At 73.3% G+C, this 57,671-nt stretch carries 39 protein-coding genes and 1 pseudogene (2 of these 40 only partly in view); 25 read left to right on the forward strand and 15 right to left on the reverse strand.

Going from position 1 to position 57,671, the window contains the following annotated elements; translation table 11 throughout:
* The 6 genes from AC0682_RS20280 to AC0682_RS20305 form a co-directional block, all read left to right on the forward strand.
* Positions 1-399, forward strand: the 3' portion of a protein-coding gene (locus AC0682_RS20280; protein WP_478534357.1) for a carbohydrate kinase family protein. It extends 534 nt beyond the left edge of the window; the window shows 399 of its 933 coding nt (coding positions 535-933); its start codon lies off the left edge, out of view; its stop codon occupies positions 397-399.
* Between the two features lie 100 nt (positions 400-499).
* Entirely contained in the window at positions 500-1,618 is a 1,119-nt protein-coding gene (locus AC0682_RS20285; protein ID WP_478534359.1) for a beta-ketoacyl-ACP synthase 3, read from the forward strand.
* Positions 1,602-2,858, forward strand: a complete 1,257-nt coding sequence (locus tag AC0682_RS20290; protein ID WP_478534361.1) for a beta-ketoacyl-[acyl-carrier-protein] synthase family protein — start codon at positions 1,602-1,604, stop codon at positions 2,856-2,858. Before AC0682_RS20285 ends, AC0682_RS20290 begins: the two co-directional genes overlap by 17 nt.
* A gap of 75 nt (positions 2,859-2,933) precedes the next feature.
* On the forward strand, positions 2,934-5,012 hold the full coding sequence (locus AC0682_RS20295) for an acyl-CoA dehydrogenase family protein (RefSeq protein ID WP_478534411.1): 2,079 nt from the start codon (positions 2,934-2,936) through the stop codon (positions 5,010-5,012).
* 108 nt (positions 5,013-5,120) lie between these two features.
* Positions 5,121-5,402 (forward strand): acyl carrier protein, encoded by a 282-nt coding sequence (locus tag AC0682_RS20300; RefSeq protein ID WP_254813123.1) that lies wholly within the window; start codon positions 5,121-5,123, stop codon positions 5,400-5,402.
* A complete protein-coding gene (locus tag AC0682_RS20305) occupies positions 5,399-6,640 on the forward strand; it encodes a beta-ketoacyl-[acyl-carrier-protein] synthase family protein (RefSeq protein WP_478534362.1) in 1,242 nt (413 codons plus the stop codon). The genes AC0682_RS20300 and AC0682_RS20305 overlap by 4 nt, the downstream gene beginning before the upstream one ends.
* A 240-nt stretch (positions 6,641-6,880) precedes the next feature.
* Here the strand turns inward: AC0682_RS20305 and AC0682_RS20310 are convergent, their stop codons facing one another.
* Positions 6,881-7,924 (reverse strand): PRC and DUF2382 domain-containing protein, encoded by a 1,044-nt coding sequence (locus tag AC0682_RS20310; RefSeq protein WP_478534363.1) that lies wholly within the window; start codon positions 7,922-7,924, stop codon positions 6,881-6,883.
* Between the two features lie 216 nt (positions 7,925-8,140).
* On the opposite strand from AC0682_RS20310, the gene AC0682_RS20315 reads away from it, so the two are divergent.
* Positions 8,141-8,965, forward strand: a complete 825-nt coding sequence (locus tag AC0682_RS20315) for an adenosylcobinamide amidohydrolase (RefSeq protein ID WP_478534365.1) — start codon at positions 8,141-8,143, stop codon at positions 8,963-8,965.
* 114 nt (positions 8,966-9,079) lie between these two features.
* Here AC0682_RS20315 and AC0682_RS20320 read toward each other — a convergent pair whose 3' ends face one another.
* Entirely contained in the window at positions 9,080-9,955 is an 876-nt protein-coding gene (locus AC0682_RS20320) for an RNA polymerase sigma factor SigF (RefSeq protein ID WP_478534412.1), read from the reverse strand.
* Between the two features lie 648 nt (positions 9,956-10,603).
* Between AC0682_RS20320 and AC0682_RS20325 the strand changes: the two are divergent.
* The 3 genes and pseudogenes from AC0682_RS20325 to abc-f all read left to right on the forward strand — a co-directional run.
* A pseudogene (locus tag AC0682_RS20325) lies at positions 10,604-11,057 on the forward strand (GNAT family N-acetyltransferase); the annotation flags it as partial.
* A 291-nt stretch (positions 11,058-11,348) separates the two neighbouring features.
* Positions 11,349-12,551 (forward strand): PP2C family protein-serine/threonine phosphatase, encoded by a 1,203-nt coding sequence (locus AC0682_RS20330; RefSeq protein WP_478534367.1) that lies wholly within the window; start codon positions 11,349-11,351, stop codon positions 12,549-12,551.
* Positions 12,552-13,051: 500 nt separating this feature from the next.
* Positions 13,052-14,749: a ribosomal protection-like ABC-F family protein gene (gene abc-f / locus AC0682_RS20335; protein WP_478534368.1), complete on the forward strand. Its 1,698-nt coding sequence runs from the start codon at positions 13,052-13,054 to the stop codon at positions 14,747-14,749.
* Here abc-f and AC0682_RS20340 read toward each other — a convergent pair.
* The 9 genes from AC0682_RS20340 to AC0682_RS20380 form a co-directional block, all read right to left on the reverse strand.
* The gene (locus AC0682_RS20340; protein WP_478534370.1) at positions 14,680-15,186 is read right to left on the reverse strand and encodes an NUDIX hydrolase; all 507 of its coding nucleotides are present in this window, start codon (positions 15,184-15,186) and stop codon (positions 14,680-14,682) included. The two genes, abc-f and AC0682_RS20340, sit on opposite strands and share 70 nt — an antisense overlap.
* Positions 15,187-15,289: 103 nt before the next feature.
* The gene (locus AC0682_RS20345; RefSeq protein WP_478534372.1) at positions 15,290-15,700 is read right to left on the reverse strand and encodes a PTS-dependent dihydroxyacetone kinase phosphotransferase subunit DhaM; all 411 of its coding nucleotides are present in this window, start codon (positions 15,698-15,700) and stop codon (positions 15,290-15,292) included.
* On the reverse strand, positions 15,697-16,311 hold the full coding sequence (gene dhaL / locus AC0682_RS20350; protein ID WP_478534373.1) for a dihydroxyacetone kinase subunit DhaL: 615 nt from the start codon (positions 16,309-16,311) through the stop codon (positions 15,697-15,699). Before dhaL ends, AC0682_RS20345 begins: the two co-directional genes overlap by 4 nt.
* A gap of 78 nt (positions 16,312-16,389) precedes the next feature.
* Entirely contained in the window at positions 16,390-17,382 is a 993-nt protein-coding gene (gene dhaK, locus AC0682_RS20355; RefSeq protein ID WP_478534374.1) for a dihydroxyacetone kinase subunit DhaK, read from the reverse strand.
* Positions 17,383-17,815: 433 nt separating this feature from the next.
* On the reverse strand, positions 17,816-18,643 hold the full coding sequence (gene melC2 / locus AC0682_RS20360; protein ID WP_478534375.1) for a tyrosinase MelC2: 828 nt from the start codon (positions 18,641-18,643) through the stop codon (positions 17,816-17,818).
* A 52-nt stretch (positions 18,644-18,695) separates the two neighbouring features.
* A complete protein-coding gene (gene melC1 / locus AC0682_RS20365; RefSeq protein WP_478534376.1) occupies positions 18,696-19,088 on the reverse strand; it encodes an apotyrosinase chaperone MelC1 in 393 nt (130 codons plus the stop codon).
* A gap of 345 nt (positions 19,089-19,433) precedes the next feature.
* A complete protein-coding gene (locus tag AC0682_RS20370; protein WP_478534377.1) occupies positions 19,434-20,507 on the reverse strand; it encodes an ABC transporter ATP-binding protein in 1,074 nt (357 codons plus the stop codon).
* Complete coding sequence (locus tag AC0682_RS20375) at positions 20,504-22,111, reverse strand: ABC transporter permease (protein WP_478534378.1); 1,608 nt, start codon at positions 22,109-22,111, stop codon at positions 20,504-20,506. Before AC0682_RS20375 ends, AC0682_RS20370 begins: the two co-directional genes overlap by 4 nt.
* A 5-nt stretch (positions 22,112-22,116) precedes the next feature.
* Positions 22,117-23,181: an iron ABC transporter substrate-binding protein gene (locus tag AC0682_RS20380; RefSeq protein WP_478534379.1), complete on the reverse strand. Its 1,065-nt coding sequence runs from the start codon at positions 23,179-23,181 to the stop codon at positions 22,117-22,119.
* Between the two features lie 1,568 nt (positions 23,182-24,749).
* On the opposite strand from AC0682_RS20380, the gene AC0682_RS20385 reads away from it, so the two are divergent.
* On the forward strand, positions 24,750-25,760 hold the full coding sequence (locus AC0682_RS20385) for a hypothetical protein (protein WP_478534380.1): 1,011 nt from the start codon (positions 24,750-24,752) through the stop codon (positions 25,758-25,760).
* Here the strand turns inward: AC0682_RS20385 and AC0682_RS20390 are convergent.
* Complete coding sequence (locus tag AC0682_RS20390; protein ID WP_478534381.1) at positions 25,731-27,473, reverse strand: hypothetical protein; 1,743 nt, start codon at positions 27,471-27,473, stop codon at positions 25,731-25,733. The two genes, AC0682_RS20385 and AC0682_RS20390, sit on opposite strands and share 30 nt — an antisense overlap.
* Positions 27,474-27,812: 339 nt before the next feature.
* Between AC0682_RS20390 and AC0682_RS20395 the strand changes: the two genes are divergently transcribed.
* From AC0682_RS20395 to AC0682_RS20430, 8 genes are all read left to right on the forward strand, one after another.
* Entirely contained in the window at positions 27,813-29,168 is a 1,356-nt protein-coding gene (locus tag AC0682_RS20395) for a lysine N(6)-hydroxylase/L-ornithine N(5)-oxygenase family protein (protein ID WP_478534383.1), read from the forward strand.
* A gap of 102 nt (positions 29,169-29,270) precedes the next feature.
* Positions 29,271-30,329 carry a FecCD family ABC transporter permease gene (locus AC0682_RS20400; protein ID WP_478534384.1) on the forward strand — a complete coding sequence of 353 codons (1,059 nt, stop codon included), beginning with the start codon at positions 29,271-29,273 and terminating at the stop codon, positions 30,327-30,329.
* Positions 30,330-30,340: 11 nt separating this feature from the next.
* The gene (locus AC0682_RS20405) at positions 30,341-31,483 is read left to right on the forward strand and encodes a FecCD family ABC transporter permease (protein WP_478534413.1); all 1,143 of its coding nucleotides are present in this window, start codon (positions 30,341-30,343) and stop codon (positions 31,481-31,483) included.
* Between the two features lie 14 nt (positions 31,484-31,497).
* Entirely contained in the window at positions 31,498-32,373 is an 876-nt protein-coding gene (locus tag AC0682_RS20410; protein WP_478534386.1) for an ABC transporter ATP-binding protein, read from the forward strand.
* Positions 32,374-32,513: 140 nt separating this feature from the next.
* A complete protein-coding gene (locus AC0682_RS20415; RefSeq protein WP_478534387.1) occupies positions 32,514-33,563 on the forward strand; it encodes an iron-siderophore ABC transporter substrate-binding protein in 1,050 nt (349 codons plus the stop codon).
* A gap of 46 nt (positions 33,564-33,609) precedes the next feature.
* Entirely contained in the window at positions 33,610-35,397 is a 1,788-nt protein-coding gene (locus tag AC0682_RS20420; protein ID WP_478534388.1) for an ABC transporter ATP-binding protein, read from the forward strand.
* Between the two features lie 57 nt (positions 35,398-35,454).
* On the forward strand, positions 35,455-46,350 hold the full coding sequence (locus AC0682_RS20425; protein ID WP_478534390.1) for a non-ribosomal peptide synthetase: 10,896 nt from the start codon (positions 35,455-35,457) through the stop codon (positions 46,348-46,350).
* A 9-nt stretch (positions 46,351-46,359) separates the two neighbouring features.
* Positions 46,360-48,060 carry an ABC transporter ATP-binding protein gene (locus AC0682_RS20430; protein WP_478534391.1) on the forward strand — a complete coding sequence of 567 codons (1,701 nt, stop codon included), beginning with the start codon at positions 46,360-46,362 and terminating at the stop codon, positions 48,058-48,060.
* Between the two features lie 156 nt (positions 48,061-48,216).
* Here the strand turns inward: AC0682_RS20430 and AC0682_RS20435 are convergent, their stop codons facing one another.
* A complete protein-coding gene (locus tag AC0682_RS20435; RefSeq protein WP_478534393.1) occupies positions 48,217-49,317 on the reverse strand; it encodes an alpha/beta hydrolase-fold protein in 1,101 nt (366 codons plus the stop codon).
* Positions 49,318-49,490: 173 nt separating this feature from the next.
* Here AC0682_RS20435 and AC0682_RS20440 point away from each other — a divergent pair, with 173 nt between their 5' ends.
* Positions 49,491-50,168, forward strand: a complete 678-nt coding sequence (locus AC0682_RS20440) for a helix-turn-helix domain-containing protein (protein WP_478534395.1) — start codon at positions 49,491-49,493, stop codon at positions 50,166-50,168.
* Positions 50,169-50,203: 35 nt separating this feature from the next.
* Here AC0682_RS20440 and AC0682_RS20445 read toward each other — a convergent pair whose 3' ends face one another.
* Entirely contained in the window at positions 50,204-51,088 is an 885-nt protein-coding gene (locus AC0682_RS20445) for a universal stress protein (protein WP_478534397.1), read from the reverse strand.
* Positions 51,089-51,313: 225 nt separating this feature from the next.
* On the opposite strand from AC0682_RS20445, the gene AC0682_RS20450 reads away from it, so the two are divergent.
* The gene (locus tag AC0682_RS20450; protein ID WP_478534398.1) at positions 51,314-52,240 is read left to right on the forward strand and encodes a universal stress protein; all 927 of its coding nucleotides are present in this window, start codon (positions 51,314-51,316) and stop codon (positions 52,238-52,240) included.
* Positions 52,241-52,403: 163 nt separating this feature from the next.
* Here the strand turns inward: AC0682_RS20450 and AC0682_RS20455 are convergent, their stop codons facing one another.
* The gene (locus AC0682_RS20455) at positions 52,404-53,408 is read right to left on the reverse strand and encodes an Acg family FMN-binding oxidoreductase (RefSeq protein ID WP_478534399.1); all 1,005 of its coding nucleotides are present in this window, start codon (positions 53,406-53,408) and stop codon (positions 52,404-52,406) included.
* 286 nt (positions 53,409-53,694) lie between these two features.
* Between AC0682_RS20455 and AC0682_RS20460 the strand changes: the two genes are divergently transcribed.
* The 4 genes from AC0682_RS20460 to AC0682_RS20475 form a co-directional block, all read left to right on the forward strand.
* Positions 53,695-54,564, forward strand: a complete 870-nt coding sequence (locus tag AC0682_RS20460; RefSeq protein ID WP_478534401.1) for a universal stress protein — start codon at positions 53,695-53,697, stop codon at positions 54,562-54,564.
* Positions 54,565-54,833: 269 nt separating this feature from the next.
* A complete protein-coding gene (locus AC0682_RS20465; RefSeq protein ID WP_019763021.1) occupies positions 54,834-56,171 on the forward strand; it encodes a radical SAM protein in 1,338 nt (445 codons plus the stop codon).
* A 304-nt stretch (positions 56,172-56,475) separates the two neighbouring features.
* The gene (locus AC0682_RS20470; RefSeq protein ID WP_478534402.1) at positions 56,476-57,237 is read left to right on the forward strand and encodes a DeoR/GlpR family DNA-binding transcription regulator; all 762 of its coding nucleotides are present in this window, start codon (positions 56,476-56,478) and stop codon (positions 57,235-57,237) included.
* Between the two features lie 210 nt (positions 57,238-57,447).
* Positions 57,448-57,671 carry the 5' end (the start) of an ABC transporter substrate-binding protein gene (locus tag AC0682_RS20475; RefSeq protein ID WP_478534403.1) on the forward strand. Its footprint extends 1,147 nt past the window's final position, so 224 of the gene's 1,371 nt are visible here — the first part of the coding sequence; its start codon is at positions 57,448-57,450; its stop codon lies beyond the right edge, outside the window.

A 57,671-nucleotide genomic window follows, 5' to 3' on the forward strand; every position in this document is an offset into this window, starting at 1 on the left:
GCGAGCGACGAGGACCTGGCCTGGCTGTATCCGGGGGAGGAGCCGGAGAAGGTGGCCGCCCGCTGGCTGGAGCACGGGCCCGCCGCCGTGCTGGTGACCCGGGGCGGCGACGGAGCCCTCGCCGTGCTGCCCGGCGGGTCGTTCACGGTGGCGGCCGCACGGGTGGAGGTCGCGGATACCGTGGGCGCGGGCGACGCGTTCATGTCGGGCACCCTCCACGCCCTGGCCGCGCACGGCCTCCTCGGCGCCGGAGCGCGGGAGCGGCTGCGGGCGGTGGACCGGGGCACCCTGACCGACGTGACTCGCCACGCGGTGGCCTCCGCCGCCGTCACCGTCTCCCGGGCCGGTGCCAACCCGCCCGACACGACGGAGCTGAGGGAGGCGCTCGACCGTAACTGACAGCCCGTCATGACCCGTTCGGCCCAGTCGAACGCATCCTCGCCAGGCGCCCCGCCGTTCGTCAACCGGCCGCAGTACGACAACGGGATCGGGGCAGCGGGTGACGGGAAGACGAGCAGCAGGCAGCGGGGCGGGGCCGCGGGGACGCGAGCGCGCCTTAGCGACCGGAAGCGGACGCACGGCCGTACTGGAAGGCGTGGCGGGCTGGGTGCCGGGGGAGCCGGTCCCCAACGAACTGCTCCCGACCGGCTGGGGCGTCGACGACGCCTGGGTGCGCCGCCGCACCGGCATCGGCAGCCGGCACCGCGCCGGGCCCGGGACCGCCACCGGTGACCTCGCCTACGAGGCGGCCTCCCGGCTGCTGGCGGGCGCCCCGGCGGCCGGGCCCGTCGACGCGGTGGTCCTCGCCACCGCCACCCCCGACCACCTCTGCCCCGGCACCGCGCCCGCACTCGCGGCCCGGCTCGGGCTCGGCACCGTACCGGCGCTGGACATCGCCGCCGTGTGCAGCGGCTTCGTCTACGGGCTCGCCCTCTGCCACGGACTCATCGCCTCCGGGCTCTACGGGCGCGTCCTGCTGGTCGGCGCGGACGTCTACTCGACCTGGCTCGACCCGGAGGATCGTTCCGCCGGAGTCGTCTTCGGCGACGGGGCGGGCGCGGCCCTGGTGGCGGCGGGGCAGGCCGGTGACCCCGGTGAGCTGCTCGCCTTCGACCTGGGCAGCGACGGCACCGGCTACGAGCTGATCACCGTCCCCGGCGGCGGCGCCCGCGCCCGGGCGAGCGGGAAGCCGTCCCCGCTCGGGGACGCGTACTTCCGGATGCGGGGCTCCACCGTCTACCAGCACGCCGTGGAGCGGATGACCGGCTCCTGCCGGGCGCTGCTGGAGCGGGTGGGCTGGGACCCGGCCGAGGTCGACCACTTCGTGCCGCACCAGGCCAACGCCCGGATTCTGCACGCCGTCGCGGACCGGGTCGGGATCGGCCCGCAGCGCTGCGTCACCCATCTGGAGCGGGTCGGCAACACCGGTGCCGCCTCCATCCCCCTCGCCCTGGCCGACGCGGCCGGGAGGGGGGTGCTCCGGAGCGGCGACCAGGTGCTGCTCACCGCGTTCGGGGGCGGATTGACCTGGGGCTCGGCCGCACTCCGCTGGCCGGGGACCCCGCAGACCGATTCGACGATTTCTACGGAAGGAACTCAGCATGTCGCAGTCCGCTGATCAGGGCACCGGAGCAGGTTCCGGCACCGCCGTCGCGGTGACGGGGATCGGCCTGGTGACACCCGCAGGGGCTGACGAGCACAGCTTCTGGGAGGGGCTGTGCTCCGGGCACTCCACCGCCCGTCGGCAGCCGGAACTGGCCGGTCTCCCGGTCGACTTCGCCTGCGCGGCCGACGCGGTCGACCTCGACGCGGCGGTCGGCGGCCGCTCGGTGTGGCGGATGGCCCGGTTCGTGAAACTGGCCGTCGTCGCGGCCCGGCAGGCCGTCGCGGACGCCGGACTCGACCCGGTGGTGTGGGACGGCGGCCGGGTCGGCGTGGTGCTGGGCGTCGGCGTCGGGGGCGTCTCCGTCCTCGTCGACAACGCCGCCAGGCTGGCCGCCTCGGGCCCCGACGCGGTCTCCCCGCTGCTCGTCCCGATGATGATCCCCAACGCGGCGGCGGGCGAGGTCGCCATCGCGCTGAAGGCGGGCGGCCCGTCCCTCGCCCCCGCCACCGCCTGCGCCTCCGGGGCCACCGCCGTCGCCGTAGCGCGGGACCTGCTGCTCGGGGGGAGCTGCGACGTGGTGGTGGCGGGCGGCTCCGAGTCGGTGCTGACCCCGCTGGTGGTGACCGCGTTCGCGCGGATGGGTGCGCTCTCCACCCGTACCGACGATCCGGCCGGCGCGTCACGGCCGTTCGCCGCCGATCGGGACGGGTTCGTGCTCGGCGAGGGCGCCGCCATGCTCGTCCTGGAGCGGGCGGAGGCGGCCCGCGCCCGGGGCGGCCGGGCCCGCGCCCTGCTCACCGGCGCCGGATCCAGCACCGACGCCCACCACCCCACCGCCCCGGCCCCCGACGGGCGCGGCGCCGAACGCGCGGTGCGGGCGGCCCTGGACCAGTCGGGGTGGACGGCCGGAGAGGTCGACCACATCAACGCCCACGGCACCTCCACCGCTCTGAACGACGCCATGGAGACCGCCCTCATCTCCCGGCTCTTCCCGCACCGCCCGCCCGTCACCGCCCCCAAGGGCGTCATCGGGCACACCCTCGCGGCGGCGGGCGCGATCGAGGCGGTCGCCACCGTCCTGACGCTGGAACGTGCCCTCGTCCCGCCGATCGCCAACCTGGACTCCCTCCCCGACGCCTTCCCGCTCGACTGCGTGGTGAAGGAGCCCCGCCACCGGCGGGTCGAACGCGCGGTGAGCCACTCCTTCGGCTTCGGCGGCCACAACGTGGCGCTCGCCTTCCAACGTGCCTGAAGCCGCAGGGCCGTTCGGGAACGGCGAGGGGTGTCCTCGCCGTTCCTTGATCGTTACTCTGTCGTGACCGTATCCATGCATGAAACGCCCCGGCCCGCGATCGATCTGCTCACCCGAACGCTCTACGGCGACAACTTCGGCCAGGAGCACGGCTTCTGGCGTCGGCTGCTCACAACAGAACCGTTTCGGCGGCCCGGTGGCGGCACCCCCGACGAACGGCTCGCCCTCTCCTACCACCGGCTGCGCATCCTCAACGACGCACTGGACAGCGGCGCGAGACTGGCCGCCGACCCCCGGTCCCTGGCCGCCCTGCACGAATGGCTCGGCCCGGTCGACCCCGCGCTGACGACCGTCGCGGGCATCCACTACAACCTCTTCCTCGGCTCTCTCCTCGACCACGAACCGGGCACGCTCCGCGACCTCTCGGACTTTCTGGAGCTGCGGAACACCGGCACGTTCCTCTGTACGGAGGTGGCGCACGGCAACGACGCGGCGGCCGTCGAGACGACCGCGACGTACGACCGCGAACGCGACGGCTTCGTCCTGCACACCCCGCACGCCGGTGCCCAGAAGTTCATGCCCAACACCAGCCCCGCCGGGGGCCCCAAGACCGGGGTGGTCGCCGCCCGGCTCCTCGCCGACGGCACGGACCACGGGGTCTTCCTCTTCCTCGCCCCGCTCACCGACGCCGTCGCCGCCCTGCCCGGCGTACGGGTGCGGCGGCTGCCCGCCCGGATGGGCTCCCCGGTCGACCACTGCCTCACCTCCTTCGACCGGTACTTCGTCCCGCGCGACGCGCTGCTCGCCGGGGAGCAGGGGCGGATCGGCGCCGACGGCCGGTTCACCAGCCAACTGGCCAACCGCAGGAGGCGGTTCCTTCTCTCCATCGGGCGCGTCACCCCCGGCAAGCTCTCCATGAGCGCCTGCGCGGTCGGCTCCGCGCGGGTCACCCTCGCCATCGCGATCCGGTACGCGGGCCACCGGCTGGTCTCCGGGGCGCGCGGCGACCGGCGGGTGCCCGTCTACGCCCACCGCAGCCACCACGGCCCGCTCGCCGGGGCGATGGCCACCGTCTTCGCGATGAGCCTTCTGCACCGCAGGGCGCTGGACCGCTGGGAGTCCGCCCCCGCCGCCGACCGGGCCGAGGCGGAGCGCCTGGTCGCCGTCGCCAAGGGGTGGATCACCTGGCAGGCGCGCGGCGTCATCGTGGAGTGCCGGGAGCGGTGCGGCGCACAGGGGCTGCTGGAGAACAACGGCATGACCGAGCTGTTCACCGGCATCGAGGGGGCGATCACCGCCGAGGGCGACAACCTCGCCGTCCACGCCAAGGCCGCCGCCGAGATGCTCTTCAGCGTCACCGTCCGGGACGAGGAGGAAGGGGAGGCGGCGGGGCCCGGCGAGCTGGACGACACCCGCTTCCTGGGACGGCTGCTCGCGGCGGTGGAGGACATCTGGTTCGACCGCGCTCGGGAGCGGATCAGCGCCGCCCCGGCCGGTGACCCGCTCGGCCGGTGGAACGCCGCCTCGGGCCCGGCGCTGCGCGGGGTGGAGGCGTACGGCTACCGGCAGGCGGGCGAGGCGTTCGAACAGGCCGTGGCGGCGCTGCCCGAAGGGCCGGCCCGGGAGCGGCTGACCGAACTGCACCGGCTCTTCGCCCTCCGGTGGATCGCCCGCAACAGCGGCGACCTCCTCGCCGCCGGACGGCTGACCGCCGACCAGGTCTCCTCGCTGCCCGATGCGGAGGAGGGGCTCATCGCCACCGTGGCCCGGCACGCCCCCGAGCTGGTGAAGTCCTTCGCGCTGCCGGAGCGGCTGATGTCGGACTGGCCGATCGCCGGACCCGGTTACGCGGACGCCTACGACGACCCGGAGGGGCCCTGGCACCGGGACCGCAGGCCGGGCGGGGCGGGCGGGAGCGTCAACCGTACGGGCGGTGGGGGCGGCAACGGTACGCAGGACGGTGCCGGGCGGCGTACGGCGGACTTCCGGCGGCCCGCGTGCGGCAGCAAGCGGCGGAGGCCGCTGCGCGAGAAGGTGGCGGCGCTCGGGACGCGCGGTGTGCTGCTGGCGTACTGGGGAACCACGTCCGTGCTCAGCCGGTGGTTCGAGAAGCCGCAGGTGGGCGCAGACGAATCGGTTCACCCCAGGGCGTAACCGGAAGATCGTCATCCAGTTACTTCGGCGGGGGTTGATTTCAGCCACCCGTCACACGTCAGGCCATCGACGGGCCGATGAATCGACGAACCGACGAGAGGAAACGCCGTGAAGACCCAGACCATCCACCCGAAGATCACCGAGGTACTCACCGAGACGTTCAAGGTGCCCGCGGCCGAGATCCTGCCGGAGTCCACGATGGACAGCCTGGAGATGGACTCCCTGGCCGTCGCGGAGTTCGCCGTCATCATCAAGGAGACCCTGGGGGTCACCGCCGACTCCGAGAAGCTCTACAAGGACGCCACGCTCGCCGACATCACCGCGTTCATCGACGCGGCCGTCGGTGGCCAGGCGGCGGGCAGTGCGGTGCCGGTGAGCAACACCCGATGAACCGACCCGCCATCGCCGTCACCGGCCTGGGCATGATCACCCCGGCCGGCCACACCACCGACACCACCTGGGACGGGGTCTGCCGAGGCGAGTCCTTCGCCCGCACCGTCCCCGAACTGCACGGCTGTGCCGTCGACTTCGCCTGTACGGTCACCGGCGTCGACCTGGACGACGCGGTAGGCGGCCGCAGCGCCTTCCGCATGGGCCGGTACGTCAAGTTCGCCGTCCTCGCCGCACGGGAGGCGGTGGCCGACGCCGGACTCGACCCCGCCCACTGGGACGGCGCACGCGTCGCCGTCGTCGTCGGCACCAGCAGCGGCGGCTCCGCCGGACTCACCGAACAGGCCGTCGCCCTGGAGCGGCGCGGCCCCGAGGCCACCTCGCCCTCGGGCATCCTGCTCACCATCCCGAGCATGCCCGCGGCCGAGATCGCCATCCAGATGAAGGCGACCGGCCCCAGTCTGGCGCCCTGCACGGCCTGCTCCTCCGGGGTGACCGCCCTCTCCGTCGCCCGTGACATGCTGGCGCTCGGCCAGTGCGACATCGCGATCGCCGGGGCCACCGAGTCGATCGTCTTCCCCGTCGCCATGACCGGCTTCGCCCGCTCCGGCGCGGCCGCGCTGCGGAACGCGGACGGGCCACAGGGCGGCGACCCCGCCCGCCTCTGCCGGCCCTTCGCAGCCGACCGGGCCGGGATCGTCATGGGCGAAGGAGCCGCGATCATGGTCCTGGAGCGGGCGGCGGACGCCCGGGCCAGGGGAGCGGCCCCCCGGGCGCTGCTCGCCGGCACCGGCGCCACGACCGACGCTCACCACCCCACCAGCCCGCACCCCTCCGGGGCGGTCGCCCAGGCCGCCGTCGACGCGGCGCTGAGAGACGCGGGCTGGCGGGCCGAGGACGTGGACCACGTCAACGCGCACGGGACCTCCACGCCCCTCAACGACGCGACCGAGGCCGCCCTCATCGGCCGGGCCTACCCGCACCGCCCGCCCGTCACCGCCCCCAAGGGCGTCCTGGGCCACTGCATGGGTGCGGCCGGAGCCATCGAGGCGGGGCTGACCGTCCTGACGCTCCAGCACGGCATCGTCCCGCCGATCGCCAACCTGGACGCCCCCGACCCGGGATTCGCCCTCGACTGCGTCACCAAGACCCCGCGTGAGGTGCCCGTACGGCGGGCAGTCAGCCACTCCTTCGGGTTCGGCGGACAGAACGCGGTGATCGCCCTGGAAGCCCCGTAGGGCGTCCGGCGGCCCCTGCGGAGCGGTCGGGCCGGTGCGGCGGGACGATCCCGCGCCGCACCGGGCCGAAGGGGCGTCCTCCGGTACGGTTCCGCCATGCCGGTAGCCGTACGGGTCCGCTCTCGCGGCCGAGGTCGGGGGCACCGGCCCCTCGACAGCCCTCCGGGCGGACCCGTCGTACGGGTCCGCCCGGAGGCCGAGGACATGGGAGCGGCCCTCCGGCCGCCTACAGGGGTGCCGTCAGCGGCGGCGCCCCTGACCGAACTCGCCGCCGGTGTCCTTCCCGGTACCCATGTCCTTGCCGTCCGCGTAGTCGACCTTCTCCTTGCGGATCTCGGCCGAGACTTCCTTCTGCTCGGTGACCCGCTCGGTCTCCAGCCGGACCCGTTCCACCGGGACGGCCTCCTTGCGCACGGTGGCGCGCTCGGCGTGCAGGGTGACCTCCACGTCCTGCTCGCCGAAGTCCGTCGTGCCGGTCACCTTCTCGCCGGGCTGAAGCGGCTCGCGGACCACCCGCACCTCCTCGTGGGAGACCGGAACGGACCGGGTGACCTCCTCGGTCACCACGTACTTGTGCAGCCGGGCCCGGCCGCTCTCGTACTCCTCCGTACCGACGTGCAGCTGCTCCTCGGAGCGGATCAGCTCGTCCTTGCCGCTCATGTCGGCGCCCCGGGACGCGCCCGCGCCCGCGAGCGGCCTGGAGGTGGCGGAGGTGTCGCGGTGCCTGCCGGTACCGGCACCCGTACCGGCCATGCCGGCTCCGGCCGTCGTACCCGCGGCGCCCGTGCCCGTCGCGGCGTGGCCGGTCGCCTTGGCGCTGGGCGGCGGCGCGCCCGTGCCGCGGGCCGCGCCCGCCGCACCCGCTCCGGCCGCGCCCATGGTGCCCGTTCCGGCGACGGTACGGGCGTCGGCGCCGGTCCCCGTGCCGGTGCCCTTGGCGTCACCACCGAGGTTGCCCGCCTTCCGGGTCATGCCGTAGTGCCGGTACAGCTCCTCCTCCTCGGCTACGGAGAGGTGCGCGTCCGCGTCCACGCGGGGTGCTTCCTTGACCGTGTCCTTGGAGTGCGAGACATGCAGGTCGGAGCCCACTCGACGGGCTCCGGCGAGTGGTACGAAGCTCTCCTTCATGCCGAACAGGCCGGTCTTGACCGTGACCCAGTCGGGCTTGCCGGTGTCGTCGTCGACGTACACCCGGCCCACGCTGCCGACCTTCTCGCCCTCGTTGTCGTACACGGTCAGACCGTCGAGCTCTCCGGAATCCGTGAAACCGTCAGCGGCTCCCATAACCGAACCCTCCTCGCTGGGCGCGCCCTGTGGGTGGCTCCACCAGATGTGGCACGTCCGGCTTCCATCGCGCCTCACTCGGTTGGACGGTGCAACCGCCCGGCCACCCGGCCGAAGGGGCCCCGGACGCCCCGGAGACCTTGCTGGCCCCGTACGGAGGTGCCGGGCGGCCCCTGACCCGGTTAGGCCGATCGGGTGAGCCGGTGTCGCCCGCATATGATCGGCGGAGCACGGCGGACCCGGGAGGACGGGCCAGAGCCGGTCCTCCCGAGCCACCAGGGGTGCGCCATCGATTCCGTACGCGTCCACCTGCCCGTCCAGTGCACGGAACCGCGCGCGGAGCTTCGCGACCGGCACGAGGACGGCCACCACCTCCACCACCTGGTGTGGCGGTTGGGCCCCGGGGTGCGGGTGTGCAGCAGCGCGGTGCTCGGCGGTGGGATCGGCCCCCGCGCCTGGATCCTCAACGCCCAGGTCCCCGGCGGCTATCCACGCCTCGACCCGGACCGCCACCTCGCCGAGATCGCCGCAGCCGAAGGCCTCACCGGCCCCGGCGCCGGACTGATGACCGCCGCCGAGGTCGCCGCCCACACCACCGGCCACGACGGCGGCGTCACCGCGACCGTCACCACGGGCCTCGGCGTACGGGGCTGGGCGGCGGCCCCCGAAGCCACGACCCCGGAACGCGCGGCCCCCGCGACCGAAACCGTGGCCTCAGCGGAATCCGCGGCCCCCGCCGCCCGCGCCCCGCACCGGCCGGGCACGGTCAACATCGTCGTCGTGCTCCCCGTCGCCCTTTCCGACGCGGCCCTGGTCAACGCCGTCGCCACCGCCACCGAGGCCAAGGTCCAGGCCCTTCTGGACGCCGGACTCGACTGTTCCGGCACCCCCACGGACGCGGTCTGCGTCGCCGCCCCCGCGCCGGGGCCCGACGGCGGCGAACCCTTCGCCGGCCCCCGCTCCCCCTGGGGCGCGCGTATCGCCCGCGCCGTGCACACCGCCGTGCTGGCCGGAGCACGCCCGGTGAGGGACCGCGGCTGACCGTCAGCGGGTGCCGCACCACCGAGCCGACGAGGCCCCCCGCGTGTCGTGCGCGGACCCCTTCGGCTGCGTGCGCCCCGGCCTTTCCACGGTGTGCCGCATCGCGGCGCGCTGTCACTCCTGGGTGAGCATTCCGCTGCGCAGCTTGCCCAGCATCCGGCTCAGCAGCCGGGAGACGTGCATCTGCGATATCCCCAGCTCCGTCCCGATCTGGGCCTGTGTCAGCTCCTGGCCGAACCGCATGTCGATGATCCGCCGCTCCCGCTGGTCCAGGTCGTCCAGCAGTGGTGCGAGGGCGTGCAGATTCTCCACGGCCTCCATCGCGGGATCGGGTTCGCCCAGGACATCGGCGAAGGTCCGCCCGGCGGTGTTCTGGGGGCCGGACTCCGCGGAGTCGGTCGGCATGTCGAGGGAGCCGGCGGTGTAGCCGTTGGAGGCGACGATGCCCTCGGTGATCTCCGCCTCGTCCATCCCCAGGTACTCGGCCAGTTCCTTGACCGTGGGGTCGCGGTCCAGCTCGGCGGAGAGCTGCTCCTTCGCCCTGGCGAGGTCGACCCGCAGCTCCTGGAGGCGCCGGGGGACGTGCACGGCCCAGCTGGTGTCCCGGAAGAACCGCTTGATCTCACCGACGATGTAGGGGACGGCGAAGGAGGTGAACTCGACCTCGCGGGAGAGGTCGAAGCGGTCGATCGCCTTGATCAGCCCGATGGTGCCGACCTGGATGATGTCCTCCATGTCGCCGCTGCCCCGGTTGCGGAAGCGGTTGGCGGCGAACCGGACCAGGGACAGGTTCATCTCGATCAGGGTGTTGCGCGCGTACTGGTACTCGTGCGTGCCTTCCTCCAGGACCTGGAGGCGGTCGAAGAAGAGCCGCGAGAGCCGCCGCGCGTCCATGGGGGCGACCTTGCCGGCGTCTTCGATATGAGGAAGGTCCTCCGTGGTGCTCGTCCGGTGGTCCGCAACTGTGGTCCGGGCGGTCTGCGCCGTCATCTCGTCACGCTCCCCTCGCTCGTAGGCCATGAGGTGTACTCGCCTGCCCTGCACTCCCGCCCTCATGCGTGGCGAAGAGATGAGATTCGGCCAGCAGACACGAGTTGGCCGAGAGAGGCCTACTGAGAGCCCTGAAACCCCGTCATGGGGCGGACCGGTCCACGGGGGGCGCACAGAACCGCCCCACCGGTACGGGGGAGCCCGGTGGGGCGGTCATCACCAGAGTGCCACAGCCGACGGGCGGTTGGGGCCGGACCGGCCCCGTATCGGCCGACGGATGAGTCGAATTCGCCGGTCCGCGGGGTGGGCGCACGCCGGTGCGCACCGTGCTTCGGAACCTCTCCCTCCGCGCGGTGGGGAACCGTCGGAGACCCCCGGCGGGGTGCTCCGTCGCCGCCGCGTCGACAGTTCCCCGAGACGGCATACACCCTGGGCGCGTCGGCTTTCTCCGGGTGGCGGGCACGCGGCGCCGGGCACCGGGGCGCCCGCGGGGAGGAGCCGCGCGAGGGACCGGAACGAGGGAGTTCATGCGCTGTCCGTACGCGTACGAAGAGGGGTGCCGGGGCATGGCACGGGGTGCCGGTGAACGGCCCGATCCGATCGCCGAGGTGATCGTGTGAGCACCTTCGGCCGGCGGCACCAGGGCCCCGCCGCGGCCCCTTCCTGCCGCGCGCCGTGGAGCTGGGCACCTACCTCGGCGTCCGCCGGGGCGGCGCCCTGGTGGCGATGGCGGGGGAGCGGCTGCACCCGCCGGGCTGGACCGAGACCAGCGGGGTCCGCACCGAGGAGTCCGTACGCGGGCAGGGGCTGGCGAGGCGCCTGGCCCGGGCGGTCGTGTACGGGATCCGGGAGCGCGGCGAGCCCCCGGTTCCCGCACGCCTCGGCCGCCGACACGGTGGAGTTCCGGCTCTGCGAGTCGCTCGGCTTCAAGCTCCGTGCCCGCCCGGAGTTCCTCTCCCTCCAGGTCCCGGCGGCGCTCCTGCCCGCCGAAGAGGCCCGACGGGCCGCCCCGCGGGGATCCGGGCCGTGGCGCGGGGATCCGGGCCGCCCCGCGGGGATCCGGGCCGTGTGGCGCGGGGATCCGGGCCGTGCGGCGCGGTGATGCGGGCCGTGCTGCGGTGACGCGGGCCGCGCTCCGGTGATCCGGTCCGGTGGCGGGGCCCCGGGCGCCCACGGCCCGGCGACGGGGCTTCCGGCACCCGCCACCGGGCCGGTTTCCAGGACTTCGGGCCCCCGCCGCGTACGCCGGAGGTCACGGGCCGAACGGCCCGTTCGGGACCTTCGGCACCCCCTGGGGGCCCTATGCCCCCTGCGGCCGGGCCCGGATCACGGTCAACTGGAAGGGACCGGCCGAACGGCGGACGGCACCGAGGAGTGGACGGAAGGAGCGGCCGTGGCCCTGGGCAGACGGCGCACGGCACGGGACCGGACGGCGGCCCCGCCCGGTACGGACACGGCCGCCGCGGGCCGGATCGGAAGCTGGGCGCTGGCCGGCGGGCTGGCACTGCTGACCGCGCTGATCGTGCTCCTGGACCTGCTCATCGGAGACGACCTGCGGGTCATCCCCCTGCTGGTGGTGGTCCCGGCCCTGGCCTCCGTCTTCTGCACCCTCCGGCAGACGGTCTGGGTGGCGGTCTGGATCACCGTGGTCGTCGTCGCGTCCGGGCTCGGCGACGACGGCACCTTCTGGGACTTCGTCTTCGGTATCGGCTTCACCGTCCTCGCCTGCGCCCTCGGGGTCGCCGCCTGCGCGGCCCGCATACGCCATGCCACCGAGGTGGCACGGCTCCGCTACGCCGCCGTCGCCCTCCAGCGCCAGATCCTGCGCCCGCTGCCGGTCGTCACCGCCCAGGTCTTCGCGTACGGGCTCTACGAGCCGATCGAGGAGGACCGCTTCGTCGGCGGCGACATCTACGAGGTCGTCGAGTCGCCGTACGGGACCCGGGTGATCATCGGGGACGTCCAGGGCAAGGGGCTCGCGGCCATAGGGGCCGGGTTCGCCGCCATCTCCGCCTTCCGCGAGGCGGCGGTCCGCGAGCCGACGCTGACCGGGGTGGTGGAGGCTCTGGAGGACGCAGTCGTCCGGCACAACGCGTTCTCCGCCCAGACCGGCGAGGCCGAACGCTTCGTGACCGCGCTGGTCCTCGGGTTCGACGAGGGGGATGACGTACAGGTGGTCGACTGCGGCCATCTGCCGCCGCGCCTGCTGCACGAGGGCCGGGCCTCCGCGATCCCGCTGCACCGGATCTCCGTGCCCCTCGGGCTCGCCGGACTCAGCCGGGAGACCCGTACGGCCGAATCGTTCGCCTTTCCGCCCGGCGCCACCCTCCTGGTCGTCACCGACGGGGTGACCGAGGCCCGTGACGCGGCCCGCGCCTTCTACCCGTTCGACCGGCGGCTGGCCGACTGGGCCGGTCACGGCCCGCGCGAGCTGCTCGACGCGCTCCGCACCGACCTGGAGAGGTTCACCGGAGGGGTCAGGCGCGACGACGTCGCCGCACTCGCCCTGCGCCGTGCCCCGGGCGACGGCGGCCCGCACCCGGCCTCCGGAGCCGGGGAGGCCGCCCGGCCGGTCGCGGGCGCCGTGGCCGACTGAAGAGAGACCCGTCGCCACCGGCCTCCGGGCCACGAGGAGGTCGGCACGGTCGCCGCGCTCGGCGACGGCGTGTCCGGCCTCTTTGGAGGCGCCTTTGTCGCGGTGTACGGGCCCTGGGGCCGCACGAGGGCCGGATCGACGGCCTCGCGCATCCTGCCGCACCCCTGAGACACATCCGCACGCCCGGAGGCGGGACCGGCGAAGAATCCCCGGCCCCGCGTCCGGCACCCCGCTACACTCGATGCCATGGGTTCGTACTACTTCTTCCGCTGATTCCCCGGCCCGGACAGCCGCCGCACGACGCCTGACGTCACCGGCAGGCCCCCGGCCGACCGCTGCCGACCGCTCGCCCGTGCTCTCATCGGGCGGCCTCCGCTCGCAGCCGCCCCCCGGTGCGCCGCTGTCCCTCCGCCGTCCGGACACCCACGTCAGGCCCCGCCCCGCGCGTCCCCGCACGTGCCACCGCGGGCCGGCACCCAGGAATCAGGGGAAAGGCACCCATGCACCCCCAGCGCGACCGCGCCCAACTGACCGTGAAGGACGTCTCCAAGCAGTACGGGGACCGCTCCGTACTCGACCGGGTGACGTTCACCGTCCGCCCCGGCGAGAAGGTTGCCGTCATCGGCGAGAACGGCTCCGGCAAATCCACCCTTCTGCGCCTGCTGGCCGGGGCCGAGCAGCCGGACGGCGGCGAGATCACCGTCTGCTTCCCCGGCTCCACCGGCTATCTCGCCCAGACCCTCGCCCTCGACCCGGCCGACACCGTGCAGGACGTCGTCGACGCCGCCCTGGCCGAACTCCGCACCCTGGAACGGGCCATCCGCGCGGCCGAGGAGGCGCTGTCGGCGAGCGACCCGACGGACGCGGAACTCGCCGCGTACGGAGACCTCCTCACCGCCTACGAGGAGCGCGACGGCTACCGCGCCGACGCCCGCACCGAAGCCGCCCTCCACGGCCTCGGCCTCGGCCACCTCACCCGGGACCGCTCGCTCGCCACCCTCTCCGGCGGTGAACAGTCCCGGCTGGCCCTCGCCTGCGTCCTGGCGGCGGCCCCCGAACTGCTCCTCCTGGACGAGCCCACCAACCACCTGGACGCAGGGGCGGTGACCTGGCTGGAGGAACACCTGCGCGCCCACCGGGGGACCGTCGTCGCCATCACCCACGACCGGGCCTTCCTGGAGCGGGTCACCTCCGTGATCCTGGAGGTCGACCGCGATCTGCGCACGGTCACCCGGTACGGGGACGGCTGGGACGGCTACCGCACGGCCAAGGCGGCGGCCCGCCGCCGCTGGGCCCAGGAACACCAGGAGTACCTGGACGAACTGGCCCGCACGCGGGAGCTGGTGGACGCCGCCGGACAGCGGCTCGCGGCCACCGGCAAGGACCCGGGACAGGGGTTCGGCAAGCACCGCCGCTCCCATGAGGCCAAGCTCTCCGGCCAGGTCAGGGCCGCCCGCACCCGGCTGGAGGCGCTGCGCCGCACCCCCGTGCCGCCGCCGCCCAAGCCGCTCGCCTTCACCGGCCGCCCGGCCCAGGCGGGGGAGACCGGGCCCGGCCCCCTGGTGGAGCTGGCGGACGTCTCCGTGGGCGACCGGCTCCATCTCCCGGCCCTGCGCGTGGAGTCCGGGGCCCGGCTGCTGGTGACCGGGGAGAACGGGGCCGGAAAGACCACCCTGCTGCGGGTCCTCGCCGGGGACCTGGCGCCCGACACCGGGACGGTCGCCCGCCGCGCCCGGGTCGGCCACCTCCCGCAGGAGCTGCCCGCCCGGCCGACCCGGCGCACCCTGCTCGCCGCCTACGCGGCGGGCCGCCCCGGTTTCCCGGACGAGTACGCGGACGAACTGCTGGAGCTGGGCCTGTTCCGCCCCGAGGACCTCGGGGTGCCCGTGGCGTCCCTCTCGATCGGCCAGCAGCGCAGGCTGGCCCTGGCCCGGCTGGTGACCCGGCCGGCCGATCTGCTGGTGCTGGACGAGCCGACCAACCACATCGCGCTCGACCTGGTGGAGGAGGTGGAGACAGCCCTCGCGCAGTACCCGGGAGCCGTCGTGGTGGTCTCGCACGACCGCAGCTTCCGCGCCCGCTTCACCGGGGACGTACTGGAGTTGAGGGCGGGCCGCCCCGCCGCGGTCTACGCCTCCGGGGAGTCGGAGTCCGCCTCCCCTATCCGGTCGCGCAGCCGCTCGACGAAGACCCGCTGACCGGCGACCAGCCGCTCGGCGGCCTGATCCGGCGTGCACCAGGCGAACCGGTCCATCTCCGGGAACTCCCGCTGCACGCCGGAGCCGCGCGGCCACTCCATCGTGAACGTCCCCGGCACCACGGCCGCGACCTCCAGCTCCGCTTCCACCGCCCACACGGTCACCGTCTTGCCGCTGCGCTGCCGTGCCTCACCGAGCGGCAGCCACACCCCCTCCGGCACCGGCAGCCCCAGCTCCTCCTCGAACTCCCGCCGCGCGGCCTCCGCCGGATCCTCCTCGGGGCCGTACTCCCCCTTCGGTACCGACCAGGCGGCCTCCTCCCGCCCCGCCCAGAACGGCCCGCCCATGTGCCCGATCAGCACCTCGATGTCCCGCTCACCTCCCCTTCCGCCGGTCCGGAAGAGGAGAAGCCCCGCACTGCGCCTGGTCGCCGCCATGCGGCCCAGTCTCCGTCGGGGCGGGGAGACACGCGAACGGAGGGGCGGCGGAGGCCGGTGGCGGGGGCCGCCGGAAACTGCACGCCCCCACCCCTCCTCGCTCCTACGTCTTCCGGTACCCGTAGGCCTCCGAGGCCGCCGCCTCCACCGCGCCGATGTCGCCGCCGGAGGAGGCGGTCACCACGGCGGCGACCGCGCCCTCCACGAACGGGGCGTCCACCAGCCGCGCGTTCTCCGGCAGTTCGTCGCCCTCCGCCAGCATCGCCTTCACCGTGAGGACCGCGCTCCCCAGATCGACGAGGATCGCCACCCCGGCGCCCCGGTCCACCGACGCGGCGGCCCGGCCGATGAGTTCGGCGCTGGTGCCGAGCCCGCCGTTCGGCAGCCCGCCGGCCGCCGCGACGGGGGCCGTCACCCCTCCGGCGGCCAGCCCCCGGGCCAGCTCGGCCACCGACTCCGCGACCGGGCCACTGTGCGAGACCAGCACGATGCCCACCTGCGACGTCCCGCTCATGCCTCCGCACCCCTGTCCCGCGCGGTCTCGGCCAGCGCCTCGACCAGCAGGGCCGCCGAGGTCGCCCCCGGGTCCTGGTGGCCGATGCTGCGCTCCCCGAGATAGCTGGCCCGCCCCTTGCGCGCCTGCAACGGCACCGTCGCCCCGGCGCCCGAGCGGGCCGCGTCCGCCGCCCCCCGGAAGGACGAGCCCAGCGCCTCGGCGGCCGGCAGCAGCGCGTCCAGCATCGTCTTGTCCCCGGCCTGCGCGCCGCCCAACTGCCCCACGGCGGCCACGCCATCGGCGAACGCCCGGGCGAGCTGGTCCCGGTCCACCTCGGCGGCCTCGCCGAGCGCCTTGCCCGTACGGCGCAGCAACGTCCCGTACAGCGGTCCGGACGCCCCGCCGACGGTCGAGATCAGCTGCCGCCCCGCGAGGGTCAGCACCGCGCCGGGGGTTTCGGGCGCGTCCTTGTCCACCGCGGCGGCCACGGCCGTGAAGCCGCGCTGGAGGTTGCTGCCGTGATCGGCGTCCCCGATCGCGGAGTCCAGCTCGGTCAGTCGGTCCGCCTCACGGCCCACCGAGGCCGCGGCGGCGGCCATCCAGCGGCGGAAGAATTCGGCGTCGAGCACATGATCTCCTGTTCCCCGGGCCGGTCCGGCCCGGTGCGTACGGTCGTCCGTGCGATGTTCGTCACCGGGGTGCGGGGCTCAACGGCCCCAGCGCAGCGCGGGCGTCTCCACGGGCGCGTCCCACAGCCGCAGCAGCTCCTCGTCGACCTGGCACAGCGTCACCGAGCAGCCTGCCATGTCGAGCGAGGTCACGTAGTTCCCCACGAGCGTACGGGCCACCGGCACACCCCGTTCCGAGAGGACCCGCCGCACCTCGGCATTGAACCCGTACAGCTCCAGCAGCGGTGTCGCCCCCATCCCGTTGACCAGGGCGAGCACGGGGCCGGTGGGCCGGAGATCCTCCAGCACCGCGTCCACGGCGAAGTCCGCGATCTCGCCCGAGGTCATCATCGGCCGCCGCTCGCGGCCCGGCTCCCCATGGATGCCGATGCCCAGCTCCAGCTCTCCGGCGGGCAGATCGAAGGTCGGGCTGCCCTTCGCCGGGGTGGTGACCGCGCTAAGGGCCACCCCGAAGCTCCGCGAGGACCCGTTCACCTGCCGTGCCACCGAGACGACGCGGTCCAGCGGCGCGCCCTCGTCGGCGGCGGCCCCGGCGATCTTCTCGACGAAGAGCGTCGCCCCCGTACCGCGCCGTCCTGCCGTGAACGTGCTGTCGCTCACCGCCACGTCGTCGTCCACGACGACCCGGGCGACCTGGATGCCCTCGTCCTCCGCGAGTTCGGCGGCCATCTCGAAGTTCAGCACGTCACCGGTGTAGTTCTTGACGACGAAGAGCACTCCCGCCCCGCTGTCCACCGCTGCGGCGGCCCGCACCATCTGGTCGGGCACCGGCGAGGTGAAGACCTCCCCCGGACAGGCGGCCGACAGCATCCCCGGCCCCACGAACCCGGCGTGCAACGGCTCATGCCCCGACCCACCGCCCGAGACGAGCCCCACCTTCCCCGCCACCGGCGCGTCCCGCCGCACGACGACCCGGTTCTCCACGTCGACGGTCAGCTCGGGGTGTGCGGCGGCGATGCCCCGCAGGGCGTCGGCGACCACGGTCTCGGGGACGTTGATGAGCATCTTCATGACGGTCTCCTCGTGAGCCCGGCAGAGGGGCTGGTGACCTGTTGCCGGGTTTCCTGACTGGCGGGCAGCCGGGTCGGACGGGACGTCGGACAAGGCCGGTGAGCTGCCCATGGTCCACCACCGGTCCGGCGAGCGCATCACCTGGCGTGAGCGACGCTTCCTGTACCGCCTTTCCGGGGCCGCGAGCACCGCGGACGGTCTCGGGGAGGGCGGGCGCCACCAGGTCGGCCGCCCCGGCGCCGCCCGCCGGGGCCGCGGCGACGGAGCGGACCTGCTCATTGCCGGTCAGGACGACGACCTGCCTCGACCGGGGACGGACGGCGACCCCTGGCCGACGAGCACGACGCCGCGTCGGGGGCATGCCCGGTCGCCTCCGTACGGACCCCGGTGGCCGCCGCCGAACGGCCCTTTGCCCAGGGGGCCGTGTGCCCCGCTACACCATCGTGTCGTACGTGTAGTACCGGGTGTGATCCAGCATGTCGGCGGGTGTCACGTCGTTCCAGGGGCGCATGACGTCGTTCAGCCCCACGACGTTCCTGGTCCTCGCGGACGGCAGGTAGGTGGAGCGGGGGTGACGCGCCTGCCACTGTGCCCACAGCCGGTCGATGAACGCGTGGTGCATCCAGAACACCGGGTCGTTGGGCGAGGCGCCGGTGGCCATCTGGCCGCCCACCCATACGTGCACCCGGTTGTGGAGATTGACGCCGCGCCAGCCTTCGAGGTGGTTGCGGAAGCCGTCCGACGCGCTGTTCCAGGGCGCGGTGTCGTACGTGGGCATGGCGAGGACCGAGTCGACCTCCGAGCGGGTCGGCAGCTGCCCTGCGCCGGAGCCGAGGGCCCGGCGGAGGAAGCCGCGCCCGTCGACCGTCACCGTGACCGGCCATCCGCCGCCGCTCACGGCGAACGGCCCCTCCGTGACCTGCCCGTCCCTGGCACGGCCGGTGCCGCCGAGGAAGTCCGGCGCCCACAGGGAGGACGCGACGGTGCGGTCCACCGTCCAGTCCCAGTAGGGCAGGGCGACGGCGGGGTCGATCTCCTGGAGCGCCTGCTCGAACTGTATGAGGAATCTGCGGTGCCAGGGCAGGAAGGAGGGCGACCGGTGGCCCACCCGGTCACCGTTGTCGGTGTCGCTCATGATGAAGGCGTTGTGCGTGGTGACGAACGAGTCGTAGCGGCCGGTGCGCTTGAGCTCCAGGACAGCGTCGACGAAGGCGCGCTTCTCGGCGGCGGTCAGGCTCGCCTGGTTCTTGCGTACGGTCATGAGGGTGCTCCCCGGTTTCAGGAAAGGGTTCGGCGGAATCGCGTGGACGGAGTCATGCCAGGGGGACGAGTCGGGCGCCCTGGAGCTCGATCACGGCGGCCCGGGCGACCGCGCGTGGGGTCGTGAACGTCTCGTAGTGGTTGATGACGCTGACCCACGTGGTGTCCGCGTTCCGCATCACATGCAGTTCCTCGCCGTCGATCCGCACGGTGTAGCCGCCGTGGTGCCCGTCGGTGTGCGACGGGGCGCCCTCGATGCGGCGCCCCCGGAAGGTCTCGCTGAAGGGCTGCGGGCCGTCATGCGCCGTGTGCCCCTCGGGGTGTGTACGGCCGGTGGCCCGAGGGCCGGACGTGGCGCCGGCCGTCTGCGCGAGGCCGGCCAGGCCGAGGGCGGTCAGAGCGGTCGCGGCGGCCCCGAGGGCATGGCGACGGGTGAGTTGAGGCATGGGAAAGTCCCCCCAAGTGCGGCAGTGGCATGGGGGAGTTCGAGAACGGCTGCCCCCGAACTCCCCTTGAGTGATGGCGCGTCACCGGCCGTGCCCTCGACTCGGTCAGGGTCGGCACGTCCGGTGGGCCGTGTTGTCATATGCCTATAGCCATATGCGCGGGAGGGTGTAGTCGCGGCCGCCCGGTTCACCGCCATACGGACAGGGTGAAGTGGACCGTGCGGACTTCAACGAAGTTGATCTTTCTGTTCGGTCGACAGAACGGGATCGCATCGGGAATTTCTGCGCATCGCACGTCGATTTCGTGAAGATCTTCCCGTCAAACGCCGAAGGGTGTGGCCTCGCTCACGGCCCGAAGCTGTCCAAAACGGGTCGGTGCTCTCCCGGTCCGTGGAGGGTGGCCGTGCCCGTGACGACGATCCCGACCGGGTCGCCGGGGCGCCGGTCCACCGGACCGGTGGCGCGCACCTGCACCGGGGCGTCCACCCCCGGCACGCTGACGCTCACCAGCGTGTCGGCCCCGTGGAACGAGACCTCCGCCACCGTGGCCCGCGCCGCACCGGCCGACGGGGCGGTGAGAGCGAGCTGTTCGGGCCGCAGCACGACCGTTCCGCGGCCCCCGTCGGCCGGGACATCCAGGGGCACGGGGCCGAGGGCGGTCCGTGCCGTGGTGCCCTCCGCGGTGCCGGGCAGCAGCACGGCACCGCCGACGAAGCCGGCCACCCACGGGTCGGCCGGCCTGCGGTACACCTCCTCCGGCGTCCCGCACTGGGCGACCCGGCCCGACCGGACGACCGCGACCAGGTCCGCGGTCGACAGCGCCTCCTGCTGGTCGTGGGTGACCAGGACGCCGGTGGCCCCGCTCGCCCGGAGCGCGGCCCGGACATCGGCCCGCACCCCGGCACGCAGAGCGCTGTCGAGCGCGTTGAACGGCTCGTCCAGCAGCACCAGGGCGGGCGCCGGGGCCAGCGCACGGGCCAGGGAGACGCGTTGCTGCTGGCCGCCCGAGAGCTCGTGGGGCATCCGGGGGCCGTAGCCGGGCAGGCCGACGAGTTCGAGCATCTCCTCGGTGCGACGACGGCGCTCGGCGCGCGGCCGGTCCGTCAGCCCGAAGGCCACGTTGCGGGCGACGTCCAGGTGCGGGAAGAGCGCTCCCTCCTGCGGGACGATCCCGATCCTGCGCTGCTCCGGCGGGAGATGGACGCCGGGGCCGGTGAGGGCACGCCCGCCGAGCGTGACCGAACCCGCCTCCGGCCGCAGGAAGCCTGCCACGATCCGCAGCATCGTGGTCTTGCCGCAGCCGGAGGGGCCCAGCACCGCGGCCAGTCGTCCACCGGGAACGGTGAGGTCCAGCCCCTCCAGGACCCGGACCCCGGGGGCGTAGGACCGGGTCAGGCCGGTGATGTGCAGGTCACTCATGTGCGGTGCCTTCCGAGGAGGTACGCGGGAACGGCGGCGATCAGGACGAGAACGGCCGCATAGGGGGCCGCCGCCGCGTACGAGGCGGTGCCGGTCTCGGTCCACAGCCGGGTGGCCAGGGTGTCCATGCCCGTGGGGCGCAGGAGCAGGGTGGCGGGGAGCTCCTTCATGCAGACGACGAAGGTGAGCGCGGCCCCCGCGGCGATGCCGGGCGCGGCGAGCGGCACGGTGACCTCGCGCAGGACCCGTACCGGCCCCCGCCCCAGCGAGCGGGCCACGTCCTCCAGCACCGGCGGCGACTGGAGCACCGCCGCCCGGGTCGCGCCGACGGCCACCGGGAGGAAGAGCACCGCGTAGGCGATCAGCAGCAACGGCAGCTCCTGGTACAGCGGATAGGCGTAGCGCACCGCGAGGAAGACCATGGCGAGGGCGACGGTGATACCGGGCACGGCGTGCCCCGCGTACGCCGCCTGCTCCAGGAAGTGCACGACGCGCCCCCGGTGCCGGGCGGCGAGCACCCCGACGGGCAGGGCGAGGACGGTGGTCAGCAGCGCGCCGAGGGCGGCCACCAGCAGGGTCGTCGTCCCGGTCTCCAGCAGCCGGGCGGGTTCCCAGGTGGCGGAACTGCCCACGGCCAGCCAGTACACCAGGGTGCCGAGCGGGAAGACCACCCCGGCCGCGGCGACGGCGGAACACCAGGCCAGGGCGGGCAGCCGCAGCCGGCCGAGGGGCGCGGTCACCGTCGGCCGTGCCGTTCCGGAGCCGGTCCGAGCCGACCCGGCGCGGCCGCGCGTACGGGATTCGGCGGCGACCAGCAGCACGGTCATCAGGACCAGGACGACCCCCAGCGCGGCGGCCGGGGTGCGGTCGAAGCTCGCTTTGTACGAGGTGTGGACGGCCAGCGTGAACGTCTCGTACCGCATGATCGACACGGCCCCGAAGTCGGAGAGGACGTAGAGGGCGACCAGCAGTCCGCCGCCCGCCGCCGCGGGCCGCAGCTGGGGGAGCGTCACGCGCCGGAACGTCTGCCAGGGGCCGTGTCCGAGCGAGCGTGCCGCCTCTTCCTGGGCGGGGTCGATCCCGCGCAGCGCCGCCGCGACCGGGAGGTAGACGTACGGGTAGCTGACCAGGGTCAGCACGAGCGCCGCGCCGCCGAACCCGGCGAGGTCCGGGCGCGCGGAGACCCAGGCGAAGGCCGCGACGTAACTGGGCACCGCGAGCGGCAGCGTGGCGAGCACCGACCAGGTGCGGGCGGCGGGCAGGGCGGTGCGAGTGGTGAGCCAGGCGAGGGAGACGCCGAGCACGAGGGAGGCGACGACGACCACGAGGGCCAGGCCCACGCTGTGGGCGAGGAGCTGGCCGGTACGGCCGGTGGCCACGACCCCCCAGGCGAAGGCGGGCCCGCGCTCCAGGGCCCGTACGCCCAGATAGATCAGCGGGAGCAGGGCCAGGGCGGCGGCGAGGGAGGCGAAGAGGATCAGGACGAGAGGCGGCCTCCGCCCGGCACGCCCGCGCCCGGACGCCGCAGGTGCGGCGTCCGGGCGGGTGGCGGTGCGGGCGGGCGCCGGCGGGGCCTTGGGGCCCCGGCTACCCGGGTCGTTCATACGGGTCAGACCATCCCGGCTTCCCGGAGCATCTCCAGCGTCACTTCGAGCGACTCCAGCTTGCCGAGGTCGATCTCGGGCACACCGAGGGTGTCGAGTTCGGGGAGCTCGTCCTTGCTGGTGACACCGGCGGCCAGCGGGTACTCGTGGGTCTTGTCGGCGAAGTAGGTCTGGGCCTCCTCGGCGAGGAGGAAGTCGACGGCCTTCTGCGCGGCGGGCTTCTGGTCGTTGCCCTTGAGGACGGCGGCGCCCGCGACGTTGACGAGCGCGCCCGGGTCGCCCTTCTTGGGGAAGCTCAGCGCGGCCTTGAGCTTGTCCGCGCCTTCCTCGGCCGCCTTCTCGTACCAGTAGTAGTGGTTGATGAGGCCGAGTTCGGCCTTGCCGTCGTTGACCGCGGTGAGGACGGCGCCGTTCTTCTCGTACACCTGGGGCTCGTTGGCCTTGAAGTCCTTGAGCCAGGTACGGGTGGCGTCGTCGCCCTCCAGGACGCGCATGCCGGTGACGAACGCCTGGAACGAGGCGTTGGTCGGGGCGTAGCCGACCTTGCCCTTCCACTCCGGCTTGGTGAGGTCCTTCACGCTCTTGGGCGCCTCGGCCACCTTGTCGCTGTTGTACGCGATCACGCGGGCCCGGCCCGAGACGCCCACCCAGCTGCCGTCCTCGGCGCGGTACCTCTTGTCGACCCGGTCGAGGGTCCCCTGCGGCAGGGCGTCGAGCCGGCCCGCCTTGGCCAGGGCCCCGAGGGCACCGGCGTCCTGGGAGAAGAAGATGTCCGCCTTGGTCCGGTCTCCCTCCTCCAGAAGCTGGGCGGCGAGTTCGGCGCTGTCGCCGTAGCGGACCTCGACCTTGGTGCCGGTCGCCTTCTCCAGCCGCTCCAGCAGCGGGGCGACGAGTTGCTCGTTGCGTCCGGAGTAGATGACCAGCGGTCCGGTCGCCTTCTCCTGGGCGGCTGTGCCGGACGTGCCGCCGTCCTTGGCGCCCTTGTCGTCGGAACCGCAGGCAGCGGCGAGCGGCACGAGGAGGGCGACCGCGGCCAGAGCGGAGATACGACGGAAGGTGGTGCGTCTCATGGCAAAGCCTTTCTCAACGAACGGTCACATGTATCTAAGGTTTGCCTAACCTAAGGGTCAACTCCTGGAGTCATTCCGAGACCTAAACGGGATCAAAAGGCATCCCGGAACGCGGAAGGAGGAGGGCGGAAACGGGACGTACCGCCCACCGGTGGAGTGGAGGGCGGCGCTCCGCTGCCGACCGCTTCCGCGGGCCGAAACGAGCCCCCTCCGCGCGGCCGCAGCGATACAGTCCGGCCAAGGCCGGATCGGGGACCATCAGGGGGAGGGGCCGACGTGCTGGAGGTCGTGGCGCTCAGCGCGCTCACCGCGTTTCTCACCGCGGCGGGGAACGGCGCAGCCGGTGAGATGGGCAAGCAACTGCTCCTGTCGACGGGCGCGCTCGTGGGCCGGACCCTGGGGCGGGAGACCCCGCTGCCGACCGGCCCCGACGGGCTGGAGGCCCTGGCGGGACAGGTGTACGCGCGGATCGGCGACGACCCCCGGCGCGCCGCCGAATGGGCGTCCCTCGTACAAAGCGTCCCGCGGCGGGAGCCGGTCGGGCTCGCCCCCGGCACCCTGCCGCCCGCTCCCCGCAGCTTCACCGACCGCGAACGCGCCGTCAGGCGGCTCAAGCGCGAGGCGACCCGGCCCGCCGCGGGGCGGCCGCGGTGCGCCCAGCTCTCGGGGCCGCCGGGCATCGGGACCACCGCCGTCGCCCTCCACGCGGGCGCGGTGCTCCACCCCCGCTTCCCCGACGGGCGGTTCTACGTGGACCTCCGCGACGCCGCAGGCGAGAGAGGGCCGGAGCCGGCCGCCGTCCTCCACCGCCTCCTGCGGGAGATGGGCGTCGAGCACAGCCGCATGCCCCCGACGGAATCGGCCAGGGAAGACCTCTACCGGCGGCTCACCGCCGGACGGCGCGTCCTGGTGGTGATCGACCACGCGTCCTCGGTCGCCCAGGTCCGCGGCCTCGTCCCGTCCAGCCCGGACGTCTTCCTGCTCGTCGTGGTCTCCGGCAGGCCCTTCGCCCTGGACGCGCTCCCGGTCCCGGTCCCGCCGATGAGCGACCGCCACGCGCTGAAGATGCTGCGGAAGGTGGCCGGCCGCGAGCGGATCGCGCGGGTCAAGGACCAGCTGCCGGCCCTGTTGACCCGATGCGCCGGAAACGCGTTCGCCCTCAGGGCCGCCGCGCTCCGCCTGGTGGCCGAGGGAGTCTTCCCCGCCGATCCCACGACCGGTCCGACCGCCACCGCGACGGCCGATCCGGCGGCAGGACGACCGGGAGGCCATCCGGTACGTGAGACGACGCGCGGTGCCTGTGCGGGGCTCGCGCCGGAGACGGCACGGCTCTGCCGGCTGACGGCCCTGGGCGGCTGGCCGTCGATCGACGCCCACCTCGCTGCCGGAGGCCGAGGGGACGGGAGCGGCAGCGAGACCCACCATCCCTTCCCGCCCCGGGCGGCACCATCCTCAAGCACGGCCCCCCGCCCGCCCCCCCCCCTCCCCCTCCCCCCCCCCCCCCCCCCCCCCCCCCCCCCCCCCCCCCCCCCCCCCCCCCCCCCCCCCCCCCCCCCCCCCCAGCCCGGATGCTCGCCGAAGCGGTGGACGCCCAGCTGCTGGAACCGCTCCCGGACGGCCGCCACCGCTTCCGCCCCGAGGTCCGCCGCTGCCTGGCGGACACCGCCGGTCCGGAACACGGCATCGCCGAGTGCTCCGCGGCCGTGAAGCGCGTTCTCGACGCCCTGCTGAACCAGGTGCTGCACGCGGCGCACGCCGCGCTGCCGCAGAGCTGGCGCACCGAGCCGGCGCCGGAGAGCGGAACGGCCTGCCGCGACGAGGCGGAAGGGGTCGCCGTGCTCGCGGCAGAGGCGCGCAACGTCGTCAGGGCCGTCCTGGTGGCCGAGGAGTACGGGCACATCGACACCGCGCTGCGGCTGGCCCGGGCCCTGTGGCCGCTCCAGCTGAAGGCCGGGTACTGGGACGAGGTACTGCCCGCCCTGCGGTCCGCCGCCCGGTCCGCCGACGAGCACCGGCCCGACTCCCGTATGGCCGGCGCGTTGCACTTCCAGCTCGCCCACTGCCTGGGCGAGCTGGGGCGCGAGGAGGAGGCGGACCGGGCGGCCGGCGCCGCGGTGGCCTGCGAGCGGGCCGCGGGCCACATCCGAGGAGAGGCCTCCTCCGTCGAACTGCAGGGCTTGCTGAGCATGGGGCGCTGGTCGTACGAGGCCGCCCACGAGCGGTTCACCGAGGCTGAGTCCATCTATCGGGGGATCACTTCCGGCCAGGATGGGGAGGTCGACCTGCCCCGCGCTCTCGCCCTGGTCCGGCGGCACCAGGGGCGTGCCCTGCGCGGCATGGGGCGGACCGGCGAGGCGCGGGCCCTGCTGGAGGCCGCCACCGCCTTCTTCGAGGAACAGGGGGAGGCGTACAACCAGGCGCGCTCTCTCACCGACCTCGCCGAGGCGCTCCACGAAGCGGGCGAGAACGCCCAGGCGCTCGCGAAGATCGCCCTGGCGGAGCGGCTGCTCACCCCGGCCGCGGTCCCGCACCGGATGTATCTGGCCGCCCTACGGCTGCGCTGCGAGGCCGTCGCGTAGAGCCTCCACCCGCATCGGATGCACCTGCTCGGCCGTGTGCATCCGCAGGGTGGTGCCCCCGGGCGGCACCCTTCCGCCGTTCACCAGCCACGCGTGGAACGCCGAGGCGTATGCGGCCGGGTCGGCGTCCGCCCCCGGGTCGGCGGCCAGCCGGAACAGGCCGTGCCCCCTGGCACGCACGGTGCAGACGTCCGGCCCGCACACATACGCGGCGGCCGAGCAGTGCGGATGCCTGCGCAGTACGTCCGCCGTCCAGCGCGCCGGGCCGCCCAGGCGCGGGTCGTCCGGTGCCCCGTCGCGGACGATGACGTCGGCCGACTCCAGGTCGCCGGGGTCGCGGGTCTCCTCGTGCACCGCGAGGTGCGCGGCGCCGCCCACCCCGTACGGCTGCTCCGTCGACCGCTCCACCACCACATCGCGGCCCTGGACCCGGGTGAGCACCCGCAGGGGGTGCGTCCGCCGGGGAGGGGTGTACGGCGGCAGCGGCAGCGGTTCGAGCAGCGCGGGGGCGGTGGGTTCGGGCAGCTCCATCAGCCGGTAGAAGTGGCGGCGCAGCAGGGCCGCCGAGGATCCCGGGGCCGAGGTGACGAACGCGGCGGGCCCGGCGGGCGGGGGGTGGCCGGTCAGCAGCTTCTCCAGCTGCTCCCGCAGGGGGCTGTGGACATCGAGCCGCGGTGCTTGCCGTACGAACGCCGCCAGGGGGGTGTCGGGGTCGAGCCTGTCCTGATGGCCGGTGGCCAGGAGTACGGGGGTCCCGAGCGCCGCCGCGTAGTAGGAGACGGCCCCGAAGTCCCCGAGCACCAGGTCCGCGGCCAGGACGGCCTGCCGCCACGCGTGTACGGGGTCGATCAGGGACAGCCCGCTGCGCCGGGCCCGGTCCAGCCAGGCCCGGATCTGTCCCGGTCCGTGCCCGTGCCAGATGTTGGGGTGGAGCACGGCGGCGAGGCGGTAGCCGTCGGCGGGCAGCTCGGCGGCGAGCCTGGGGAGGAGAGCGGGGAGGATGTCCTGCCCACCGCCGTCACCGAAGAACCCCTCCGGATTCCAGGTCGAGTTCAGGACGACGAGACGCTGGCCCCGTCGTACGCCCAGGGCGCGCCGGAACCGGTCCCGGTAGGGGCGGGCGGCCAGCATCCGGTCGAAGCAGGGGTCCCCGGCGAGCACGGCCGCCGCCACGGCCTCGGGGCAGACCAGGCGCAACCGGGCCAGCTGCTCGGGATGGGAGAGCACCAGGCCGTCCACGAACGGTCTGCCGTCGCTGAGCAGCCACTCCGCCGACAGCCCGAAGGTCGGCTCCCGGCTCCCGGCTCCCGGCTCCCGGCTCCCGGCTCCCGGCCTCGCCATCTTCTTAGTGTATCCGACACCATGCGACAGAATGGCCAACTTGCCTTGAATGCGGTCGAGTTGACCACCGAAGCTGGCGGAGATCGCGAGATCCACCGGGGTCGACAGCGCCTGTTCCCAGGGCAGTACGGGCAGGCCCGCGTCGGTGAAGAGTTCGCGGACACCGCCCTGGAAGGGGGAGGAGCCCGTCGACGTGACCAGGAGCTGAACCCGGAAGTCGTCGTGGAACAGCGGGAGGACGTCCAGCAACCGCCCGGCCGACGTGACGTTGTGCACCACCAGCAGCACCGTGCGGGGCGACGACCGGCTCGTCCAGCGCTCGGCGCCCTCTCCGACCGGCACGCGAATCGGCTGGTGTCCGGTCGGCCCCATGCGTCACTTCCTGAACGGGCGTGGTGTCATCGCGGTAACTCTAGCCGGGCGACGGCCCTCTCCCTCCTCGAACTGCCCGCGCCTTTCAGGGGGGCCCACCCGCCCCGCCACCGTACTGTCACGCAAGGTGATCGTTTGGCCACCGCCTTCCGTAAGGGGGCTGATGTGCGGGCCAATTGATGAAGCGTCAGTTGGTTGGTGTCCCCTTTGCCCTATCGACAGCCGCGAATTGATTAGCTTAGGCTCACCTAAGTCGAGCTGGGTCGCTCTGTCGGCGTGCCCGTCTCGCCCACCTTCCCCGGCGCCTGACAGGCGGCTTTCCCGCACGATGGGAGTGACATGTCACAGGTTCATCCTGGCGACGCACCACCGGTCCACGACCTCATCGGAATCGGCTTCGGCCCCTCCAATGTGGCCATGGCGATCGCGCTCAGAGAGCACAACACACGCGTCGGCGGGCAGGAGCCGGTCACCGCCCGCTTCTTCGAGCAGCAGCCGGAGTTCGGCTGGCACCGCGGCATGCTGATCGACGACGCGACCATGCAAGTGTCGTTCCTCAAGGATCTGGTGACACTCCGCAACCCGGCCAGTGAGTTCAGCTTCCTCTGCTATCTCCAGAGCAAGGACCGGTTGATCGACTTCATCAACCACAAGAACCTCTTCCCGTTGCGCGTGGAGTTCCACGACTACTTCGAGTGGGCCGCGGCCAAGGTCGACGACCTGGTCTCCTACGGACACGAGGTCGTCTCCGTGACGCCCTTACTCCGTGACGGCACCGTGGAGTACCTGGACGTGACCGTCCGGTCGGGCGGCGGCCTGGAAGTCCACCGGACCCGCAACCTCGTCATCGGCACCGGACTGCGCCCGCTCCTGCCCGAAGGCGTACGGCGCGGCGACCGCGTCTGGCACAACTGCGACCTGCTGCGCAACGTCGAAGCGCTTGAGGGTACTTCGCCCTCACGGTTCGTCGTCGTGGGAGCCGGCCAGAGCGCCGCCGAGAACGTCGCCTACCTGCACCGCCGCTTCCCCGAAGCCGAGGTCTGCGCGGTCTTCTCCCGTTACGGCTACAGCCCGGCCGATGACAGCAGCTTCGCCAACCGGATCTTCGATCCCGGGGCGGTCGACGACTACTTCGCCGCGCCCGCCAGCGTCAAGAGTCAGCTCATGGCCTATCACGGAAACACCAACTACTCCGTGGTGGACATCGACTTGATCGACGACCTCTACCGGGAGATGTACCGGGAGAAGGTCCTCGGCACCGAACGGCTGCGCTTCCTCAACGTGTCCCGGGTCACCGATGTCGAGGAGCGGCCCGACGGGGTCCGTACGACGGTGAAGTCCCTGGTCACCGGTGAGGAGACCCCCCTGGACGCCGACATCGTCGTCTTCGCCACCGGCTACAGCCCCGCCGACCCGCTCGGCCTCCTCGGCGAGGTCGCGGACCGCTGCCTGCTCGACGACGAGGGCCGCGTCCAGGTGGAGCGTGACTATCGCATCGCCACCGACCCCGCCCTGACCTGTGGGATCTATCTCCAGGGCGGTACGGAGCACACGCACGGCATCACCACGTCCCTGCTGTCCAACACCGCGATACGCGTCGGTGAGATCCTGGACTCCCTCCTCGACCGGAGCGTCAAGTCCAGCTCCGACGAGGCCCGGCCCGTCCCGGACGGCGCGGGCGGCGCCCTCGGCTAGCAGCCGAACAGGGCGCACCCGGCCCCGGGTGCGCCCCTGGCCGGTCATGCGTTCCGGCGGGATCGACGGGGAAGACGATCGACAGGGATAACGTACGTCCATATGAGCACGACTGCAGTCGAGCGCCCCGTGACCAGGGGTGCAACGGAGGTCCGCCGGGGGCGGGTTGTGGGGTTGGGCACGCTGACGGTGGTCCTCGCGGTCGTCGCGGCCCTCTCGTTGGCCGTGGGTGCCCGCGCGCTCAGCCCGGCAGAGGTCTGGCACGGGCTGTTCGCGGCGGCCGACCCCGATCAGCGGCTCACCGAGATCAGGCTCATCGTGCAGACGGTACGGGTGCCCCGCACGGTCCTCGCCGTCGTGGCGGGCATCGCCCTGGGCGTCGGAGGGGCGCTGATCCAGGGGTACACCCGCAACCCCATCGCCGACACCGGGCTGTTGGGCGTGAACACCGGGGCCTCCTTCGCCGTGGTGACGGCGATCGCCGTGTTCGGGTTCACCAACCCCTTCCAGTACGTCTGGTTCGCCTTCGCGGGGGCGGCTCTCGCCGGAGTCGTCGTCTTCGGGCTGGCCAGCATCGGCAGAGGGGCGGGCAACCCGCTGACGCTCGCCCTGGCCGGGCAGGGTGTCACCGTCTTCCTCATGGCGATGACCACCGCGGTGGCACTCACCGACCAGAAGTCGCTGAACGCGCTGCGGTTCTGGAACGCGGGCTCCGTGGTCGGGGTGGGGTTCGACGTGATCTGGCCGGTGACCGGGTTCATCGCCCTCGGCCTCGTCCTGGCACTGTCCACGCTGCCCTCCCTCAACCTGCTCAACCTCGGCGACGACGTGGCGCGCGGCCTGGGCGTGAACATCGTGCTGAGCCGCGCCGTCGGCATCGTCGCCGTCACCCTGCTGGCGGGCGCGGCCACGGCGGCGTGCGGGCCCATCGCCTTCCTCGGACTGATGGTCGCCCATGTGGCCCGGTATCTGACCGGCCCCGACTACCGCTGGCTGGTGCCGTACGCGGGGCTGCTCGGCGCCGTCGTCCTGCTGGTCTGCGACATCGTGGGGCGCCTGGTGGTGCGCCCCGGTGAGCTGGAGCCCGGAGTCGTGGTCGCCCTTCTCGGCGCCCCCTTCTTCGCGGTTCTCGTCTGGCGAGGAAAGTTCAAGAGCGCATGAGCGGAACAGACATGAGCAGGGCGGACATGAGCAAGGCGGAGACGAGGCCCGCGCTGGCGGCGGGTGTGCGGCTCGGGCAGGTGTCCTTCGTCTGGCGGCCCTGGCTCGTCCTGGTCACCCTGGTGCTGGCCGGTTCCGCGTTCCTGGTGTTCTGCCTCTCCATCGCCGTCGGCGACTTCCCCATCGGTCTGTCACGCGTGGTCGCCACCCTGGCCGGCCGGGGTGAACAGGTCGACGAGTTCGTGGTGATGGACCTGCGGATGCCGCGTGCCCTGGCCGGTCTGGTCGTGGGCATCGCCCTGGGGGTGTCCGGGGCCATCACCCAGTCCGTCGCCCGCAACCCGCTCGCCAGCCCCGACATCCTCGGGATCACCAGCGGGGCCGGTACGGTGGCGGTCTTCCTGGTGACGGTGTCGGGCGGGGCCGCCGCAGCGGTCGTCGGCTCGGTGGGGATGTCGGCGGCGGCGCTCCTGGGCGGCCTCGGCACCGGGCTGCTGGTCTACTTCCTCGCGTGGCGGCGCGGGATCGACGGCTTCCGGCTCATCCTCATCGGGATCTCGGTGAGCGCCGTGATGCAGGCGCTCACGACCTGGCTGCTGGTGTCGGCCGACATCCGGGACGTCGCCCGGGCGCAGGTGTGGCTGGTCGGCTCGCTGGACGGCCGGTCCTGGAGCGAGGTCCAGGTGGCGTCCTGGGGCTTGCTGGCCCTGCTCCTGGTGGTGGCCGCCGCCGCGTTCCCGTTCAAGCCCATGCACCTGGGAGACGACGTGGCCGCCGGTCTCGGCGTCCGTCACACCAGGGTGCGGGCGGTCCTCCTGCTCTGCGCGGTGCTGCTGGCCGCCGTCGCGGTGAGCGCGGCGGGGCCCGTACCGTTCGTCGCGCTGGTGGCGCCCCAGGTGGCGATGCGGCTGGCCCGGTTCCCGACACCGCCGCTGGTGGCGTCCGGCCTGCTGGGAGCGGTGCTGCTGATCGGATCGGACCTCGTCGCGCGGACGGCGCTGCCGGTGACCCTGCCGGTGGGGGTCGTCACCGCCGCGATCGGAGGTCCGTTCCTCGTCTATCTGCTGGTCCGGGCCAACCTCCGTCAGCACAGGGGCCTCCCCGCCGTACGGAGACGAACTCCCGCCGGAGGCACTAAGGTTAGGCGAGCCTAAACCAAGGGGGGCTTGTGGCAACGCAGTTCATCACCGAGAAGCGGACCGGGGCCGAGGGGGATGCGCGGCTGGCCGCGAGAGGCGTCACCGTCGGCTACGGCGGACGAGCGGTGATCGACGATCTCGACGTGGAGATCCCGCCGGGTGTGGTCACCACCATCATCGGCCCCAACGGCTGTGGGAAGTCGACCCTGTTGCGCACTCTGACCCGGCTGCTCAAGCCCGCCGACGGGACGGTCGTACTGGACGGCGAGGACATCGCGAAACTCCGCACCCGGGACGTGGCGAAGAGGCTCGGCCTGCTGCCGCAGGCGCCCGTGGCGCCCGAGGGGCTCACTGTGGGGGACCTGGTCGCGCGGGGCCGCCATCCGCACCAGAGCTGGCTGCGCCAGTGGTCGTCGGACGACGCCGGGGTGGTGGAGCGGGCGCTGACCATGACCGGCGTGGCCGACCTGGCCGACCGCCCGGTCGACTCGCTCTCCGGCGGCCAGCGCCAGCGCGTCTGGATCTCCATGACCCTGGCCCAGGGCACCGACCTGCTGCTGCTGGACGAGCCGACCACCTACCTGGACCTCGCCCACGCCATCGACGTGCTCGATCTGGTCGACGATCTGCACGAGTCGGGGTGCACCGTGGTGATGGTCCTGCACGACCTCAACCTCGCCACCCGCTACAGCGACAACCTCGTCGTGATGCGGTCGGGCCGGATCCTGGCGCAGGGGCACCCGCGCGACGTGATCACTGCCGAGCTGCTGCACGAGGCCTTCGGGCTGCAGGCCGCGGTGATCGACGACCCGGTGGGCGACCGGCCGCTCATCGTCCCGATCGGACGTACGCACGTACGGGTCGAACCGGTGGTCGACGGGCCGGTGGGGCGGGCCCGCGGCTGAGGGATGTGACTGTTCGACCCGGCCTGACTCGGACGAGGGAAAGTTTCAAGTAAGGCTAGGCTAGCCTCACTTGGGCGGGATAAAGTGTGTTCGCCCTCGTACCGGGGCGCAGTGGACAGTGCGAAAGCAAGGGATCCTGGATGCTTCTCCATCGAACGACGCCTGCCCGTCCGCGACGACGGCTGGCCGCGGCGCTCTCCGTCGCGACGCTCGGCGTCGGCCTCCTCACCGGCTGCGGCACCGAGACGGAGGGGAAGAGGAGCGACGACGCCCCGGCTGCCGCCGCCGGCGCGTTCCCGGTCACGGTGGAGCACGCCTTCGGGGCGACGAAGGTGGAGAAGGCCCCCCAGCGGGTCGTCTCCGTGGGCTACACGGACGACCAGGCCGTCCTGGCCTTCGGCATCAAGCCGGTCGGCATGGTCGACCAGTACCCCAACCCGGTGGGCCAGACACCCGACATCAACACCCAGTGGCCCTGGGTGAAGGACAAGTGGGGCGACACCCGCCCCGAGGTCGTCATGAAGAACGGCGACGCGGGCCCCAACTTCGAGAAGATTGCCTCCCTGCGCCCGGACCTGATCATCGCGGTCTACTCCGAGGTCGACCAGGCCGCCTACGACAAACTCTCCAGGATCGCCCCCACGGTCGGCCGCACCAAGGCCGAGAAGGAGCCCTTCAGCGCTCCCTGGCAGGACAACGCGGTGCACATCGCCAAGGCGCTCGGCAAGGAGACCGAGGGCAAGGAGCTGGTGAAGGGCATCCAGGCCAAGCTCGACGCGGCCAAGAAGGCCAACCCCGAGTTCGCGGACCAGAAGGCCGTCGCCCTCTCCTGGTACAAGGACGCGGTGCACCCCTTCACCTCCACCGATGTGCGCGGCCAGCTGGTGACGGGCAGCGGCTTCCCCTACCAGACCGAGATCGACAAGGTCGCGGGCGGCACGTTCTCCACCCAGCTCTCGCCCGAGCGCATCGACCTGATCGACGTCGACCGCATCTTCGTCATCAACGACAAGGCGGACACGGAGGCGCTGAAGAAGTTCGAGCTGTTCGCCAACCTCCCCGCCGTCAAGAACGGCAAGGTGTCCTACCTGCTGGACAGTGAGGGCCCGGCCATCGGCGCCGCGATGTCCCAGGGCACCCTGCTCTCCCTGCCCTACGCCATCGACGAACTCGTGAAGTCGGCCCAGTAGCGATGGCGGCCGGACTGCCCTCCCCCCACCGAGAACGGGCGATCGCGTGACCGTCACCGACACCCCCGTGGCCCCGACGAAGCTGCGTACGGCGACGGGGAGGGAGGCCACCGGGTGGGTCGCGGCACACTGCCGCAGGGCCCCGTGGCTCACCCTCTCCACCGTGCTCACCACCGTGGCCGGGGCAGCCCTCCAGGTGGTCCCCGTGCTCCTGCTGGGCCGGGTGGTCGACGGGGTGGTCGGTGGCGAACCACGCTCGGTGCTCGTCACCGTCGGCATCCTGATGGGGGCCGCCGCGCTGCTCGGCGCGGCGGCCACCGCGGCGTCCACGTACCTCATCGGGCGGCTGGGCGCCGAACTGCTCGCCCAGCTCCGCGAGAGCGCGGTCCGGGCCGTGCTCGGCATGCCGAGCGCCCGCGTCGAACAGGTCGGCCGGGGCGATGTGCTCTCCCGGGTCGGGGACGACGTGGCCGTGCTCTCCAAGGGCATCCGGCAGGCCATCCCCACGGTCTTCTCGGCCGGGGTGCTGGTCGCCATCGCCACGCTCGGCATGTTCGGCCTGGACTGGCGGCTCGGCATCGCCGGGGCCTGCGCCCTGCCCGCCTACGCCTTCGCCCTGCGCTGGTATCTGCCCCGCTCCGCGCCCCTCTACCGCAGCCAGCGCATCGCCCAGGCGGACCGGGCCCAGGCGCTGATCAGCGGGCTCGACGGGATCGACACCGTACGGGCCTACCGCCTGGAGGGCGACGTCCGCGAGAAGGTCACCGCCGAGTCCTGGCGGGTGCGCAACCTCGGCATCGAGGTCTTCCGCTTCTTCGGCCGGTTCGTCGGCCGGGAGAACCGCGCCGAGTTCATCGGCCTCGTCCTGATCCTGGTGGTGGGATACGCCCTGCTGGAGGCTGAGGCGGCGACGCTCGGTGAGGTGTCGGCCGCCCCGCTGATGTTCCACCGGCTGTTCACACCGCTCGGCGCCATCATGTTCACCTTCGACGAGGCCCAGAAGTCCGGCGCCAGCCTCACCCGGTTGGTCGGGGTGCTGGGGGAGCCGGCGGAGCAGCGGCTCGTGGGCGACGCCTCCGTCGCCCGCGCCGAGGACGTGCCGTACGCGGTCACCGTCGAGGGCCTGACCTTCAGCTATCCCGATACCGAGGAACCGGTGCTGCGGGAGGTCGACCTGGCCATTCCGGCCGGTGGTTCGCTGGCGCTGGTGGGCGCGACGGGGGCCGGCAAGTCGACCCTGGCCGCGCTGATCGCCGGCATCGGGACCCCGCAGTCGGGAGCCGTGCGCATCGGGTCGCGGGATCTGGCCGGGCTCGACGAGGCCGAGGCGCGGTCCCTGGTGAGCATCCTGACCCAGGAGACGCACGTCTTCTCCGGGCCGCTCGCCGACGACCTGCGCCTCGCCGCCCCCGAGGCGAGCGACGAGGAGCTGATGGAGGCGCTGCGCACCGTCGGCGCCGACGGCTGGGTCGAGCTGCTCCCCGGTGGGCTGCACGCCATGGTCGGGGAGGGCGGTGAGCGACTGGATGTGACGAAGGTCGCACAAGTGGCCCTGGCCCGCCTCGTGTTGAGCCGCTCTCCGGTGGTCGTCCTGGACGAGTCGACCGCCGAGGCGGGCAGCGAGGGCGCCGCCGAGCTGGAGCGTGCCGTCCTGGCCGCCTGCGCGGGCCGCACCACGCTCTTCGTCGCCCACCGGCTGACCCAGGCCATGGCGGCGGACCGGATCGCCGTCCTGGACGCGGGCCGGGTGGTGGAGGAGGGGACGCACGAGGAGCTGGTGGCGCTCGGGGGCATGTACGCCCGGCTGTGGCGTGCGTGGCGCGAAGGTAGTTAGGTCAACCTCAGTAAGGGCAGGCCAACTTGCGTACCTTGGAAGGGTGCTGAGTTTTCGATGACGGGACCGACCGCTCCTCACGTACGTCTCTCTCCCGCCCACTTCACCTCCGTACGCCGACGGATCGGCAGCGACCACGGCGACCGGACCATCGCCCGGGCGTGCGCCATAGGCCTGGCCTACTGGGCGACGGGCCGCGGCCCCGAGGGCGTCGACCTCACCCCGGGCACCTCCTTCGCCGATGTCCTGGGCTGGGTCGACAACAGTGGGGGCGAAAGCCCGGGTTGGGAGGTCGCGGCGGACGGCCTGAGCATCTCGGTCCCCGAGGGCGTCCGGCCCGCCGACGCGCAGCTCGCCCTGGACGACCTGGCCGACTTCCCGGACCGGCCCGTCGGTGCGATCGCGCCCGACAGCATCGCGGCGCGGATCGAGACCCTCGCCCGGTGGAACGACAACCGGGCCGACCGCGCCCGCCCCACCATCGTGGAGCTGTTCCACGAGCAGGCACGTGCCAGGCCGGACGCCGTGGCGATCACCGACGAGCACCGGACCCTGACGTACCGTGAAGCGGCGGAGAAGTCCGCCCAGTTGGCCCACCACCTGATCAAGCGCGGGCTCACCTCCGAGCAGGTCGTCGGCATCTCCCTCGGCCGCTCCGCCGACATGGTCATCGGCCTCCTCGCCGTCCTCCGGGCCGGGTGTGCGTTCGTCCCGCTCGACCCCCAGTGGCCCGCCGCCCGCCGGGCTGTCGTCATCGAGGACGCCGACGTCGTACTCCAGCTGAGCGGTTCGGCCGACGCGGATCCCGCCGAACCGGACGCCGTCCCCGTCGACCTCGGCCACTGGGCGTACGGCTCCTACCCGGCCGAGCCGCCCCGGGTGGCCGTCCACGCCACCTCACTGGCGTACGTCATCTTCACCTCGGGCTCCACCGGCCGGCCCAAGGGCGCCATGATCCGCCACGAGGCGATCAGCGAGCGCCTGCTGTGGCAGCGGGAGGAGATCCTGCGGTTCGGCCATGACGACGCCTCGCTCTTCAAGGCGCCGCTCTCCTTCGACATCTCCATCAACGAGATCTTCCTCCCACTGGTCTCCGGCGGGAGGCTGGTGATCCTGCGCCCCGGCGGCGAGCGCGACCCGCACCACCTGCTCAGCGTGATCGACGTGCAGCGCGTCACCTTCACCTACCTGGTCTCCTCCATGCTGGACGTCCTCCTGGAGATCGAGGGCGGATCCGGCCGCCTCGACAGCCTGCGCCACGTCTGGTGCGGCGGCGAGGTGCTGACCCCGGAGCTGTACGAGCGGTTCCGCACCCGCCTCGACATCCCCCTGTACCACGGGTACGGCCCCGCCGAGACGACCATCGGCGTCTCCCACGTGATCTACCGGGGCGCGGCGGAACGCCTGTCGACCTCGATCGGCAGGGCCAACCCCAACACCCAGCTCTATGTGCTCGACGACGAGCTGCGCCCGGTCCCGGTGGGGGTCGGGGGCGAACTGTACGTCGGCGGGCTCCTGCTGGGCCGCGGCTACGTCGGCGCCCCCGGCCTCACCGCCTCCCGCTTCGTGGCCAACCCCTTCGCCACCGACGGCTCCCGGCTCTACCGCACGGGCGACCTGGCCCGGTACGCCCCGGACGGTTCCCTGGACTTCCTCGGCCGAGCGGACAACCAGATCAAGATCCGCGGGATGCGGCTGGAGATCGAGGACGTCGAGGCCTCTCTCGCCGAGCACCCCCGCGTACGGCACAGCTGCGTCGTCGCCCGGAAGAACAGCGCGGGCGGCACCTACCTGGTCGGGTACGTCATCCCCACGAGCGGCGGCGAGGCGCTGACGGCCCAGGAGGTGACGGCCTGGGCCACCACCCACATGGTCGAGTACATGGTCCCCGCCCACCTCGTCGTCCTCACCGCATTCCCGCTCACCGCCAACGGCAAGATCGACCGCGCCGCACTGCCCGAACCGGCCCGGCCCGCCGCTGGCGCCACCGCACCCACCACCGAGAACGAGCGCCTGGTGTGCGCGGCCGTCGCCGGTGTGCTGCGCCTCGACGACGTCGGCGTCGATCAGGACTTCTTCCAACTCGGCGGCGACAGCATCCTGGCCATCTCGCTGCTGAGTGCCCTGCGGGACGAGGGCCTCTATGTGACGGCCCGCCAGATCTTCACCTGCGGGACGGTCGGCGCCCTGGCGGCCGTCGCGAGCCGCGAGGACGTCTCCACCGCGGACCGCGGGGACACCCCCACCGGGTCCGTCGTGGGATCGCCCATCGTGCAGTGGCTCGGCGAGACCACCGACGCGATCGACGGCTTCGTGCAGTCCGTCGTCCTCAACACCCCGGCCGAACTGACAGCCGACGCCCTCGACATCCTTCTCACCGCTCTCCTCGAACGCCACGACATGCTCCGCGCCCGGCTGGTGCGCGGCGAGCGCTGGAGCTTCGACATCCCTCCGGCCGGACGGACCACCGTGCGGTGGCAGGAGAGCGACCGGCCGCTGGAGGAGTGCGTCGAACAGGCCGCCGAGGGGCTTCACCCGGAGAACGGCGTGATGCTGCGGGCCGTCTGGCGCCGGGAGGCACGCCAACTGGTCCTGGTCGCCCACCATGTGGTGATCGACGGGGTCTCCTGGCGCATCCTGATGGACGACCTGGCCGCCGCCTGGCGCCAGTACACCTCGGGCGCCACCGTCCAACTCCCGCCCGCCGGAACATCGTTCCGGCGCTGGACCCAGCTGCTCGGGCGCACGGCCTTCGACGCGGACCGCGCCTACTTCCAGCGCGCCCTGCCCGGCCCGGACGCGCCGATCGGCCGACGCCCCCTCACCGGGGCCGACACCGTCGCCCGGGAGCGGACCCGTACCGTCACCGTCGGACCCGAGGAGACGGCCGCACTGCTGGGCGAGGTCCCCGCCCGGTTCCACGCGGGCGTCAACGACGTCCTGCTGACCGCCGTGGCCGTCGCCCTCGCCCGGTGGCGAAGGGACCGGGGGCAGGAACAGACCTTCGCCCACATCGAGCTGGAAGGCCACGGCCGCGAAGGGCGCATCGTCGCGGAATCGGCCGGGTTCGAACCCGAGCTCTCCCGTACGGTCGGCTGGTTCACCACCCTCTTCCCGGTGACCGTCGACCCCGGCGCGGCCTTCGACCTCACCGCGCCCGGCTACCTGGCCGCCGCCCTCAAGGCGGTCAAGGAGGACCTCGCCCGGGTCCCGAGCAACGGCGTCTCCTACGGCGCCCTGCGCTACCTCACCGACACCCCGCCGACCGGCCCGGCACCCCAGGTGCTCTTCAACTACCTCGGCCGCTTCGACGCGGGAGCCGCCGAGGACTGGCGGCCCACCGGCACCACCGGGCAGCTGGGCGAGAAGCGCGACCCCAGGATGCGGCTGCCGCGTGCCCTGGAGTTCAACGCCATCGCCGAACCGGACGCGAACGGCGCGTACCGACTCGTCACCACCCTCTCCTGGCCCGAGGGCGTCTTCACCGACGGCGACATCACCACGCTCGGCGGCTACTTCCGCTCGGCCCTGGCCACCCTCGCCGCGCTGGAGGAGGGCGGTCACACCCCCAGCGACTTCCCGCTGGTGCCGCTCACCCAGGCCGACGTCGACGACCTGGACAGTGCGGAACTGCGCGACATCCTGCCGCTGACTCCGCTCCAGGAAGGCCTCTACTTCCACTCGGTCTTCGACGACGACACCACCGGCAGCTATGTCGAGCAGCAACTGCTCACGCTGGAAGGCGAGGTGGACGCCGACCGGCTCGCGGCGGCGGCCACCCGGCTGCTCACCCTCTATCCCAACCTCGCGGCCCGCTTCACCGCCCTGGCCGACGGCCGGGTCGTCTCGGTCCTCGAGAGCGGCGTCCGTGCGCCGTTCGTCACGCTGGACCGCCCCGCCATGACCGACGACGAGATCCGCGGACTGGCCGAGCGGGACCGCCGCGCCGGGTTCGACCTCGCCACCGGCCCTCTCATGCGCTACACCCTCATCCGCACCGGGGCCGGCCGCGCCGTCCTCGTCCAGACCGTGCACCACATCGTCGCGGACGGCTGGTCCGTCGTGCCGATGCTCCGCGCCCTGCTGGCCGAGTACCACGCACCGGGCTCCGTGTACCCGGTCGGCGGCTACCGCGACTACGTCGGCTGGCTCGCCGGACAGGACAGGGACGTCAGCGACCAGGTGTGGCGCCAAGAACTCGCCGAGCTGCCCGGCCCCTGTCTGGTCGCCGAAGGACACACACCCTCCGAGCAGTTCGCGGATGTCGCCACCGAACCCGCCGAGGACATCGACATCGCCGCACGCTCGGCGGGGGTCCCCCTCAGCGTGGCCGTCCACAGCGCCTGGGCGGTGACCCTGGGCTCCCTCCTGCGCCGCCGGGACGTCGTCTTCGGCTCCACCGTCTCCGGACGCGACGCCGACGTCCCCGGCATCCGGGACATGGTGGGCCTGTTCATCAACACCATCCCCGTACGGGCCCGTTGGTCCGCAACCGACACCGCGTACGACCTGCTCACGGGGGTGAAGGAACACCAGAGCGCGGTCCTGGCCCACCAGCACGTCTCCCTGGCGAGGACCGGCCGCCAGGCGGCCGGTGCGGGCTCGCTCTTCGACACCCTGGTGGTCTTCGACGTCGCCCCCGACGTGGCCGTCCTGCGAGGCCCCGACGACACCCTCGCCATCACCGACATCGTCAACGAGGGTGCCCCCCACTACCCGTTGACACTCGTGGTCGAGCGGTCGCCCGACGGCCGCCCGCGCTTCAACCTCATCTACGACGGGGAGCTGCTGCGCCGGGAGAGCGCCCAGGCGATCCTGGCCGCCTTCACCCGGACCCTCACCGAGCTGCTGAGCCGCCCGGACGCCCGGGTCGACGAGCTGACACCCGAGACGGACCGGGCCCCGCAGCAGGTGACCGCGGCGACCCTGGACGAGCTGTTCGACTCCGCCGCGGACCGCGACCCCGCGGCGACCGCCGTCACCCAGTGCGCCCTGGACGGATCTTCGCGTTCCCTGACGTACGGTGAACTCCGTGCGCGGAAAGACGAATTGGCCTCCGTGCTGCGTGCGGCCGGAGTCCGGCCCGGGCAGCGGGTCGCCGTCGCCGTCCCGCGCTCTCTGGAGCAGGTCGTCGCCCTCGTCGCCGTCGTCAGTGCCCAAGGCGCGTACGTACCACTCGACCTCGCCTACCCCGACGAGCGGCTGGAGTACATCCTCACCGACGCCGCCCCGCAGGTCGTCCTGGTCGACCGGGAGCAGCGCGAGCGGTTCACCCGGCTGCTGGACCGGGCCGGAGTGGACGCCCGTGTGCTCGTCCAGGGCGACGACGGCCTCCCGCAGGCCGACGGAGCCGTGGCCGAGGCGCGCCCGCAGGACCCCGCGTACGTCATCTACACCTCCGGCTCCACCGGCCGCCCCAAGGGCGTCGTCGTCCCGCACTCCGCCGTGGTCGCGCTCCTCGCCAACACCCGGCAGGACATGGACTTCGGGCCGCGCGACGTCTGGGTCCAGTTCCACTCCTTCTCCTTCGACTTCGCCGTCTGGGAGCTGTGGGGCGCCCTCGTCCACGGCGGCGAGCTCCTGGTGCCGGAGTACGCGCTGACCCGCTCACCGGTCGACTTCCACCGGCTGGTCCGCGAGCGCGGCGTGACCGTCCTCAACCAAACCCCCTCAGCCTTCTACCAGTTCATCGAGGCCGACCTGCACGCGGACGAACCGGTCACCGCTCTGCGCCGGATCGTCCTCGGCGGCGAGGCGCTGGACCTCGGGCGGCTGCGCGGCTGGGTCGAGCGGCACGGCACTGCGTCCCCCGAGCTGGTCAACATGTACGGCATCACCGAGACCACCGTCCACGTCACCCACCGGGTACTGGACGGGCGGGACTTCGCCCGCGGAGGAGACGTCAGCCCGATCGGTGGCCCCATCCCCGGTCTGACCACCTATCTCCTCGACGACCGGCTCCGGCCGGTGCCGCCCGGCCGGGTGGGCGCCATCTACGTCGCGGGCGATCAGCTCTCCCTCGGCTATCTGGGCCGCCCCGGACTCACCGCGAGCCGGTTCGTGGCCGACCCGTTCGCGGGCGACGGCTCCCGGATGTACCACACGGGCGACCTCGCCCGCCGGACGCTCGACGGGGAGCTGGAGTTCGCGGGCCGGGCCGACGACCAGGTGCAGCTGAAGGGGTTCCGGGTCGAGCTGGGTGAAGTGGAGGGCGTGATACGGGAGGTGGACGGCGTCGTCGATGCCGCCGTCACCGTGGCCCAGAGCGGCGACCACCTCGTCGCCCATGTCGTGGGGGAGGCGCCTGCCGACCTCACCGCCCGTATCTCCGCCAAGCTGCCCGTCCATATGGTCCCGGCCCGGGTGCTGGCTCTCGACGCACTGCCGCTGACGGTCAACGGCAAGCTCGACCGCAAGGCCCTCACCGACCGCGCCGCCGCGGAGCGGGACGGCGGCGGAGTCGCTGCCACCGACTCCCGACTCGCCGCACTGGTCGCCATCTTCACCGAAGCGCTGCCCGGCGCCACCGTCGACGCCGACACCGACTTCTTCGGCGCGGGCGGTGACAGCATCGTCGCCATCACCGTCATCAACCGAGCCCGCGCCCTCGGCCTGCCGATCGCACCCCGGGACGTCTTCCTCCTCAAGACCCCCCGCGCCCTCGCCGCACACCTGGCCACCAGCGCCCCCCAGACCACGCCGGCACCGCCGGCCCCCCGCGCGGACGGCCCCCTGCCCCTCACCCCGATCATCCTGCGCCAGCGCGAGCTGGGCGGATCGCTCGACCGGTTCGCCCAGGCCAGGACCCTGAAGGCCCCCGACACCACCGGCCTGCCCGACATCCGGCGCGCCGCGGACGCCGTCCTGGCCGCCCACCCGGCCCTGCGGCTCCGGCTCCACATCGAGCACGGCGTCTGGGCCCTGCGCACCGAACCCGCCCGCGAGGCCACGGTCACCGTGCCGGAGACCACCGACGCCACGGCCGCCGCCAACGAGGCCGCCGGACGGCTCGACCCCGGGACCGGCGATCTGATCGCCTTCTCCTGGCTCGCGGCGAGCCGCACCCTGGTCGTCACCGCGCACCACCTCGCCGTCGACGCGGTGTCCTGGCTGATCCTCCTGGACGACCTGGCCACCGCCCTCGCCGGTTCCGCCCTGCCGCCGCCGACCACCCCGTACGCGGAGTACGCCGAGGCCCTCGCCGTGCGCGGAGCCGAGTCGGCCGACGGGCTCGGGCACTGGATCACCACCCTCCAGGCCCCGGCACCGCTGCCCGCGCCCACGGGGCTGCGTGAGATCGAGGCGGTCCTCCCGTCCGACGTCAGCGACCTGGTGACCCGCAGCGCCCCCGCCGCGCTCGGCGTCGGCCTCACCGAGCTGCTCTGCGGCGCCCTGCGCACCGCGCTCACCCAGGTCCAGCCGGACCCCACCGACCTGGCGATCGACCTGGAGCGCCACGGCCGCGTCCCGGCGGCGGGCCACCACGACTACACCCGGACCGTCGGCTGGTTCACCTCCATCGCCCCCGTCCGCCTCACCCCGCACACCGACCCCGTGGCCGCCGCCCGCGAGGTCGCCGCCCGCCAGCCCGACGAGCACGGCCACGCCGCGTACGGCCGACTCCGCCACCTCAACCCCCAGACGTCGCCTCTCCTCACCGCCCACCCCCAGGTGCTCTTCAACTACCTCGGCCGGGGCGGCGAGTCGCAGACCCCGCACATCACCGGCGGTGAGCAGAACAGCCCGTACGCCGTCGAGGTCAACGCCTGGACCGACGAGGCGACCGGCAGCCTCCACGCGGCCTTCACCCTCGCCGCGGGCATCCCGGACGCGATCACCGACCACTGGCTCACCGCCCTCACCCGCGTGGCCACCGCCGCGGTGACCGCCGAGCGCACGGCACCGGTCACCCCGCTCCAGCGCGGCCTGTTCTTCCAGGCCCAACTGGCGGGAGCGGCCGGGCACTACGTGGCGCAGAGCTACTTCGCCTTCGACCGGCGCCTGGACACCGACGCCCTGGCCGAGGCGATGGCGTACGTCATCGCCCGCCACCCGGTCGTCGGCGCCGGGTTCACCACCGACGACGACGGCAGCCCGGTCCAACTCCTCAAGGCCGGAAGGCGCGTCGACGTCCGCACGGTCCACCTGGCCACGGAAGCCGAGGTGGACGGCCTCCGCACCCGGGACCGCGAGCGCGGCTTCGACCCCGGCGAGCCGCCGCTGATCCGGCTGACCGTCGTAACGCTGCCCGGCGGCCGGGACGGCCTGCTGCTCAGCTACCACCTGCTGCTCTGGGACGGCTGGTCCCGGGAGATCGTGCTGCGGGACCTGTTTGACGCGTACGAGGCCGTCGTGGCGGGCGAACCGTGGGACGCGACCCCGGCCGTGCCGGGCTTCGAGGAGTACGCCCGGGCGCTCGCCGCCAAGGACCCCGCAGCGTCGGAACGCTTCTGGGCGGACCATCTGGCCGGGTTGGCGGGTCCGACGCTGCTCGCCGGACCCGCCCCGACCCTGAGCGAGGAGCTGCCGCAGCCGATCGTGGAGACGCTCTCGACCGAGCTGACGGAGCTGCTGAAGGAGGCGGCCCGGGTCCACGGCGTCACCCTGAACGCGGTGCTGACCGGGGCGTTCGGCCTGCTGCTCGGGGCCCGCACCGGGCGGAGCGACGCCGTGTTCGGCGTGACCGTCTCGGGCCGGGAGGGCGCGGGGCACGGCGACATCGTCGGCGTACTCCTCAACACCGTGCCGATGTGGACCCGGGCGCGGCCCGACGAGACGGTCGGCGCCTACCTCGCGGGTGTGCAGGCGGCCCGGGTGGCGGCGATGGACCACGAGCACCTGGGGCTCGGTGAGATCCAGCGGGCCAGCGGCCACGAGACCCTCTTCGACAACCTCTTCGTCCTCCAGAACTTCCTGGACCCGGAGGCATTCGCCGCGATGAACGCCCGCCACGGGATCACTTCCGTCCGGGCGGACGACTCCACGCACTACCCGTACACCTGGGTCGTCACCCCCGGCGACCGGCTCACCGTCAAGCTGGAGCACCGCCACGGCGACCCCGCATCCGCCCACCGCCTCCTGCACGACTACCTGCGCGTACTGGAGGACGTGGCGCGGGCGACCGGGCCGCTGGGCGCGCTCCCGGGCCTGGGGCCGGACCCCGAGCCCGCCGCGCGCACCGGGATCGGCACGGACACCGTCGTCGACCGCTTCGACCTGGCCGCCGACCGTCACCCCGACCGGATCGCGCTCGTCGCGAACGGCGCCACCCTGACCTTCGGCCAACTCCGCGACCGGAGCCGGACCTTGGCGGGCGTGCTCGCAGGACGGGGCATCGGGCCGGAGGCCACCGTGGGCCTGGCGATCCCGCGCTCCCCCGACTGGGTCGCGGCGCTCTTCGCCGTGCTGCGGGTCGGTGCCGCCTACGTACCGCTGGAGCTGGACCACCCGGACGAGCGGATCGCGACCATCGTCGAGGACGCGCGGCCCGAGGTCGTCCTCACCGTGAGCAGTGTGTCCCCCAGGCTGCGCGGCGAGCTGATCGAACTGGACCGCCCGCTGCCGCCCGCCGAACCGTACGCGACGTTCGCCCCCGACGATCCGGACCGGCTGCGCCACCCCGCGTACACGATCTACACCTCGGGGTCGACCGGGAAGCCCAAGGGCGTGGTGACCGAGTACGCCGGACTCACCAACATGCTGATCAACCATCAGCGCCGCATCTTCGAACCGGTACTCGCCGAGCACGGCCACCGGACCTTCCGCATCGCGCACACCGTGTCGTTCGCCTTCGACATGTCGTGGGAGGAGCTGCTCTGGCTCGCCGACGGCCACGAAGTCCACATCTGCGACGAGGAGTTGCGCCGCGACGCCCCCCGGCTGGTGGAGTACTGCGGCGAGCAGGCCATCGACGTCGTCAACGTGACCCCGACGTACGCCCAGCAACTCGTGGCGGAAGGGCTGCTCGACAACCCCGAACGGCGCCCCGCACTCGTACTGCTGGGCGGCGAGGCCGTCACCCCGACGCTCTGGCGTCGGCTGGCCGAGACCGAGGGCACGGTCGGCTACAACCTGTACGGCCCCACCGAGTACACGATCAACACCCTCGGTGTCGGCACCTTCGAATGCCCCGATCCGGTGGTGGGCGTCGCCATCGACAACACCGAGGTGTACGTCCTCGACCCCTGGCTGCGCCCGCTGCCCGACGGGGTCCCCGGCGAGCTGTACGTGGCGGGCGTCGGCATCGCCCGCGGCTATCTGGGCCGGAGCGCCCAGACCGCGCACCGCTTCGTCGCCTGCCCCTTCGGCGCGCCCGGCGAGCGCATGTACCGAACGGGGGACCTGGTGATCCGCCGACCCGACGGGAACATCGCCTATCTGGGCCGTACCGACCAGCAGGTCAAGATCCGCGGCCACCGGGTCGAACTGGGCGAGGTGGAAGCCGTGTTCGCGGCCCATCCGGCGGTCCGGTTCGTCGCCGCGGTCGCCCAGCCCGACCCGCAGGTCGACGGAGGCCACCGGCTCGCCGCCTATCTGGTGCTGGAGGGGGCGGAGTTGGCGACCGTCGCGGGCGAAGTGAGCGGGCGGCTGCCGGACTTCCTGCGGCCGACCCACTTCGCCCAGGTCGACCGTATCCCGCTGACCGTGAACGGGAAGGCCGACAGCAAGGCGCTGCCGGAGGCCCGGCCGCTCGGCGCGCTGACCACGGCGGGGGAGCGCGGGCCCCAGACCGAGACCGAGAGCGTGGTCTGCGAGTTCTTCGCCGAGGCACTGGACCTGGACGACGACGAGGTGAGCGCGGTGAGCGATTTCGTCTCCCTCGGCGGACACTCCATGCTGGCGGTACGGCTGATCGGGCTGCTCCGCCGGGAGTACGGACCGGTGATCACCATCCGTGATCTGTTCGCCCTGCGCACCCCTGAAGCGATCGCCCGCCACCTCGATGAGAACTGACACTCCCTGATGAAGACTGACACGCAGCGGCCCCGCCCCGGTGCCGCCATCCTGCGGACCGCCCTGCGCCGCAACATCGGCGCCATGATCGCGGGCACCGTCCTCATGGGCCTCTACCAGGCGGCCGAGACCGCGTTCCCCATCGCCCTCGGCATGATCGTCGAGCACACGATGCAGGACCGCAGCCTCGGCTCGCTCGGAGTGTCGATCGGCTCCCTCGCGGTGATCATCACGACGGTCTCCCTGTCGTGGCGGTTCGGCATGCGGGTGCTCCAGAAGGTCAACACGACCGAGGCGCACCGCTGGCGGGTCCAGGTCGCGGCCTGCGGGCTCCAGCCGGTGGCCCGCGACGTGGACGGCCTCAAGTCCGGCGAGATCCTCACCATCGCCACCGAGGACGCCGACCAGACCGCCGACATCATCGAGGTGGTGCCGCTGCTGGTCAGCTCCCTGGTCGCGGTGGTCGTCGCGGCGGTCGCGCTGAGCCTGGCCGACATCAGGCTCGGGCTGCTGGTGATCGTGGGGACCGTCGGCATCCTGTCGGTCCTCGCGGTGATGTCCCAGCGGATCGGCTCCAGCACCCAGGTGCAGCAGGCGAAGGTGGCGCGGGCCGGTGCCAAGGTCGCCGACCTCATCATCGGGCTGCGCCCGCTCCACGGCTTCGGCGGCAACCACGCCGCGTTCGGCTCCTACCGCAGGGTCAGCGGCGACGCCAAGCGGCAGGCCATCACCGTGGCCCGGGTGAACGGCGCGTACGCGGGCACCGCACTGGCCCTCAACGCGGTCCTGGCCGCCGCGGTCTCCCTGACGGCGGGCTGGCTGGCCTTCGGCGGGCAGATCTCCATCGGTGAACTCGTCATGGCCGTGGGTCTCGCGCAGTTCATCATGGAGCCGCTGAAGATGTTCTCGGAGATGCCCAAGTACGTGATGATCGCCCGCGCCTCCGCCGAGCGCATGGCCCTGGTCCTCTCCGCCCCGCCGGTCGCCCAAGCCGGAGCCGAACGCCCCGAGCCCGGCGGGGACCTGGAGGTGGACGGCGTACGCCACGGGGCCCTGCGAGGGGTGAAGTTCCGTGTCACCAGCGGTGAGTTCGTGGCAATCGCCCCCTACCAGCCCCGTGCGGCAGCCGACTTGGCCGCCGTGCTCGCGGTGAACGTGCCGCCACCCGCCTACGAGGGAACGGTCCGGCTGGGCGGCCGGGAGCTGGCGGAGCTGTCGGTGGAAGCGGTCAGGGAACACCTGCTGGTGAACCCGTACGACGCGGAGATCTTCGGCGGCACCCTGCGGACCAACATCGACCCGTCGGGCAGCAGCCGTACGCTCCCCGAGGCCGTCGAGGCGTCCCTGCTCACCGATGTCGTCGCCCTCCACCGCGACGGGCTCGACTACGCGGTCCGCGACCGGGGGGCCAACCTCTCCGGCGGGCAGCGCCAGCGGCTCTCCCTGGCCCGGGCGCTGGCCGCCGACACCGACGTCCTGGTCCTGCACGACCCGACCACGGCCGTCGACGCGGTCACCGAACAGCTCATCGCCCGCAACATCGCCAAGCTGCGCCGGGGCCGGACCACGCTGGTGATCACCAGCAGCCCGGCGCTCCTGGACGCGGCCGACCGGGTGCTGGTCCTGGACGAGGGGGTCATCACCGCGGAGGACACCCACCGCAATCTGCTCGCGAGCGACGAGGCGTACTGCCGGGCCGTGGCGCGGTAGGCCGTCGGCGGGAGAGGGGGCGGCGCAGGGCCGGGGGCCGGGACCCGCCGCCGTACGGAGCCGGAGCCGGGCCCCCGGGACGCACCGCCGTACGGCTCCCGCCCCTGCCTCGCCCGCTCCGGCCTCGCCCGTCCCCTGCGCCCGGCGACGCACCGCTCAGTCCAGCGCCCAGGCGACATCCCGGAGCAGCGCCTGTCGCCAGCCCGCGCGGTCGTGGTCCGAGGCGGACCGGGAGATCCGTACGGTCGCCCCGGCCCGCTCGGTGAGCGACTCGATCAGCTCGCAGTGGGGCAGCATCCGCGTCTCGTGCTCGCCGACGTCGAACGCGCAGCGCAGCCCGGACAAGTGGGGCCGCTCGCGCAGGAGTCCGGCGATCGTCCCGCCGACCGGCCCGCCCAGCGGGTCCGCTGACTCCTCGGCGCGGGGCGTCCACCAGAACGACCCCGACTGACAGGCGACACGGGAGACCAGCTCCGGGAACGCCAGCGCCGCGTAGAGCGCGCTCAGCCCGCCCAGACTCTGCCCGGCGACCACCAGCCTGCCCCCGTCGGCCGGTACGCCGGACCCGGCCACCAGCGGCAGTAGTTCGTCCCGGACCGCCTCCCACAGCTCGGGCCGGCACCCGAACTCGGCCGACCGGTTCCCGGCCGGCAGGAACACCAGAGTGACGGGCTCCAACTCCCCTGCGGCCACAGCGGATGCGAAGGCGCTCATCGCCGGGTGGAGGTACAGCCAGTCGTCCCCGTCCAGCAGCAGCACCATCGGACCGCCACCGCCCACCGGATGGACGCGCACGGTCCGCCGCCCGCCGAGCCGCTCGCTGTTCCAGCGCAGCCGGGTCCGGGGGAGCGGCAGCACGGCGTCCGGGCCGAGGGCGGGCCAGTGCGGCTGGGGCGGGGCGTCCGGGGTCGCGGTGATGGACCGGTCACCGCCCGCCCCGGCCGGGTTGAGGGGGTCGGCGCGGGCCTCGCCGTCCACGAGGAAGCGGTAGGTCACCCGCAGCCGGGCGGGCATGGGGACCTCCGCGTACCAGCAGTCCGTGTCACCCCACCGCCGCAGCGGGACCGGCCCCGACCAGCTCTCGAAGTCCAGGTCGGCCGGCGAGCCTCGCCACAGGAACAGGGTCCTCCAGCCGTCGTCCGAGGGGACGGAGGCAGGGGTCCGGGCCGAGGCCCAGAACGCGTCGGTGCCGGGCTCACCGGGGAGCCCGAAGGGAGTGAAAGGGCTGGTCGCGTCCGCCGCGAGGCGCATGAACATCTCCTTGCGAGAGGGGATGGGGAAGGGCCGGGCCCATCATGCATAAGGCGAGCCTAACCTTAGGGGGTTCTGGGCTCGGGTTTCCGGACTGCGCCAGCTCCGGGCTCTCGTTAGCGTGGGCACGTAGGGCCCCGCCCCATGAGTCGAAGCCCCACGAGCCGAAGGACCACACGATGTCCCGAGCACCGCAGTCGCCGCGAGGCGACATCGGCCGACGCGTCGCGGCGCGCCGCCACCAACTCGATCTCTCCCGGCAGGACGTGGCCCTGCGGGCGGGTGCCGCACCCGGCTACATCCAGTACGTGGAGGAGCAGTCCGCCACCCCCGGCATCGGCTTCCTCCTCCGGCTGGCGGACGCGCTGGAGACCACGGTCCAGGAGCTGACCGGCGGGACCGTGGACCTGCCGGGCGGGCTCGGCCGGCCGGCGCGTGCGGCCCGGATGGTCGAACTCGACGAGGCGGAATGCCGGGAGCTGCTCGGTGACCACGGGGTGGGGCGCGTGGCCCTGACCGGGGGCGACGGACCGGTCGTCCTGCCGGTCAACTACCAGGTGCTGGACGGCGAGGTCATGTTCACCACCGGGGACCGCTCCCTGCTCGCCGGAGCGGCCGGCACGGAGGTCGCCTTCGAGACCGACCACATCGACGACGCCTTCAGCAAGGGCTGGAGCGTGCTGCTCGTGGGAACCGTCCGGGCCGTGGAGGACGAGAGCGAGGCGCTCCGGCTCAGGGAGACGGCGTACTCGGGTCCCTGGGCGGGGGAGGGGCGCGAACACGTCATGATCCTCACGCCCCGGCGTACCACCGGGCGCAGGATCATCGTGGCCGACGCCCCGGAGGACACCCGCTGACACGCCCCGGCCTCCACGGGGCGCGGCGCCCCGGGTCACTCGAACGGCACGACCGCGACCGGTGCCGGGCTGTGGTGGATCGCGGCATGCGCGACATGGCCGAGGTGCGGGCCCACCGGGGTTCGCCGACTGCGCCGCCCCACGACCAGCAGCCCGGCCCCCCGGGACGCGTCCACCAGCTCGGCCGCCGCCGGCCCCACCACCGCCCGCTCGGTCACCCGGACGGCGGGGAACCGCTGCCGCCAGGGCCGCACCACGTCGGCCAGCACCTCCGCGGCCCGCCGACCGACCCCGCTGCCGGCACCCGGGTCCAGGAGGGCCGCGTATCCGTAGACCGGTGACGGGGCCCAGCAGTGGACGATCCGCAGCTCCTCCTTCCTGCGGGCGGCCTCCCCGAAGGCGAAGGCGAGCACCGGGTCGCCCGGCTGGTCGATGTCCAGCCCCAGCACGATGCCCGAGGGCGAGCCGTCGGCGCTCGGCACGGACGAGTCCGCACGGGTGTCCTCCGGCGACCGCACGAGCACCACCGGCCGCCGCGCCCGGCCGACGACCGCGAGCGACACCGAACCGATCAGGAAGCCGACGACACCGCCGAGCCCCCGCGAGCCCAGCACCGTCACCTCGGACTCGGCGGCGGCAGCGGTCAGCTCGGCGTCCGCGCGCCCCCGGGCCATCTCGGTGGTCACCTCCAGGCCGGGGCGCTCGCGCCTGAGCCGGCCCACCGTGTTCCGCAGCAGGGTCCCGTACCGCTCGACCAGCGCTTCCGCCGCGAGCACCGGCACCTCGGTGGTGATCGGCCACTCCTCCACATGCATCAGGTGCAACGGAACGTCGAGCAGCCAGGCCTCCTCCGCGGCCCAGCGCGCCGCTGCGAGACTCTCGGGGGACTCGTCCATTCCGACGGTGACGCGGGCTGTCATGACCAGGGCCTCCTCGGTGCGCCGGGTTCCGGGGGCGGAACCACGGACGGGCTCTCGATGGTGGAACCACGGTTCCAGCCTCCCCGCCGGGGCGGGCGCCGGGCAGGGGCCGACAGGGCCCGATCGGGGCCGAAGGGCCCTTCTGCGGGGGCCGCCCCGCGGTGCGACCGTGGAGGGGTGGCCCCCCTGCCCACCCGTCGATGATGGCCACCCCGAGGAGGAGCCATGACCAGCGACGTTTCCGACCCCGTGGAACTCGGCGCCGTCGCCGTCGGAGTGGACGCGTCCCCGCAGGCACGGACAGCCGCCCTGTGGGCCGCCGCCGAGGCCGACCACCGCGGGCGGCCGCTGAACATCGTCCATGCCGCCGACATCGAGGGCCGGTCCGTCTTCACCCCGGCCGAGACCTTCCGTGCCCTGCGGGAGACGGGGAAGGAACTGCTGGACGGGACCGCGGAGGCGGTCCGGGCCGCCTACCCCGACCTGACCGTGACGAAGGAACTGAGCAACCGGGACGCGGTGGCCTCCCTGCACGCGGCGGCCGGCGACCGGGGCACGATCGTCGTGGGCAGCAGGGGGCTGGGCGGGTTCGCCGCGCTCACCCTCGGCTCCGTCGGCCTGGGGGTGGCCTCACGGACCGAGGTCCCGGTGGTCGTCGTACGCGGCGAGACCGACCGGCCGGCGACCGGAGTGGTCACGGCGGCCGTGCGGGGCACGTCCGATCTGGACTGGCTGCTGATCGCCGCGGCGGAGGCGGACGCGCGCGAGGCGTCCCTGCGGCTGCTGAGCGTCAGCAACGTGCTGGCCTACGTCGGCAGGTTCACCACCATGCTCGACAGCATCGGGGAGATCACCGAGGAGAAGGTGCACGAGACGGCTGCCGTGGCCGAGGAGGTACGGAAGCGGTACCCCGGCCTCACGGTCACCCACGACGTCGAGACGGGGACCAGTGTGCCGGGCATCCTCGTCGAGGCCTCGACCCTCACCGACCTGCTGGTGATGGGCACCCGGCGCCGGATGCTCGGCTCCGGGGCCGCACTGGGCCGGGTCACCCACGCCCTGCTGCACCACGGCCACTGCCCGGTCCAGATCATCCCGCCCGGCTTCAGCGCGACGGACACGCGCGGAACCGCCCCGGAAGCCATGAGCTGACACGCGGAACCGCCCCGGAAGCCCTGAGCTGATACGCGGAGCCGTCACGCGCCGAACCGCCCCGAGTCCCTCCCGGGCCCCTCTCCGTCGGCGCCGCCGCCCCTGTCGGCCTCACCCCACCGGAACCGCCCGCCTGTGCGGAGGCGGACGGCATGACGACCTCCTACTCCACGGTCAGAACCTCGCCCACCGGCCGGCGCGGCGTCCGTGTCCCCCGGGGCCCGTAACCGAACCGGAACAGCATGTGGACGAAGCCCGTCGGCGAGCCGGGCTCACGGGCCAGGGCGCGCAGCTCGGGCCATTCGAGGGGCTGCGACATCAGCGAGTTCGACAGACCGTCGAGCGTGGCCTGGAGGAGTACACGCTCCATGGCCTGCCCCGCCCGCAGCCAGTCGGCCGGGGAGTCGTCCAGGGTGCCCAGGAGCGCGATCTGCGGCCGCTCCTCGAAGTCGGTGGCGATCCGGCCCGGCAGGCCGCGCCCAGGGTCGAAGTCACGGGCCGGAGCGGTCACACCGTACTGGCGGGGGCCGAAGGCGTACGACGGGATGCCCTCGGTGGCGGGCCCCTCACCGGCCCTGCCCGTACGGGTCCAGGAGGCGATCTCCTCGCGCAGTGCCGCATCGGCGGACTCGAACAGCTCGGCGTCGCGCACCAGGTCCAGGACGGCGTCCGAGTGCCAGGACCCCGGCACGATCAGCCGGCACCCCTCCAGGAGGGCGGCACCGCGCAGCCCGTCGAGGATCTCGCCCGGAATCCGTTCGTCGGAGAAGGGGAAGCGGCTGGTGTGGCGCCGCGCCAGCGCCGGGTGGAGGTCGGCCAGCCCCGGCCCCGCGAGCCCCGGCTCCCCCCGGTCCGGCTCCTGGAGCACCACATCGGCCAGATGCCAGGGGTCGTGAGGGTCGGGGAGCAGCTCGACGGCGGCGTGCCAACCGTGGTGGGCGGCCGACACCCGCAGATTGAACAGCGCCGCCCCGCACCCCAGATGCAGCCCGCGGCCCTCCGGGTCGCCGGCGGGCAGCGTGCGGGACGGGTCGCCGTACAGGGCGAGCGAACGGGTGCCGACGTGATGGGTGAACCTCCACGGCTGGGCGTTGTGCATGGACGGGGCGGTGACGGCGTCCTCGACCAGCGCCGTCACGGTCTCCACGAGTTCGTCTGTGGTGGGCATGGCTTCCTCCTGCGCTCCTCTTCCCGCAGCTCCACCCTCCGCCGCGACCGCCCGCGGAGGGAGGGGCCGAACGGCCCTGCCCCCGGACCGGCCGGGCCCCTTCCGGTTCCCCAGCGGCCCTTTCCGCCGCTCGCGTCCCCGTACGAGCCTGGGAACCCGAAATCGTCCCCGTGCCGGTCCGGGCGCCCTCCGGTCCTTCCCGTACCACACTGGGAAGCCCGGAGAACAGGTACCAGCCCGGGAGCCCAGGAGAACATGCGGTCCCGTGCGGCAGGAGGAACCCTTCATGAGCAGCTCGGCGACACGCCAGCACATCGTGGTCGGCGTGGACCCCCGCGAGGACTGGCATCCGGCCGTCGGGTGGGCGGCGGACGAGGCCCACCGCCGCGGTCTCCCGCTGCGGCTGGTCGTCGCCGTCCCGCCGCTCCATGAGCCCCGCCGCCCCGGCGACCTCCCCCGCCACCGCGAGTTCGAGGAGTCCGCCGCCCACGCCCTGGAGTCGGCCCACGCCTGGGCGGGTGAGCGGCAGCCGGGGATCCGGACCACCGCCTCGCTCCTCGACGGGATCCCCGCGCCCACCCTGGCGGGTCTGACCCGCGAAGCCCGCATGGTGGTGCTCGGTTCCCGGAAGCTGGGCCGGATGGCGGAGTTCCTCAGCGCCGGCTCGCTCGTCGTCCCGGTCACCGCGCAGTCGCACTGCCCCGTGGCCGTCGTGGTCCAGAGGGCGCGGAGCACCGGGCAGCCGCCGTACCTGGTGGTGGGCGTCGACGGCAGCGAGCCCTCGAAGGCGGCTCTGGCGCTGGCCCTGGAGGAGGCCGATCTGCGGGGCTGCGCCCTGCGGGCCGTGGCGGTGTGGCAGCCGCCGGTGTTCTCGTTCCGGGGCCGGGACGCTCCCCTCGACACCGAGCGTCGGCTGCTGGCCCAGACCGCCGCCGGGTGGGCCGAGCAGTACCCCGGCGTGCGGGTGAGCCATGAGGTGGTGACCGGCTCCCCGGTCGAGGCGCTGGCGGAGGCCGCCGAGCACGCACAGGCCCTCGTGGTGGGCCGCCGGGGTTACGGCGGCTACACGGGCATGCGGCTGGGCTCGGTCGTCCACGGGCTGCTGCACCGGGCCCCCTGCCCGGTGATCACGGTCCCGGCGGAGGAGCGGCCGTGACCACGAGGCGTCCGGTCCCCGCCCTCGGCGGCCGGTGTGCCGGCCCGGCGCGGCGCCGGGTGTTCGGCCCACGCGTGGCACCCGCCTCCTCTCCCGCATGGCCCCGGCCACGGCGGTGACGTACCTGCCGAACCGCCCCCGCAGCCCGTTTCCACCTGGTCAATGCAGGTGGGAGAAGCCGTTGGCGTAGGCTTGCCAGCCTGACTGGACAGACCTGCCCACCCGTGCGTGCGCAGTCGCGGGTGGGGTGACAACGGAGGTTCGCGTACATGCCGAGCAGCAGTCGTACGGCACTGGTCGAGGACCTGATGGGGCGTTTCCCCGAGGTGCCCCGGGAAGCCGTCATCAAGGAAGACCTGCTGCGCGGCGGCATGGCCTTCGACGAGTCCGCGCTCAGCGGATCCATCGGCGGCGCCACCGGTGACGTGAAGCCGAAGTCCTACTTCATCTTCTCCTTCGACCACCGCACCCTGCCCGAGCTGGGCGCCGCCGCGCTCAACCGACCGCCGGAGGAGGTCGTCCTCACCGGCGGACCCTACGGGCTGCGCCGCACGGTGGTCTCGGTGCGGGTCAACCCCGACTCCCCCTACGTCGTGCGCGGCGGCGAGGACGGCACGCTGGGCCTCTACCTGGACGGGGCACGGATCGCGGACGTCGGCCTTCCGCCGATGCCGGAGTACTACCGTCACCAGCTCTCCAACGGCAAGTCCGTCATGGAGGTCGCCCCGACCATCCAGTGGGGCTACCTCATCTACCTGACGGTCTTCCGGGTGTGCCAGTACTTCGGCGCCAAGGAGGAGTGCCAGTTCTGCGACATCAACCACAACTGGCGCCAGCACAAGGCGGCGGGCCGCCCGTACACCGGGGTCAAGCCGGTCGAGGAGGTGCTGGAGGCCCTGGAGATCATCGACCGGTACGACACCGCGGGCGTCTCCCGCGCCTACACCCTCACCGGCGGCTCGATCACCTCCCAGGTCGGGGGACGCGACGAGGCCGACTTCTACGGCCACTACGCCAAGGCCATCGAGGAGCGCTTCCCCGGCCGCTGGACCGGCAAGGTGGTCGCCCAGGCGCTGCCCCGCGAGGACGTTCAGCGCTTCCACGACTACGGCATCCGCATCTACCACCCCAACTTCGAGGTGTGGGACCGTCGGCTCTTCCAGCTCCACTGCCCGGGCAAGGAGCGGTACGTCGGCCGCGACGAGTGGCACCGCCGCATCCTGGACTCCGCCGAGGTGTTCGGGCCGCGCAACGTCATCCCCAACTTCGTCGCGGGCATCGAGATGGCCGAGCCCTTCGGCTTCACCAAGGTGAGCGAGGCCATCGACTCGACCACCGAGGGGCTGCGGTTCTTCATGTCCAACGGGGTCGTGCCGCGTTTCACCACCTGGTGCCCGGAGCCCACCACTCCCCTCGGCAAGGCCAACCCGCTCGGCGCGCCCCTGGAGTACCACATCCGGCTGCTCCAGGCCTACCGGGCGACGCTGGAGGAGTTCGGCCTCAACTCCCCGCCCGGCTACGGCCCCGCGGGTCCCGGCCGGGCCGTCTTCTCCGTCAGCTCCTTCATGGACAGCCTCGAAGGGCTGGAGGAGGAGACCACCGTCTGACCCTTCCGCGAGAACGGGAGCCGTGCCTCCCCGGGGAGCGGGCCCTGTCCGACGGGCGCGTTCCCCGGACCGGGCGCGATTCGGGCGCCCGCCCCCGCCGAGCGGGCACCGGGAGCGCCCGGAAGACCCGCCGACAGGCGTGTGAGCAGCGGCGGCCCGCCGGGAATTCGGGCACGAACGGGCAGAGGGAATCCGGCGAAGAGCCTGGTCGAGCGGCTGACCCTGCTTGTAGAAACGTCACATGGGCCCGAACGGACCGGGCCGCCCCCCGAAAGCGCCGCCGCAAGAGCCAGGGATGTGTGTCGTGGACACCGACGAACGCCGCAGAGGAATTCTCGATGCCGCCCGACGGGACGGCTCGGTCGAGGTGAACGCGCTCGCGGCGCTCTTCCAGGTGGCCAAGGAGACCGTCCGGCGCGATCTGCACGCACTGGAGGAGCACGGCCTCGTCCGCCGCACCCATGGCGGCGCCTACCCGGTGGAGTCGGCGGGCTTCGAGACCACGCTCGCGGTCCGCACCACCCGCAACGTCCCGCAGAAGTCGCGGATCGCGGCCGCCGCCGCCGATCTGCTCGGGGACGCCGAGACCGTCTTCGTCGACGAGGGCTTCACCCCCCAGCTCGTCGCCGAGGCCTTCCCCCGGGACCGCCCGCTGACCGTGGTGACCGCCTCCCTGGCCGTCGCCACCGTCCTCGCTGACGCCGAGAAGATCTCCGTCATCCTGCTCGGCGGCAGGGTCCGCGGCTCCACGATGGCCACCGTCGACCACTGGGCCTCCAGGATGCTCGCCGGCTTCGTCATCGACCTCGCGTACGTCGGTGCCAACGGCATCTCCCGCGAGTACGGCCTCACCACCCCCGACCCGGCCGTCAGCGAGGTCAAGGCCCAGGCCATGCGCAGCTCCCGGCGGCGCGCCTTCGTCGGGATCCACGCCAAGTTCGGCGCGGTGAGCTTCTGCCGGTTCGCCGGGATCGGGGACTTCGAGACGATCGTCACCGACGCCGGGCTCTCCTCCGCCGAGGCCCAGCGCTACTCCCTCCTGGGCCCCCAGGTCATCCGCGTCTGACCCCGCGCCCCCGGTCCCGTACCGGCCGCGCACCCCCCGTACCACCGCACCCCGCCCCCGCCGGGGCGCGGTCGGCCCTGCCCCGGTACACCCCGATCGGACCACCCGGCATCCCCGTATCCCCTTGTTCCCCCATCGCTTCATCGCTCGCCGCCTTGCCGCCTTCGACCGACCGGATCACCGAGCCGCTACGACTGATCAGGAGTCCCCATGCGCCACCACCCCCGCCGACGGCACGGACCACGCCGCCTGCCGCGCGCCGCCGCCGTGGCCACGGCACTCGCCCTGCTCGCCACCGGCTGCGCCGGAGCGGGCGGGACCTCCTTCGGGGGCGGTGACGCCCTCAACGTCCTGATGGTGAACAACCCGCAGATGGTCGAACTGCAGAAGCTCACCAGGGAGCACTTCACCAAGGAGACCGGTATCACCGTCCA

The organism is Streptomyces sp. NPDC043746 (genome assembly GCF_056436485.1).

Bases quoted from the DNA above. Each gene is read 5' to 3' on its own strand.
- AC0682_RS20385 (WP_478534380.1), top strand. From the start codon at position 24,750: ATGCTCGCCGAAGCGGTGGACGCCCAGCTGCTGGAACCGCTCCCGGAC.
- AC0682_RS20345 (WP_478534372.1), bottom strand. From the start codon at position 15,700: ATGAGCGGGACGTCGCAGGTGGGCATCGTGCTGGTCTCGCACAGTGGC.
- melC2 (WP_478534375.1), bottom strand. From the start codon at position 18,643: ATGACCGTACGCAAGAACCAGGCGAGCCTGACCGCCGCCGAGAAGCGC.
- AC0682_RS20390 (WP_478534381.1), bottom strand. From the start codon at position 27,473: ATGGGGCCGACCGGACACCAGCCGATTCGCGTGCCGGTCGGAGAGGGC.
- melC1 (WP_478534376.1), bottom strand. From the start codon at position 19,088: ATGCCTCAACTCACCCGTCGCCATGCCCTCGGGGCCGCCGCGACCGCT.
- AC0682_RS20455 (WP_478534399.1), bottom strand. From the start codon at position 53,408: ATGCCCACCACAGACGAACTCGTGGAGACCGTGACGGCGCTGGTCGAG.
- AC0682_RS20400 (WP_478534384.1), top strand. From the start codon at position 29,271: ATGAGCACGACTGCAGTCGAGCGCCCCGTGACCAGGGGTGCAACGGAG.
- AC0682_RS20380 (WP_478534379.1), bottom strand. From the start codon at position 23,181: ATGAGACGCACCACCTTCCGTCGTATCTCCGCTCTGGCCGCGGTCGCC.
- dhaK (WP_478534374.1), bottom strand. From the start codon at position 17,382: ATGAAGATGCTCATCAACGTCCCCGAGACCGTGGTCGCCGACGCCCTG.
- AC0682_RS20415 (WP_478534387.1), top strand. From the start codon at position 32,514: ATGCTTCTCCATCGAACGACGCCTGCCCGTCCGCGACGACGGCTGGCC.
- AC0682_RS20370 (WP_478534377.1), bottom strand. From the start codon at position 20,507: ATGAGTGACCTGCACATCACCGGCCTGACCCGGTCCTACGCCCCCGGG.
- AC0682_RS20315 (WP_478534365.1), top strand. From the start codon at position 8,141: ATGATCGGCGGAGCACGGCGGACCCGGGAGGACGGGCCAGAGCCGGTC.
- AC0682_RS20375 (WP_478534378.1), bottom strand. From the start codon at position 22,111: ATGAACGACCCGGGTAGCCGGGGCCCCAAGGCCCCGCCGGCGCCCGCC.
- AC0682_RS20440 (WP_478534395.1), top strand. From the start codon at position 49,491: ATGTCCCGAGCACCGCAGTCGCCGCGAGGCGACATCGGCCGACGCGTC.
- AC0682_RS20395 (WP_478534383.1), top strand. From the start codon at position 27,813: ATGTCACAGGTTCATCCTGGCGACGCACCACCGGTCCACGACCTCATC.
- AC0682_RS20465 (WP_019763021.1), top strand. From the start codon at position 54,834: ATGCCGAGCAGCAGTCGTACGGCACTGGTCGAGGACCTGATGGGGCGT.
- AC0682_RS20450 (WP_478534398.1), top strand. From the start codon at position 51,314: ATGACCAGCGACGTTTCCGACCCCGTGGAACTCGGCGCCGTCGCCGTC.
- AC0682_RS20295 (WP_478534411.1), top strand. From the start codon at position 2,934: ATGCATGAAACGCCCCGGCCCGCGATCGATCTGCTCACCCGAACGCTC.
- AC0682_RS20405 (WP_478534413.1), top strand. From the start codon at position 30,341: ATGAGCAGGGCGGACATGAGCAAGGCGGAGACGAGGCCCGCGCTGGCG.
- AC0682_RS20310 (WP_478534363.1), bottom strand. From the start codon at position 7,924: ATGGGAGCCGCTGACGGTTTCACGGATTCCGGAGAGCTCGACGGTCTG.
- AC0682_RS20460 (WP_478534401.1), top strand. From the start codon at position 53,695: ATGAGCAGCTCGGCGACACGCCAGCACATCGTGGTCGGCGTGGACCCC.
- AC0682_RS20445 (WP_478534397.1), bottom strand. From the start codon at position 51,088: ATGACAGCCCGCGTCACCGTCGGAATGGACGAGTCCCCCGAGAGTCTC.
- AC0682_RS20435 (WP_478534393.1), bottom strand. From the start codon at position 49,317: ATGTTCATGCGCCTCGCGGCGGACGCGACCAGCCCTTTCACTCCCTTC.
- AC0682_RS20320 (WP_478534412.1), bottom strand. From the start codon at position 9,955: ATGACGGCGCAGACCGCCCGGACCACAGTTGCGGACCACCGGACGAGC.
- AC0682_RS20290 (WP_478534361.1), top strand. From the start codon at position 1,602: ATGTCGCAGTCCGCTGATCAGGGCACCGGAGCAGGTTCCGGCACCGCC.
- AC0682_RS20430 (WP_478534391.1), top strand. From the start codon at position 46,360: ATGAAGACTGACACGCAGCGGCCCCGCCCCGGTGCCGCCATCCTGCGG.
- abc-f (WP_478534368.1), top strand. From the start codon at position 13,052: ATGCACCCCCAGCGCGACCGCGCCCAACTGACCGTGAAGGACGTCTCC.
- AC0682_RS20340 (WP_478534370.1), bottom strand. From the start codon at position 15,186: ATGGCGGCGACCAGGCGCAGTGCGGGGCTTCTCCTCTTCCGGACCGGC.
- AC0682_RS20425 (WP_478534390.1), top strand. From the start codon at position 35,455: ATGACGGGACCGACCGCTCCTCACGTACGTCTCTCTCCCGCCCACTTC.
- AC0682_RS20305 (WP_478534362.1), top strand. From the start codon at position 5,399: ATGAACCGACCCGCCATCGCCGTCACCGGCCTGGGCATGATCACCCCG.